The sequence below is a fragment of the Lacisediminimonas profundi genome (assembly GCF_008831265.1).
GTDB lineage: Bacteria > Pseudomonadota > Gammaproteobacteria > Burkholderiales > Burkholderiaceae_D > Lacisediminimonas > Lacisediminimonas profundi.
Window position 1 is genome coordinate 567,866 of record NZ_VTTH01000002.1, and the last position, 56,817, is coordinate 624,682.

Here is a 56,817-nt window from a genome sequence, read left to right on the forward strand (position 1 = left end):
TCGCCGACGAAGTGCTGCGACTGGGTGGCGAAGTGACCGGCGTCATACCCGATGCGCTGATGAAGAGGGAAGTCGGACATCACGGCCTGACCAAGCTGCATGTGGTGCGCGACATGCACGAGCGCAAGGCGCTGATGGCAGAACTATCCGATGCTTTCATCGCCCTGCCCGGCGGCATCGGGACGCTGGAAGAACTGTTCGAAACGACCACATGGTCGCAACTTGGCCTGCACGACAAGCCGGTCGGCTTGTTGAATGTGGATGGTTTCTACGATGGCCTGACCGGTTTCATGCAGCACATGGTGACACAGGGGTTTTTACGGCAGGAGCATGCGCAGCTGATGCTGCACGATCCGGATCCGGCGAGCTTGCTGGAAAAAATGCGGACTTTCGTACCGGGGATAGCCAGCAAGTGGCTGGATCAGGCGAGTGCGAAGAAGATTGCGCCTTAGCCCCCTGCTGGCGACGTCAGGCGCAATCCCGTAAAAGCTGCCCGGCCCGGTCCGGGCCCAGGATCAAGTACTCAGGCGCTCAAGGCCTGACGGAAATCCTCGACGATATCTTCCGGATCCTCGATCCCGACCGACACCCGGATCAACGATTCCGCAATCCCCATCTCGGCGCGCCGGGCCTGGCCCATCTCGTAGAAAATCGTGTGCGCAACCGGAATCACCAGCGTTCTGGTGTCGCCCAGGTTGCTGGCCGGGATCGCCAGCTTCAGGCGATTCAGGTAATCGAAGCAATCGATGCCATCCTTCAGCTCGAAGCTGAACAAGCCGCCAAAGGCACGGAACAGGCTGGCCGACAGCGCATGTTGCGGATGCCCGGGCAATCCCGGGTAATGTACCGCTTGCACCCGATCGTCAGCGTCGAGCATGCGCGCCAGCGCCAGCGCATTGGCGCACTCACGCTCGATGCGCAGCGCCATGGTTTCAGAACCCACCGCAATATGGTGCGCGGCTTCCGGCCCCAGCGTTGCGCCAAAGTCGCGCAGCGCCTTGGCCCTGATCTGTGCCATGCCCCACTGCGCCGGCGGATTGCGCCGGTAGCTGTCGGCAATGTTCGGATAGACCGACCAGTCGTAGACCCCGGTGTCCGTCACGCTGCCGCCGAGCGCGATGCCGTGGCCGGCGATCGACTTGGTCAGGGCGTTGATGACCAGTCCCGCGCCGACATCCTTTGGACGGAACAGGTAGGGCGACGTCATCGTGTTGTCCACCACGTAGAGAATGCCGCGCTGGCGGCACAACTCACCGATACGAGCCAGATCGGCCACCTGCGTGCGCGGATTGGCGATGGTTTCGACGAACACCAGCCGGGTCTGCGGCGTCAACGCTGCTTCGACATTCGCCACGTCGGTGGCATCCACCATCGTGACCTTGGGTCCCAGCAGGTTTACGGTCTGCCACAGGCTATTGGTATTACCAAACAGGAAAGCCGATGAAACCACATGGTCGCCCTCTCGCAACAGGGCTTGGGCGACAGCGCCGATGGCCGCCATGCCGGTTGCGAAGCAGATGGTCTGCGCACCATCTTCCATCTTCGTGATCTTGTCTTCGAGGGCACTGACAGTGGGATTGCCCTGGCGCCCGTAGCGGTAACCGGGTTCCTTGCCCTGGAAGACCGAAGCCAGCTTGCGGGCGTCGCTGTAGCCGAACGCCACCGAGGTGTGGATGGGCTTGTGCAGCGAGCCGTGCTCGATAGGATTCTGGCGGTCGCTGTGAAGTATGGTGGTGGTGAAGCCGAACTTTTTATTGGAATTCATCGAAATATCGGGCACGAAGGCGAGTCTGCGCCCTGCCCTCGGTGTGTACAGTTGAACGAGCCGACATCGTAGCGCAATTCAGTACTGCTGAACGAATCGGGATGATGCCCTGCTGCTGGTATTTAAGCGCTGCCGGGCGCCGCATGCACGCTGCAATGCATGCAGCGGAGCCCGGCGCAACATCAGCGCAGCTGCTCGAGTCGCTGCTGGACGAAGGCCTTCAGCTCGGCCGACAATCCGCCGGCAGCCTGGGCACGGGAGAAGGCCTCGCGCGCCTCCGACACCCGGTTCTCCGCCTGCAGCGAGATACCTATCCCCATCCACCAGACGCCGTTCTGGGGTGCCTTGCGCAATGCGTTCAGGTAATAGTCGATCGCTTCCCGATGACGATTCTCCTTTTGCAGCAGCCCCGCCATGAAAGCATGATATTCAGGACGCTCACGGTCATACGGCAGGCTGCGCCCCAGCGTGTCGATCGCCGCCTTGGTCTCGCCGCGATCGAGCTGGATGCGGGCCAGCATCATCGCCAGCGAGCCGTTGGCGCGGTTGGCATCAAGGCCTTCCTGCAGGCGTTGCATGGCTTCGTCCAGCCTCTTCGCCTCTACCAGCTGGCTTGCCAGGCTCTGCCGCGCCGGCACATGGCCCGGATCGAACTTGAGCGCCAGCTCGAAGGCCGCGATCGATTCGGCCGAACGTCCCTGTTGCGCCAGCCCGCCACCCCGCTTGTATTCATTTTCGGCTTGCTGGCGGGGAGTGGGTTCCTTTGGCGCGGCGCGTTCATTCGGCGCCTCGACGACTGCTGGCACCTGTGCCGGCGGTGCCGGCCTTGGGAGGCTGCTGGTGGCACCGGGAGATGGAGCCGCCGCGACAGCCGGGGCCAGCGCCGCTTGCACTACCGGCATCGTGCCCGGCCCGGTGGCCGCTAGCTGCCCTGCTGCAATGCCCGCTGCCGTGCCCGCCACCTCGGCAGCCGGCAATGGTTCGAGCGGCGCCGGTTCGACTGCCAGCAGTGCGGCGGAAATCTTCAGTGACAGTTCCGGCGGCAGGTTCATGGTGCCCGGCTGCACGGGGGGGCCTGCGAGCCGCTGCCAGGCGACATAGCCAGTCGCAGCGGCGCCGGCCAGCGCGAGCGCTGCCAGCATCCAGGGCAGGCTGCGGCGCGCAGGCGGCAGCGCGGCAGCACGGACCTCCCGATGCAGTTCACCGGTCTCTGCCGGGTTCGCCGGGCGCGCTTCCAGCTCCTGCAGCATCTTGTTGATCAGGCTCATTCGATAACCATCCAGACGACCGACACCACGCCGGTAACGAAGACCGCCACCGACAACCAGGCCCAGGGCGGCTGGAACTTCTGCAGCGCGGTAGGCGTATCGCCGGCCGCGGCTCGGACATGGGACGGGTCGACCATTTTCCTTCTTTCACCAAATGCCGCCATCAGCGATTTGTGGGCAAGTATGTTGAGCAAGCGGGGCACGCCGCGGCTGGCAGCATGCAGGGCTGCCAGCGCACCGGGGCTGAACAATGCATCCTCGACACCCGCGACCTGCAGGCGGTGTCGCACGTAAAGCGCAGCTTCGGCGCGATCCAGGAAACCGAGGCAGTACTGGAAGGTAATGCGCTGCCTGAGCTGCCGGATCGACTCATCCTCCAGCTTGCGATCGAGCTCGGGCTGGCCGAACAACACGATCTGCAGCAGCTTGCGCTTTTCAGTCTCGAGGTTGGTCAGCAGGCGCACCGCTTCCAGGGTCTCGATCGGCATTGCCTGCGCTTCATCGATGCATAACAGGACCCGCTTGCCATCCCGCGCCAGCATCAGCAGGCGGTAGTTGATTGCCTTGAGTATCTGGAATTCGTCCAGGTCGCGCGACACCGGCACCCGCAGCTCCTCGGCCAGCGCCGACATCAAGCCGCGCGGCTGCAAAAGCGGATTGGGAATATAGGCAGTCACGAACGACGGATCAAGAACCGACATGAATTTTCGGCACAACAGCGTCTTGCCGGTACCCACTTCGCCTGTGATCTTGATGAAACCCTCGCCGCTGTTGGCGGCGACCAGCAATGTATTCAGCGCGCGCTGGCTACTTGGGCATGGATGGAAATAACTGGTGTCGGGCGTGATGCCGAACGGGAGTTCGCGCAAGCCGAAGTGGGTGGTATACATGTCGAAGACATATTACTTCAAGCCATCCCCCACCGGAAGGCTGACAGTGGCTGCGACTGAAATCATGGAGACGTCGGATCAGCCAGGCGTGACCCGAGCTCTCCATGAAAGACACCGATGCGCCAGCCGATCGTGACCAATCAAGCAGCGACGCCGCTCAATCAACCCGAGCCAGGTTCAGGTTCAACTGTGAACGAACCACGTCTTCAAGGACAGGCTTGGGGTGATTACGGGCGTACTCGATGCGATCAAGGTAATCGCGCGAAATGTCGCCGGTGATATAGATGCCATCGAAGCACGAAGCTTCGAAGCTGTTGATCGCCGGATTGACATCCGAAATCGAACGCTTCAGGTCCGCCAGGTCCTGGTAGATCAGCGCGTCGGCGGTGATCTCGCGGCAGATTTCCTCGTCGGTACGTCCGTGCGCAATCAGCTCGTCGCGGGTCGGCATGTCGATGCCATAGACATTCGGATACTTTACAGGCGGCGCCGCCGACGCAAAGATCACTTTCTTGGCGCCCGCTTCGCGCGCCATCTGCACGATCTCGCGGCTGGTAGTGCCGCGCACGATGGAATCGTCGACCAGCAGCACGTTCTTGCCACGGAATTCGGATGCGATCGCATTCAGTTTCTGGCGCACCGACTTCCGGCGCACTGCCTGTCCGGGCATGATGAAGGTGCGGCCGATGTAGCGGTTCTTGATGAAGCCTTCGCGGTAGCTCAGGTTGAGCTTCAGCGCCAGTTCCATCGCTGCCGGCCGGGACGAGTCGGGGATCGGCATCACGACATCGATTTCGCCGGTGCGGAACTCGCGCCGGATTTTCTCGGCCAGGTATTCACCCATCTTCAGCCTGCTGGCGTAGACGGATGCGCCATCGATGACGGAATCCGGACGGGCCAGGTAGACGAACTCGAATGCGCAGGGGTTGAGCGTCGGATTCTCGGCGCACTGCAGGTTGTACAGCTTGCGATCGTTGTCGATGAAGATCGCTTCGCCCGGGATGATGTCGCGCAGGAAGCGGAAGCCAAGGCCTTCAAGCGCCACCGATTCGCTGGCAATCATGTATTCCGGCCCGTTCTCGGTCTCGCTGAAGCCGATGCACAGCGGACGGATGCCGAACGGATCACGGAAAGCCAGCAGGCCGTAGCCGGCGATCTGCGCCACCACCGCATAGGATCCGCGCACCCGTTTGTGAAGCTGGCTGACAGCCCGGAAAATGGTCGCCGGATCGAGCGAAAAACCAGTCGCGGCTTCCTGGATTTCATGCGCCAGCACATTCAACAACACTTCAGAATCGGAGTCGGTGTTGATGTGGCGCCGGTCGTTCTTGAACATCTCGATCTTGAGCTGTTCCCAGTTGGTCAGGTTGCCGTTGTGGGCCAGCGTGATGCCGAACGGCGCATTGACGTAGAACGGCTGCGCCTCTTCTTCGTTGGATGAGCCCGCAGTTGGATAACGCACTTGGCCGATACCGGCATTTCCAGGCAGCGAGCGCATGTTGCGCGTACGGAATACGTCGCGCACCAGGCCATTCGCCTTGTACATCGAAAACGTGTCACCGTGGTTGGTCGCAATTCCGGCAGCGTCCTGTCCCCGATGCTGCAACAGCAACAGCGCATCGTAAATCTGCTGATTGACGGCGCCATGTCCGACCAGGCCAACTACTCCACACATAGTGGACTCCTAACGAAAATTCAAAATTTCACATGACTGGCGAGGTCGCCAGGCAAGAAAGGCTTGATGGTGCGGGCCGCTGTTTCAGTCAGCGGACTGAGCACGGCCTCTTTCCAGAACGGCTGCTGTGGAATCGCAGTCATTCCGCTCAACAGCACGCCAGCCATCACGATCACAATTCCGCGCGCCAATCCGAACAAACCACCGAGCCCGCGATCGGCCACAGTCAGCCCGGCCGCCTTGATGAGCGCTTCGATTGCCATCGACAGCAACATCATCAGTATCCGCACACCTATAAATAGCGCCACAAACGCCACAATCAAGCGCGTCAGCGTTCCGGGTATCGATGCCGGCAGCATGCCCGCCAGCGTTTCCCCGTAGGCATTGGCCAGGATGAAAGCAACGATCCAGCTGATCAGCGACAGTACTTCCTTCACCAGACCGCGCAATGTGCTGATGACGACCGAACAGACAAGCACGAACAGCACCAGATAGTCGAAGACGGTCACAGTCCGCCCCCCATCGCACTGCCCTCTTCCCGCAACCGGGTCAAGCCGGCACCAGCGTTCCGTTGAGGCCAAGCTTGTTCAGCTTTGCGCGGACTTTCTCGGCTTCCGCCTTGCCCTGCACTGGCCCGACCCGCACGCGGATCCGTTCGCCCGATTGCGTTGCGACTTTCTGCGTATGGGATTTGATACCCGCCGCCTTCAACTTGTTCTGCAATTCATGCACCTTGTCGGCCGAAGCGAGCGCGGCGACCTGCACCACGTAACGTTCGGAACTCTCGGCCCCCGGCTTGACCTTCTGAAGCACCGGATCGGCTTTCCCGTCCAGCAGGGCACGGGCACGGGCGTCGTCGGCTGACTTCGCATCCGGTTTCACTGCAGGCTTGGCAGGGGCCTCGGGCTTTGAATTGACCTGCGCATCCGGCTTGGCCTGCGCGGCCTGGACTTTCGAATCCTTCGCATCTTTAGTATCCGGCTTGTTGCCAGCGCCCGCATCAGCCTTCGGCTCCGGGGGCAGATCGGTGGCGGCCGCTCCCGCGGCAGCCGCTGCCGCCGTAGCTGCCCCTGCAGCCGCTGCCGCCGTAGCTGCCCCTGCAGCGGCTGCCGCCGGTGCCACGATTTCCTCGCGCTTGTCGAGGGAGGCAGAGGCAGGCAGTGAGGAGCCCGCCGGACGGGAGGATGCGCCTTGCCGGGTCTTTTCCTTGGATGGGATGTCGATCGAGATGTCGTCGGCGAGCGGCTTGGGTTCGGGGTCCAGTATCATCGGCAGTCCAATGACGGCCGCCATCACCAGCGCCACCGCGCCGAGCAACCGGCGCCGTGCGCGCTGCTTCTCGGGCAGGACCGGATCGATCGGTTCGTTCTCCGTCTTCCGCTTCCTGGACCGCCCGCGGGCGGTGCCCGCGTCTTCAGCGGCGCGGGATTCGTACACGCTGTCGTCGGTGGATTCCTTCTGGCGGCGGAACGAAAAAATGCCCATCGAACAGTGGTCCCCAATCAATGAAATGCGGTATTGCGAGCTTCCATCACGCCAGCAACCGTGAAGAAAGATCCGAAGACCACAATTCTATCATCCTCCCCTGCCGCGCTTAATGCCATATGGAAAGCTTCTGCCGGCGACGAAAAGCTTTTGATGCTTCTATCCTGCTTCGGTTCAATGCTTTCTGTCACGCCCGCTGCCGAAAGGGCCGATTCCAGCTGCTCGGTGCTGGCGGCGCGCGGTAGCGGCAGCGCAGTCAGGTACCAATGATCGATCCGAGTGTTCAATTTGGAAACAATGCCCGCAATGTCCTTGTCCTGCATGCAACCGAATACCGCATAGGTGTACCGGTAAAAGCCCATGTTGTCGAGATTATGGGCCAGTGCCGCTGCAGCATGCGGGTTGTGCGCCACATCGAGGATGACGGTCGGACGCCCGGGCAGCACCTGGAAGCGGCCGGGCAACTCGACCATCGCGAGGCCGGTCCTGATCTCCTGTGCGCCAAGCGGCAGGCGCAGCCGTAGCGCCTCGCAGGCGGCGATGGCGGCAGAGGCATTCAACAACTGGTTTGCGCCGCGCAGCGCGGGGTAGCCGAGCGAACTGCGGCGCTGGCTGCGGCCGCCATAATTCCATTGCTGCTTGTCGCCCGAATAATTGAAATCGCGGCCAAACAACCACAGGTCCGCCCCGATTTTTTCGGCGTGATCGATCAGCGATTGCGGCGGCTGCGGATCGCTGCAGATGGCAGCCCTGCCGGCGCGGAAAATGCCTGCTTTCTCGAATCCGATCGCGTCGCGCGTCTGGCCGAGATACTCGGTATGGTCGATGTCGACACTGGTCACGATCGCCACGTCGGCGTCGATCACATTCACGGCGTCCAGCCGGCCACCCAATCCCACTTCCAGGATCACGGCGTCCAGGCCGGCTTGCGAAAACATCCGCAGTATTGCCAGCGTGGTGAATTCGAAGTAGGTCAGCGAGACTTCGCCGCGCGCCGCTTCCACCGCCTCGAAATTCTCGATGAAGGCCTGATCGTCGGCGCTTTCGCCATTGATGCGCGCGCGTTCGTTGAAATGCAGCAAATGGGGCGATGTGTACAGCCCGACCCGATAACCACCCTGCATCAGGATAGCCTCCAGCATGGCGCAGGTCGATCCCTTGCCATTGGTGCCGCCGACAGTAATCACCGGGCAATCAAAGGCCAGCCCGAGCCGGCGAGCAACCTCGGCCACGCGCTCCAGGCCCATGTCGATTGCCTTGAAATGCATGGTCTCCAGCCGCTTGAGCCAGTCTGCGAGTGAAGAAGGAGTTTGCATGGAGATCACTTGAGGATGCATCGGAAATTAAAAAGCCCGGACCGCGGGGTCCGGGCTCGGGAAGCGGGGAGGATGGTCAGGCAATCACGTCGACAGACTGGTTCTGCAGCAGCGCCAGCAGGCGCGCGATCTCGTCACGCATCTTGCGGCGATCGACAATCATGTCCACGGCCCCTTTTTGCATCAGAAACTCGGCACGCTGGAAACCCTCTGGCAGCTTCTCGCGCACGGTATTCTCGATCACGCGAGGACCGGCGAATCCGATCAGCGCCTTCGGTTCGGCAATCACGACATCGCCCATGAATGCGAACGATGCGGACACGCCGCCCATGGTCGGATCGGTCAGCACCGAGATGAACGGCAGCTTCTTCTCCGACAGCAGGGTCAGCATCGCGGTGGTCTTGGTCATCTGCATCAGGGACAGCAAACCTTCCTGCATGCGCGCACCGCCGGTCGCGGTGACGCAGATGAATGGCACCTTCTGCTCCAGCGCAGCCTGGGCGCCGCGCACGAAACGCTCGCCAACGACCGAACCCATCGAGCCGCCCATGAATTCGAATTCAAAACAAGCCAGCACCACCGGCAGCGCCCGGATCGAACCGCCGACCACGACCAGCGCGTCGGTCTCGCCGGTCGACTCGATAGCGTCCTTCAGGCGATCCGGATATTTTTTGCTGTCCTTGAACTTGAGCGTGTCGACCGGCAATACCTCCTGGCCGATCTCGTAGCGGCCTTCGGCATCCAGCAGCGCGTCCACGCGCTCGCGGGCACGGATGCGCATGTGGTGGTCGCACTTCGGGCAGACATGAAGGTTGGATTCGAGGTCGGTACGGTAGAGCACTGCCTCGCAAGACGGGCATTTCACCCACAGCCCTTCGGGGACGGAGCGCCGGGTCGACGCGTCAGTGCGCTGGATGCGCGGCGGCAGCAGTTTTTCCAGCCAGCTCATTTGGACCTCATTTTTCTGGTTTCGAGTGGTAATTCGAATGTAATTCAAATGCAAATTGCCAAGTGCCAAGTACCAGGTACCAGGTACCAAGTACAGGACCTGACGATGGAGACCGCGCATTGTAGCGTCCCGATGGTCCGCAGCCAACCCGCCGGACTTGCCCGGGTCAGGCAATGCCGACGGCGCCCATCTTACACCTCAGGCATCAAGGGCGCGGCGGATACCCGCCAGGAAGCTTTCGGCGGCATCGACCATCTGCTCGCGCGGATGATTTTCCATTTCCTGGATGATGCGGCTGCCGATCACGACTGCATCGGCGACGGTTGCGACCGCACGCGCGGTCTCGCCGTCGCGAATGCCGAAGCCGACGCCGATCGGCAGCTTGACATGACGCCGGACCGCGGCAATGCGCTGCGCAACGTCGTCGATGTCGATATTGGCCGCCCCGGTGACGCCCTTGAGCGAGACGTAATAGCAAAAGCCGCTGCCGAGCTGGCCGACCTGGGCCATCCGTTCCTCGGTCGAGGTCGGCGCCAGCAGGAAGATCGTATCCATGCCGTTTTCATGCATGGTCTGCGCATACTGCTCGCACTCCTCGGGCGGATAGTCGACCACGATGGTAGCGTCCACCCCGGCCTCCTTCGCAGCAGCGATGAAGGCCGCCTGCCCCATATGCTCGATCGGGTTGGCATAGCCCATCAACACCACCGGCGTGGTGGTGTTGGTCTGGCGGAAGGTCCGGACGTAACCGATCACGTCCGTGATCGACACGTTGAACTTGAGCGCCCGCTCGCAGGCGCGCTGGATCACCGGCCCTTCAGCCATCGGGTCGGAAAACGGCACGCCCAGTTCCAGGATGTCGGCGCCGGCGCGAACCAGCGCATGCATCAGCGGAACGGTGATCGCCGGATCGGGATCGCCGGCGGTGATGAAGGGAATCAGGGCCTTCTTTTTCTGCGCCGCGAGGGCGGCAAATGTCGGTGCTATGCGGGACATGCTGGATCGCCTTCTCAGATTTTTTTCTTGTCGAATTCGGCGACCGTGTGCATATCCTTGTCGCCCCGGCCGGACAGATTGACCAGGATGGTCTTGTCCTTCGGCAGCGTGGCCGCCAACTTGGCCGCGTAAGCCAAGGCATGGCTCGACTCCAGCGCCGGGATGATGCCTTCGATCCGGCAGCAAGTATGGAAAGCGGCAACCGCCTCGTCGTCGGTGACGGAAACATACTGCGCCCGTCCGGAGTCCTTGAGCCACGCGTGTTCCGGACCGACGCCGGGATAGTCCAGGCCAGCCGACACGGAATGGGTTTCGATGATCTGCCCGTTCTTGTCCTGCAGCAGGTAGGTCCGGTTGCCGTGCAGCACGCCGGGCGTGCCGGCCAGCAGCGCTGCCGCATGCCTGCCGGTCTCCAGGCCGTCGCCTGCCGGTTCCACGCCGATCAGCTTGACGTCCGTCTCGTCGATGTACGGATAGAAAATGCCCATTGCGTTCGAGCCGCCGCCGACGCAGGCCATCACGTAATCCGGCTGGCGGCCGGTCATCTCCGGCATCTGGACCAGGCACTCCTGCCCGATCACGGACTGGAAGTCGCGCACCATCATCGGGTACGGATGCGGTCCGGCGACGGTACCGATGATGTAGAACGTGTTCTCGACATTCGTCACCCAATCGCGCATGGCTTCGTTGAGCGCATCCTTGAGTGTCTTCGAGCCGGACTCGACCGGCACCACCTTGGCGCCCAGCAGCTCCATCCGGTACACGTTCTGCACCTGGCGCCGGGTGTCCTCGCTGCCCATGTACACCACGCATTCGAGGCCGAAGCGGGCGCAGATGGTCGCGGTGGCGACGCCGTGCTGGCCGGCCCCGGTTTCGGCAATCACGCGCGGCTTGCCCATGCGCTTGGCCAGCAAGGCCTGGCCCATCACGTTGTTGACCTTGTGGGCGCCGGTGTGGTTCAGGTCTTCGCGCTTGAAGTAGATTTGCGCGCCGCCCATCATGTCGGACCAGCGCTTTGCGTGGTAGATCGGGCTGGGACGCCCGACGAAATGCTTGAGCTCGTAGCGGAATTCCTCAAGGAATTCCGGATCGTCGCGATAGTGCGCGTAGGCGCTTTTCAGCTCGTCGAGCGCATGCGTCAGGGTCTCCGACACGAAGCTGCCGCCATAGGGGCCGAAATGGCCGCGTGCGTCCGGCAGGTTGTAGTGGGCGGCATGGTACAAGGCCTGCCCTTCCGGATGGCTATCGAGTGCAGTAAGTTCTTTCATGAAATTCCTCGGGTATCTTGTTCAGTTCAGCTGCCGGCGTCCGCATTGCGGACCGCGCGAACGAAGTCGTGCATCTTGCCGGCGTCCTTGATGCCCTTCTCGCGCTCGATGCCGCTGCTGACATCGACCGCATACGGGCGCAGGCGCGCCACTGCGTCAGTGACGTTGTGTGTGTTCAACCCACCACTCAAAACGACCCGAGGCGCGAGTTCTGCAGGAACGAGAGACCAATCGAAGACCTTTCCGCTGCCGCCGTAGGCGTCGACCCAGGTGTCGAGCAGCAGTGCTGAAAAATAGGGGCTGGCAGTGCGATATGCCCGTTCGCATTCTAGCAAATCATCGGGCTTCGTATCGGGCGCGACGCGCAGCGCGCGCAGGAAAGGCCGGCCAAGCGCGGCGGCAATGCCGGCACATTGTTGCGGCGTTTCATCGCCGTGGAATTGCAGCAGTCCGAGCGGGACCTGTTGCAGCACTTCCCGGACCTGTTCCAGGCTGGCATTGACGAACAATCCAACGACGGTGATGAAGGGTGGCAGGCTGCTGGTCAGTTGCCGCCCCTGCTCCGGCGACACGTAACGCGGACTCTTGTCATAGAACACCAGGCCGATGGCGTCGGCCCCTGCATCCACTGCAGCCTGGACATCTTCCGGCCGGGACAGGCCGCACAGCTTGATACGGGTACGAGGTTTCATGGATGAATGCCGAGCTGGGGAAAGGCGCTGCGCGCGGCTTGCGGCAACTGCCATTTCGCGTCGTAGTCTACTCGCGCCAGGTAAAGTCCGTCAGGAGAGAATGTCGGGGCAGCCTGGTGCCGGTCGCCGCCGTCGAGCAGTTCTGCGATCCATTCCGGCGGGTGCGAACCATTGCCGACGTAGATCAACGAGCCCACGATATTACGCACCATGTGGTGCAGGAAAGCGTTGGCCCGCACAGTGAAGACCAGCATGTCACCCTGGCGCGTCACTTGTGCCTCGTGCAGCTCCCGGACCGGGGTTTTGGCCTGGCACTGGGCCGCGCGGAATGCCGAAAAATCATGGGTGCCCGTCAGCAGCCTGGCGGCGTCCTGCATCCGGACTTCGTCCAGCGGACGAAATACCCAGCCGGCACGCTGCCGCAGCAGCGGCGAGCGAACCGGGTTGTTGTAGATCAGGTAATGGTAGGTGCGGCCAGTCGCACTGTAGCGGGCGTGGAACTGCTCGTCCCCGAACTGCGGCAACGGATGCGCCCAGCGCACCGCGATTGACGGCGGCAGGTTGGCATTCAGGCCCCTGACCCAGGACACCGTCTCGCGGTGCACATCCGTGTCGAGGTGAACCACCTGCTCCAGCGCATGCACGCCGGCATCGGTCCTTCCCGCGCACTGGACGTGGATAGCCTGGCCGGTAAATTTGCGCAAAGCCTGCTCCAGGATATCCTGGATTGCGTCGCGCGATGGCTGGGTCTGCCATCCTTTCCACGGCGAGCCGTCGTACTCGATTCCCAGCGCAATACGTTTCAAATCCGTTTCCATCTCCGCTCCATGTCGGCACGGAGCATGCCAGATTCCTCGGAGAAAAACAAAACGTGCGCCCCGCGAGGAGCGCACGTTGGCGAATGCAGACTGGCCTGGCGCGGCTGGTTCCGGCCCCGGACGTCAAGCTGACGCGGACTCAGCCGATGTTGAGCAGCATCGCTTGCGCCGTTGCGACCTGGTCCGGGGTCCCGCCCTTCAGGACTTCGGCCAGCAACTCGCGCGCACCTTCGGTATCACCGATTTCCTGATAGGCCAGGGCAAGGTCGAGCTTGGTCGCCATCTCGGCATTGCCGGCGACCGCTTCGGCAACTTTCGGCTCCTCCGCGGCAGCAGTTGCCTGGGGATCCAGTTCGAGGCTGATCGAGGACAGGTCGAATCCGGCTGCCAGCGACGCCCTGTCCGACGCTTCATCCAGCGGTTGCGTCAGCGCAGGAATGCCGACTTCCAGCTCCTCCGGCTCGTCGTCCATCCCGTCGATCGCAGGAAGAGCCTCGACTGGGCGCGGCTCCACCGGCTTGAGCAAGTCAAAGTTGAAGTCGAACGCCGACGGCTCGCTTCCTGCATCCACGACCGGCGCCGCGATTTCGTCGGAGAGGGCCGGTAGCGACTCGGACGCGATCTCCGGTTCGGGGGCTACAGACAAGGAAGCATCGGACGAAAGATTGGACGAGGTACCTGACGAAAGAGCGACCCGCTTGGGGGTCAGGTCGCCGAGGTCAAAGTCGAAGTCCAGCGTGTTGCCTTCGCTCGCCGGTTCGATGCGAGCATCAGGTGCCGCCAGTGCCGCTGCAGCGCGGACTGGCTCCGGCGAGTCGAATTCGAGCAGGTTGGTGTCGGCCGGGGCTTCCACGGCAGCGACCGGCGCAGTGGCTTGCGCAGCCACCATTGCCGGCGCCGGGGCCGCAGGGGCCGGCGCGTCATCGAACACCAGCCCCTCGCTGTCATCCTGCCCTTCTGCATGAGCGCCGCTGGTGGTATTCAGCAAGGCATCGAGATCGAGATCGTCGGTGCCGGCCCTGGTCACTGGAGCGGCCGCCTGGCCGTCCTTGCGTGCATTGGCGTACAACGGATTCGCAGGATCGATCGTGGCGCCCAACTCCACTGCATGCTCCCACTCCGGGCATTCGCCCTTGGTCATGCTGTACAGCTCGCTGGCAACGGTGTCGAAGGCGCGCAAGTCCCTGCGGCTGGCATAGATCTCAAGCAGCTTGAGACGCACCGCATGACGCTCGGGCTGGGTGCGCAGCGCTTCCCTGAGAATTTCCTCCGCCTGGGCATCGCGGCCATAGGCGATATAAACGTCCGCTTCGGCAACCGGATCCACTTCGTTGGTATCGAGCTGGCTGGCGGATGGCGTGAAGCTGGAGTTGAACACGCTGTTGTTGGTGTCCACGCTCTGTCCGCCGGTGGTGCCGAACAGCGAGTTCGTCTTCATCCCGGTTTCGGACAGTATCGCGCTGTCGCTGAATTGTTTTCTGAGCTCGCGGCGCTTGCGCCCGATGCGTATGCCAAACCACGCCAGCGCTGCCAGCAGCAGTCCGCCGGCACCAAGCAGCAAGGGGTTGTCCAGCACTTCCTCGACCAGAGTCGGCGGCGGCGGTGGGGGCGGTGGAGCAATCTTTGGCCTGGCCGGTGGCTTGACCGCTGCCGGGGCCGGCGTCGGACCCGCCACGGCGGCGGCGGGCGGCGTTGATCCCGGCCCCGATGCTACGGGCGCTGCGGGAGCAGGTGATGCACCGGCGGGGGCCGGCGCGCCTGCGGAGCCTGCGGCTGCGCCCGCTGCCATCGCGGCATCGGGCTTGCTGCCTGCCTGCTGCTGTTGATCCGCCATGCCCTTGTTCTTCAGCTCCAGCAGTTTCTGCAGGTCGCTGACATTCTTTTCAAGTTCCCTGACACGCCCCTGGGCATCGGCTGCTGCCTTGTCACGCGCAATCTTGTCCTCGGGGCCCGCCGCGGCGCCTTGCGCCAGGCCGGAACTGGATACGGTCAGCCGGTCTTTTGCGGTATTGGCAGGGGTTGCCTGCTCTTCGACGCGGGCGGTGATCTTGCCGCCAGCGGTCTGCCCGGCTTCGGCCGTGCCACGCGGGGCGGCGGTCGCAGCCTGACCCGCCAGCTTGGCGCGGTAGCTGTTGAAATCGGCAGCCTGGGCCACGATCACGCCACGCGCCTCGCCCTGGGTTGTCGAACCCGCAGACTCGCTGTCCGGCACTTTCAGAATCTGGCCGCTACGCAGGCGGTTCATGTTGTTGCCGGCAAATGCATCAGGGTTGGCCCGGTACAAGGCAACCAGCATCTGGTCCAGCGACACACCCTCCGGCTTCAGATCGGCGGCAATCCTGCCCAGCGTATCGCCGCGCTTGACCTGTATCTCCTGGCCGCTCGTTGTCCCGGGGCTTGCGGCCGGCGCCGGCCGCCGCGCGTTTTCGGCGGACCCTGCCGCAGTACGGCGCGACTGGGCGCGCGTGGCCGGGTCGGATTTTGCGGGCCTTGCAGTTTTTCCAGCGGCAGCGGCATCCTGGCTGGCTGGCGCTTGCCCGGCGGCAGGTGCCTGGGCAGTCTGGGCCGGCTGGACACTACGCAATTCAGGCGGATCGAGCAGGAAGGTGTATTCCCGCACCAGGCGGCTATTGGCGCTCGTGACCTCCAGCAGCAGGTCGACGAACGGCTCGTTCAGCGCCTTGGCCGAGGTAATGCGAACGACGTGACGGGCGCCGCGCTGCTCCACTGCAAAACGCAGGCCGTACAGCGCCGGATTGAGCTCGATATTGGCCTGCCGGAAGGCTTCGAGGGGAGCGAGCTTGACCGCCAGGCCACTGGCCTCGTCACGGCCAACCGAAGTCAGCTCGATCTCCGCATTGAGCGGCTGTCCGAGGCCGGACAAGACGGTAATCTTGCCCAGACCGGCGGCGGAAGCGCCCGAAAACATGGCGGCAGTCATGACCGCGACACCCAAGGCTTTGATGCGGAAGTGTGGGCGGCGTGGTGGGGTGGTGCATTTATCTTTGGCTGGCATGTCTTGGCAGTGTTTTAACGTGGCCCGGCATGATTGCAGGCATCGTTTGTCCTTGCTGGCAGGGGCAAGTTTCACCTTATCATCATGAACTTAGCCCTGCAAGCGCAAGCAGGTTCGCAGCTTGTGCAATAGACGCAAGATGCTGTCTTCATGAAAACAGAACGGGCTGAAACGTTGCCTCGAAACAACGATTCAGCCCGTCAGTTACTACCGGAGCCAGTCTGCGGCAAGTCTGCCGTGCGTCCGCCTTTCTTCCCGCTCAGGACTCCAGGACGATGCGCAGCATGCGGCGCAATGGCTCGGCTGCGCCCCAAAGCAACTGGTCGCCGACCGTGAAAGCGGACAGGTACTCGCCGCCCATCTGCATCTTGCGCAAGCGGCCAACCGGAATGCTCAGGCTACCGGTGACAGCAGCCGGCGTCAGGTCCGTCATCGACGCTTCGCGCGTGTTGGGCACCACTTTCACCCACTGGTTATTGCTGGCGATGATGTCGTTGATTTCGTCCAGCGGCACATCCTTCTTCAGCTTGATGGTCAGCGCCTGCGAATGGCAGCGCATGGCGCCGATCCGCACGCACAGGCCGTCAACCGGAATTGCCGCAGGGGCGGCGGCGCCAAACCCCTCGCCACGACCGAGTATCTTGTTGGTTTCCGCGCCGCCCTTCCACTCCTCGCGCGACATGCCGTTGCCCAGGTCCTTGTCGATCCAGGGGATCAGGTTGCCGCCCAGCGGTACGCCGAATTGCTTCACTTCGCCGGCATCCATCGAATGCTGGCGGGCCAGGATCTTGCGGTCGATTTCGAGAATTGCCGATGCCGGATCGGCCAGCAGGTCCCTGACTTCGGCGTGCAGCGTGCCGAACTGGGTAAGCAGTTCGCGCATGTGCTGGGCGCCGCCGCCGGAAGCCGCCTGATAGGTCATCGACGTCATCCAGTCGACCAGGTCGTGCTGGAACAGGCCGCCCAGGCCCATCAGCATGCAGGAGACGGTGCAGTTGCCGCCGATGTAGTTCTTCACGCCATTGCCAAGCGCGCTCCGGATCACATCCAGGTTGACCGGATCGAGCACGATGATCGCATCATCCTTCATGCGCAGCGTCGAGGCGGCATCGATCCAGTAGCCATTCCAGCCGGCTGCGCGCAGCTTCGGAAACACCTCGGTCGTGTAGTCACCGCCCTGGCAGGTAAGGATGATGTCGCAGCGCTTGAGCGCCTCGATATCGTTCGCATCCTGCAGGCGCGTCTCGTTCTTCGCCATCGACGGCGCGGCGCCTCCGGCATTGGAGGTCGAGAAAAACAGAGGTTCGATATGAGCGAAATCGCCCTCTTCCTGCATGCGCTGCATCAGTACCGAACCCACCATGCCGCGCCAACCAACCAGGCCTACCAGTTTCATCATCTTTCCCTGAAAACGCTGCGGGGGTTTCCCGCATCAAAAAACGTACTTGCCACCGCCATCATGTCAACTGGCCAGCGCCTTCACCACAGCATCGCCCATTTCGACTGTGCCGACTTTGGTCGTGCCAGCCTCGTAAATGTCGGCGGTGCGCAATCCTTGCGCCAGCACTTTCTTCACTGCGGCCTCGATCCGGTCCGCCTGCGCCGCCCGGTCCAGCGAATACCGCAGCATCATGGCCGTCGACAGGATGGTTGCCAGCGGATTGGCGATACCCTGCCCCGCTATGTCCGGCGCCGAACCGTGCGACGGCTCGTACAGGCCCTTGTTGTTGGCATCGAGCGAGGCCGACGGCAGCATCCCGATCGAGCCGGTCAGCATCGCTGCGGCGTCGGAAAGTATGTCGCCGAACATGTTGCCGGTGACGATGACATCGAATTTCTTCGGCGCCCGCACCAACTGCATCGCCGCGTTATCGACATACATGTGATCGAGCGCCACGTCCGGATATTCGCGGGCGACGTCGGTCACGACGTCTTTCCAGAACTGGAACGTCTCCAGCACGTTTGCCTTGTCAACGCTGGTCAGCCGCTTGCTCCGCTTTTGCGCCGTCTTGAATGCAACGTGGGCAATACGACGTATCTCCGGCTCGCTGTAGCGCATCGTGTCGAAGCCCTCGCGTGCGCCCTTGAAAGGGCCGTCCGGCGCTTCGCGCATGCCGCGCGGTTGGCCGAAATAGATGTCGCCGGTCAGCTCGCGAATGATCAGGATATCCAGGCCCGAAACCACTTCCGGCTTGAGCGTGGAGGCGCCGGCCAGCTCCGGGTACAGGATCGCAGGACGCAGGTTGGCAAACAGTCCGAGATTCTTGCGCAGGCCGAGAATCGCCTGTTCAGGACGCAGCGGGCGGTCCAGCTTGTCGTATTTCCAGTCGCCGACCGCGCCGAACAGCACTGCATCGGCTTGTTGGGCGAGCTTGAGCGTGCCTTCCGGCAAGGGATGGCCATGCGCCTCGTAGCCGGCGCCGCCGACCGGCGCCGTTTCCATCTCGAATTTTTCATCGAGCGCGTCCAGCACCCTGACTGCCTGGGCTACGATCTCGGGACCGATGCCGTCGCCCGGAAGGATTGCAATTTTCATCGTGGTCATCGTCTTGTATCCGGTGTTTTTCTTAAATCGTATTCGCCAGCCACGGTTGGGCGGCAAGGTGGCGCTCTTCGTAGGCGCGGATCTTGTCCGCCTGACGCAGCGTCAGGCCGATGTCGTCCAGCCCGTTGAGCAGGCAGTATTTGCGGAAGGCATCGACCTCGAACGGAAAGACCTCGCTGCCGTTGGCAGTCGACACGGTCTGCTGCTCCAGGTCGATCACCAGGCGGTAGCCGGGGAATGCCTTGACCTCATTGAACAGGTGATCGATCTGACTCTCGGTCAGCACCAGCGGCAACACGCCGTTCTTGAAGCAGTTGTTGAAGAAAATGTCGGCAAAGCTCGGCGCAATCACGGCCCGGAAGCCGTACTGTTCCAGCGCCCAGGGCGCGTGCTCGCGCGACGAGCCGCAGCCGAAGTTCTTGCGGGTCAGCAGGATCGATGCGCCTTGGTAGCGCGGCTCGTTCAGCACGAAATCCGGGTTCAGCGGACGCTTGCTGTTGTCCATTCCCGGTTCGCCGTGGTCAAGGTAGCGCCATTCGTCGAACAGGTTGGGGCCAAAGCCGCTGCGCTTGATCGACTTCAGGAATTGCTTCGGGATGATGGCGTCGGTATCGACATTGGCGCGGTCCAGCGGCGCCACGATGCCATCAACTACGGTAAATTTGTTCATCTCGGTTTCGCTTCTGTGAGTGGTGCCGCCACGGCGTGGGAGCGTCAATGCGTCAATGCGTCAATGCATCAACGCTCCAGCCGGCTTCATTTCTTGGTCATCGACTGCACTTTTTCGCCGGCGCGCTGCACATCCTTGCCCATGCCGTCGATCGTGTTGCAGCCGCCCAGCAGCGCCCATACGGCCAGCGCCAGTACTACGGTGATCGCCTTTTTCATTGTATTTTCTCCCCTTGCTGTTTCATGGGCGCGCGCCGCTCAGGCGCCGCGCACATCGACAAAGTGTCCTTCGACCCCGGCTGCCGCTGCCATCGCAGGGCTGACCAGATGGGTACGCCCGCCTGCGCCCTGGCGCCCCTCGAAATTGCGGTTCGACGTCGAGGCGCAACGTTCGCCCGGTTCAAGGCGGTCGGCATTCATCGCCAGGCACATCGAGCATCCCGGCTCGCGCCACTCGAAGCCGGCCTCGCGGAAAATGCGGTCCAGCCCTTCGCGTTCGGCCTGCTCCTTGACCAGTCCGGAACCCGGCACCACCATTGCCAGCTTGACGTTCGAGGCGCGGAACTTGCCACGCACCACCGCTGCCGCCGCGCGCAGGTCCTCGATCCGGGAATTGGTGCAGGACCCGATGAAGACCTTGTCGATACGGATGTCGGCAATCGGCGTGTTCGGCTTCAGGCCCATATAGGCCAGCGCCTTTTCCATCGCGTCGCGCTTGACCGGATCCTTTTCCTTGTCCGGGTCCGGCACGCGGCCATCCACCGGCACCACCATCTCCGGCGATGTGCCCCAGGTCACCTGCGGCTTGACTTCCGCCGCATTGAGCGTGACCACCAGGTCGAAGCGCGCGCCGGCGTCGGAGTGCAGCGTGCGCCAGTATTCCACTGCCCGGTCCCAGTGCGGGCCGACCGGAGACAAGGGACGCCCCTTCACATAGTTGATCGTGATGTCGTCGACCGCGACCATGCCGGCGCGGGCGCCGGCCTCGATCGCCATGTTGCAGATCGTCATCCGGCCTTCCATCGACAGCGAGCGGATGGTGGAGCCGGCGAACTCGATTGCATAACCGGTGCCGCCAGCGGTGCCAATCTTGCCAATCACGGCCAGCACGATGTCCTTGGCGGTCACGCCCGGCGGCAGCGCGCCGTCGACCTGAACCAGCATGGCCTTCGATTTTTTCTGCAGCAAGGTCTGCGTGGCCAGCACATGTTCGACTTCGGAAGTCCCGATGCCATGCGCCAGGCAGCCGAAAGCGCCATGGGTGGAGGTGTGCGAGTCACCGCACACGACCGTCATGCCGGGCAGCGTTGCGCCCTGCTCCGGCCCGATCACGTGCACGATGCCCTGGCGGCGGTCGTTCATGCCGAAATATGCCAGCTGGTATTCCTTGGCATTCGCGTCCAGCGTCTCGACCTGCAGCCGCGATATCGGATCGGCAATGCCGTGGATGCGATCGGTGGTCGGCACGTTATGGTCGGCGACCATCAGGTTGGCCGCGTTGCGCCAGGGCTGACGGTGCGCCAGCTTCAGCCCTTCGAACGCCTGGGGGCTGGTGACCTCGTGCAGCAGGTGCCTGTCGATATAGAGGATTGCGGTGCCGTCGTCGCTGGTATCAACTACGTGGGCATCCCAAAGCTTGTCGTAAAGAGTTCTGGCCATGGTGTGACAGGGGGCGTGAGCCGTCTTCCGGAAAGCGTTCGATTATGCCATATCGTGCAATGCGGAACCACGCCTGCGGGGCCCGGCAGCGCAACGCCCGCAAATGACGGATCTGCAATGCCGGACCTGCAACGCCGGACGCGGTGCAATTGCAGGGCGCTACCGTTTCGACTGCTGATATAAAGGCATGACCCTGGCGGAGTAATTGGTCAGGTCGCTGATGCGGTCTTCGCGTGACGGGTGGGTCGACAGGAACTTCGGCGGCTCGCCATTGCTGGACGCGCCCATTTTCTGCCACAGGGTAATCGCCGCACGCGGGTCGTAGCCGGCGCGTGCGGCCAGTTCGACGCCGATGCGGTCGGCCTCGGTTTCGTGCGCACGTGAATTTGGCAGGCCGAGCAGTCCCATGTATGCGTATTCCATGCCCTTCTGTCCGAGGTCGCCAAGCCCGGCGACTGCGGAAATTATCTGGATACCCATGCTGGCGAACGCCTGTTCGGACGCCCGCTCGCGCGAGTGTTCGCGCAGCGCATGCGCCATCTCGTGACCAATGACCGCGGCCAGTTCCTCGTCCGTGACTTTCAATTTGTCAATCAGTCCGGTATAAACCGCGATCTTCCCGCCGGGCATGCACCATGCGTTGACTTCGGCTGAAGTCAGCACGTTCATTTCCCATTTCCAGTTGCGGGCATCCGGACGGAAAGCGCCAACCTGCTGTATCAGCCGGTTGGAAATCGTCCTCACGCGATTCACCTGCGCCGGATTACGGTTGACGTTGCCCTTTTTCTGCTCCTGGGCAATCAATTCCACATATTGCTTGTTGGCCGCCTGCTCGATCTCCTGCTCGGAGAACGCCATGCGCTGCGACCGACTGACGCCCACCACGCCGCCCTGGGTGGTCTGGACAGTCTCGCAGCCCGTGCCGATGATCACAGTCGAGGCCAGCATCAGGGCCCGAATCCAGTTCCTCTGCAGGTATTTTTTCATTTTCATTCCCCAATATTGCGCTGCCAACGATACGACAGAGTAGCGGCGCCGGCTCCGGCCAGGCAGAACAGTGCCGCCATCAAATAGACCGCCCGGGCGCCAAATGTATCCCAAAAAACACTGAGAAGGAGCCCCCCGGCGCTGCCGCCCAAGCCGTACGATACGCTGATGTACAAAGCTTGGCCCCTGGCCTGAAGCGGCCCGGAAAACCAGCGCTGCAGTGTCGCCACCGAAGCCGAGTGATGGACCCCGAAGGTGGCAGCGTGCAGCACCTGCGCAAGCAGCAGCCAGGCGAGCGACTCGGCGCCGAAGCCGATCATCAGGAAACGCACCACGCCAATCAACAGCGACGCGATCATGAGCCGTTCGATGCCGAAGCGGCGAAAGATCGGCGCCTGCCAGAAAAAGAAGGCAATTTCTGCGACCACGCCCAGCGACCACATCAGACCGATCACGGTCTTGCTGTATCCGATCTGCGCAAGATACAGCGAAAAGAACACGTACAAAGCGGCATGGGCGGCAATCATCAGGAAAGTCGACAGGAAGAAGGCCTGGACATCACGCTGGCGCAGCAACTCGGACAGGACGACACTGCAATGCTGCGACACGGGCGATTCCGATTCGCGCATGCGCATGGTGGCCAACAGCACCAGTGCCAGCAGCGCGATGGCGATCCAGGGGACCAGGCCGACGCCGTACCAGTCGAGCAGCTGCCCCGCCATGGAAACGGCAACGATGAATCCGACCGAGCCCCACAGGCGCAGCCGGCCGTAATGCGTCAGGTCGCCGCGCATCTGTGACAGCATCAGCGCCTCCGACAAGGGGCCGTGCGCACTGGTGAACAGGTTGAACAGGATCATCACCAGGAAAATCTGGAGGAATCCATTGGCCACGAACAGCCCGGAAAATGCAATCACGGAGGCGGCTGCTGTCGCACGCAGCACCATTACCCGCTGTTGCCGATGGTCGGCAATCCAGCCCCACAGGTTGGGCCCGAAGATACGCATCGCCTGCGTCAGCGACATCAGCAGGCCAATCTGGGCGGCCGACATGCCGTTCTCGGCAAAGTACAGGGTTCCATAGGGCGAAAATACCCCGACGTAGCCGTAGTAGGCGAACAGGAACAGCGCGAAACTGAAGGATTGGTCTGGCCAGGCAGGTCGTGTCACGAGCGGAATTCCAAGGGGCAGCGGTGACGGGGAGGCGGTATTCTACCCGCGATGCCGGGCCGCTCCGAGCCAAACCGCCGGGTCCGTGGCAAATTCCGGACAGCCAGGCTCCGGCCAGGGATTACAAGCTCGCCGGGTGTCAGTGGACCGGCAACATCGGCACCGGCCGGCGGGCGGCAATGTCGATGAACTCCTCGGCTGGCAAGGCCGGACTGAAATAGAAGCCCTGGTATTCGTCACAGCCATACTGGCGCAGTGTTTCCAGCTGCGAGAGCGTCTCCACGCCCTCGGCCGTCACACGCAGTCCGAGCGAATGCGCCATGCCGATGATTGCATGCACGATGGCGGCGTCATTGGTGTCGCCTGGAAAATCGTCGATGAAGGATTTGTCGATCTTGACGCTGTTGACCGGAAAGCGCTTGAGCGAGGACAGCGAGGAATAGCCGGTGCCGAAATCGTCGATCGACAGCGCAATGCCGAGGTTGCGAATGGCCTGCATCAGCTCCACCGCCCGTTCGCGGTTGTGCATCACCATGCTTTCGGTGATCTCGAATTCCAGCCGTGACGGACTGATGCCGACCTCGCGGATCACATCCTGCACCTCGGTTGCCAGATGAGCATCGTTGAACTGCAGGCCGGACAGGTTGATGGCGATCCGTCCAAACTCGACGCCGGCCTTCTGGAAGCGGACAACGTCGCGGCACGCAATATGCAGCACGCGCATGCCGATGCTTGATATCAGCCCGATCTCTTCTGCAAAGGGCACAAAGGCGGCCGGCAGCATCAGGTCCGTTTCGCCTTTGCGCCAGCGCACCAACGCTTCCGCGCCGACCAGGCGTCCGGTGGCCACGCAGATCTTTGGCTGATAGTAGACCAGGATTTCCTCGCGCTCCAGAGCCCGCCGCAGGCTCGATTCCAGCACCAGCCGGTTCACCGTATGCGTATTCATTTCCGGCGAATAGAACTGGTAGTTATTGCGGCCGATGGTCTTGGCACGGTACATCGCCACGTCGGCATTCTTGACCAGGGTGCCAACGTCATCGCCGTCGTCTGGAAAGAGTGCGATGCCAATGCTGACGCCTAGGTGACATTCCTGGCCCGCGATCTCGAACGGCTTGCTCGCTTCGTGCAGCAGCCGGGTGGCAATCTCGCTCAGGTAACGAAGCTCGCTGTAGCCCTGGAGCAGGATGATGAACTCATCGCCCCCCAGCCGGGCCAGGGTGTCCGGCGCCCGCAGGCAAGAGCGGAAACCCATTGCCAGGCTGCGCAACACGCCGTCGCCGGCGTCATGACCGAAGGTGTCATTGATGGTCTTGAATCGGTCGAGATCGAGGAACAGGACCGCTACCGGGATGCCGCTGCGCCGGGCATGGTCGAGCGCGTGCCGCAGGTGCTCGGTGTACAGCGCGCGGTTGGGCAGGCCGGTCAGTTCGTCATGGTGCGCAAGATGGCGGATATGTTCCTCCGAGCGCCGGCTTTCGACGACGATGCCGGCCAGGTCGATCGCGATGCCCGCCACCGCGCTGTCCCCGGGAGACCATTCGCCGCGCCGGTTGCCCAGCAGCAGGAATACGCCCAGCATTTCCTCGGGCCGGGCCTTGACCGGCCACGCCCCCATGCTGCTGAAACCCGCTTGCGCAATCGGCGCCGCAAGCTCCCGGGTTGCCGATCCGGATTCCAGTTCTGCGCGCAAGTCGGGCAACACCAGTTCACCCGCCTCCCCGAGCAGACACGGCCGCAACTGATCCCGGTACTGCACCACCCAGTTTGCCAGCACGCTCCTCTGATTTTCTGACAGGCTGGGGCCCGCAATCAGGGCCACACCGCCATCCTGGTGCAACAACAGGATCGCACCCCGCATACCGGGGAGGCTCGACTCGGCAAAGCAGATGATTTCATCAAGGATGTCCGGCAAGCCGGCGCCGGTCGTGACGATGTGCAGGATCCGGTTCTGCGCTTCCCGGGCGGCGATGTCGGAAACCAGGCGGGCATTGGCACGGTTCAGTTCACGGGTACGTTCCCCGACCAGGGTTTCGACTTGCCGCGAGCGCGAGCGCACGGCGTACAGGTAAATGGACAGTGTCAGCGTAGTGATCCCGCCAACGACAGCGGCGATGATGGAGCCGAGATGCGCCTCGAGCAGCGACGGATGGGGGGCCCTGACTGTCACCGCCCATTCCCGGGCTGCTACCCTGAAATAGCGGGTATAGGATTGCCATGACTGCTGTTGCTCCGCCTTGGGGGTGCCCCCCCGGGTCACTTCCGCCGTCGCATTGGCCAACTTCCAGGCGCCGTTTTCCGCAGAATACAAGCCCACCTGAAAACCCGACAAGGCACGATGCGCCGCCTCGGTCCTTTCAACCAGATCGCTGGCACGCAGCATGCTGGACACCCAGCCATACAGCATTTGCTGCCTCTGTTCGGGACTGGAGGGCTTTCCACGGTATAGGGGCAACAGCATCAGCACATGCGGCGAAGCTTGCCGGCCGTCGACCACCATATCGAACAAGGGGGTTGTCTGGACCGCTCCGGTCAGCGCCGATTGACGCACCGCCGGCATCAGCAATGGCGACGCGGTGTCGGCGTCCAGACCGAACACACGTTTCATCGGCGCGTAAGGCTCGAGATAGTCAATCACCCGGTAAGTCGGCCGCCGTCCTGCCGGGACCAACTTGCCGTCACGCGCCTCGAGCACCGAATAACCAGGAAACTGCCGCTCGCGTTCGCGCTCGAACTCGTCGCGATCCTGATCCAGCAGGTGGCGATATACGCTGAAGCCGCGTACATACGGCGTACGCGCGAGCAAGGCCGAGGAGAAGGCACTGAAGCGCTCCCGCGGGACGTCCAGTTCCAGCGCATTGAAGAAGTCTACTACCGAATGGAGGTCCGCCAACGCGGTATGCAGCGCGTTCTCGATGGCGTCGACACGCGCGGCAGCCTGTCCCTGGAAGCTGGCGAGTTCCAGCCCGCTCTCCCAGTCACTGACCCAATCCACCAGGACTGACGTACTCGCAATACCCCCAATAGCCAGCACCATTGCGGGCCATACCGGTGAAGCGCGAACCCTGGCAAGCATGCTCGATCTCCCGACGTCCACGGAGTGGCGCGGATAGGCTAATGCTAGATCAGCAATGCAAATGTTGCAACAGGAAAATTACTCCTGGCTGGAAGGTCAGCGCAGCCTGGGCGTATCGACCGCGACATCGCCGCACTGCGCCCGCAGGCGCAGCGCGTGGTCCATCAGCACGAGGGCCAGCATGGCTTCCGCGATTGGCGTGGCACGAATGCCGACGCAGGGATCGTGCCGGCCAAATGTTTCCACGATCCGGGGATTGCCTTCCTTGTCGATGGAATGGCGCGGTATGCGAATGCTGGAAGTCGGCTTGATGCCAAGCGATACCCTGATGGCCTGGCCGGTGGAGATTCCACCCAGCACACCGCCCGCATGGTTGCTGGCAAAGCCCTCTGGAGTCAGCTCATCGCCGTGCTCGCTGCCCTTCTGGGCCACGCAAGCGAAACCGGCGCCGATTTCCACGCCCTTGACGGCGTTGATGCCCATCATGGCGTAGGCAATTTCTGCGTCGAGCTTGTCATAGATCGGTTCGCCCAGGCCAACCGGCACGTTTTCCGCCACCACATCAATCCGTGCGCCGCAGGAGTCTCCGGCTTTGCGCAGTTCGTCCATGTAGTTTTCCAGTTGCGGAATGATATCGGCGTTGGCGGCGAAGAACGGATTGCCGGACACATGTTCCCAGGACTGGAACGGGATCACGTGCTCGCCGATCTGGCTCATGCAACCGTAAAACCGGGTGCCGTACTGCTGGTGCAGCCATTTGCGGGCAATTGCCGCAGCGCCGACCGCCGGCGCGGTCAGGCGTGCGGAAGAACGGCCGCCGCCGCGCGGGTCGCGAATTCCGTACTTGTGCCAGTAGGTGTAGTCGGCATGGCCGGGGCGGAAGGTTTCCGAAATATTGCTGTAGTCCTTGCTGCGCTGGTCTTCGTTCTGGATCAGCAGCGCAATCGGCGTGCCGGTGGTCCTGCCTTCGTAGACACCGGACAGGATCTGCACCCGGTCCGGCTCCTGCCGCTGGGTGACATGGCGCGAGGTGCCGGGGCGGCGACGGTCCAGCTCCGGCTGGATGTCGGCTTCCGACAACTCCATGCCGGGCGGGCAGCCATCGACCACGCAGCCTATCGCCGGGCCATGCGACTCGCCGAATGTGGTGACGCAGAAGTTCTTGCCTATGGTATTGCCGGACATGGTGGGCCTGGAAAATGCGTATGGATAGAGGCCTGATTCTACCAGTGTCATGCTGGAGCCGTCACCGCTCCGTCACCTCAGGGTTGCGCCTGGTCGGATGGGGATGCCCGGGATGGGTCGCGGTTGGGTCTGGGTCGGGTCCGGGGCGCCGCAAGATCCACGCCGCGAACCGCTCCGGGAACTCCGGCATCAGGATGAAAACGCTGATGGTCACCACAGCATTCAGCGCCGCCGTCACCAGGAATATCTGCGGTATCGTCAGCCCCAACCCCAGCAGCAGCATCGCCAGCAGCGCCGCTGCGACCATGAACAGCGCATTCAATATATTCATGCCGGCAATGGTGCGCGAGACGTGATCCGGGTCGCAGCGGGTCTGGATCAGCGCAAACAAGGGCACGATATAGAAGCCGCCGAAAACGCCGATCATCAGGCAGTCCAGCAACACCCTGATCCCGCCGGGCGCGAATGCCATGCCGGCCGCATCCAGCGAGCCGGTGCCGGTGAACCCGAGGCTGGCGAGGAACAGGTCGACTCCGAATAGGCTCAGTCCGATCGCACCGAGCGGCACCAGACCGGTTTCGATACGGCGTCCGGACAAGCGCTCGCACAACAGGGATCCAGCGCCAATCCCGAGCGAAAAAACCGTGAGCAACAAGACGAATACCGTGTGGTCACCGTGCAGATATTGCCGCGCATAGAGCGGAAACTGCGCCAGCACGATGGCGCCGTAGAACCAGAACCACGAATTCAGCAACATCGCCAGGAACACCTCGCGGTTGCTGCTGGAAAATCGCAGGTTGCGCACCGTTTCCTTGAGCGGATTCCAGCTGATCCGGAGCTTCGGCACCGCCGCGGGCGTAACAGGAATGCCGCGGCTCGCCAGCCAACCCAGTACGGCGATGGCAAGCGTGACGCCGGCCACCAGTGCGAGTCCCGCCGGTTTTTGCACCACCAGCACCGCCCCCAGCACTTCGCCCAGCAAGATGCCGGCGAAGGTTCCCATCTCGACCACGCCGTTGCCGCCGGTCAGCTCATCACGCCGCAAGTGATGGGGCAAATAGGCATACTTGACCGGCCCGAACAGCGTCGAGTGCAGCCCCATGCCCGCCACGGCAGCCACCAGCAGCCACAACTGATGCGCCAGCCAGCCATAGGCGGCGATGGCCATGATGACGATCTCCAGCAGCTTCACCCATTGGGCCAGGCGCGACTTTTCCAGCTTGTCGGCCAGTTGCCCCGCGGTAGCGGAAAACAGCACGAAAGGCAGGATGAACAGACCCGGGATCAGGTTGTTGAGCAGGCCGGGATCCATCGCCGTCCACGACAGCGCGTCGTAGGTAAGGATGGTCAGCAACGCAGTCTTGAATACGTTGTCGTTGAAGGCGCCCAGGAACTGGGTCCAGAAAAACGGCGCAAAACGCCGCTGGCGCAGCAGCGCGAACTGGCTTGGTCCGGGTCGATTTTCGGTCATTGCATCTGCGCGTCCGGGCCGGCCGCTGCTGCCATTCGATTATTGATGATAGTGATGAATATCCCGCCGTGTATGGCGGGACTGCCGTGCCTGATCAGCATGACTGACGTAACCGGGGCGCCGGGGTGACTCGGGGTACCGGGTGCCTCGGGGTGACTCCGGGTGACTCCGGCTGGCTATTCGTCGCCTTCAGCGGGCCAGTCGCGGATATAGGCTTTCAGCATCTTGTTCTCGAAACCCTGCGCCTCCAGCACGGCCTTGGCAATGTCGTAGAACGACAGTACTCCAAGCAAGGTCCCGTCGTCCATCACAGGCACATAGCGTGCGTGACGCTCCAGCATCATCCGGCGCACTTCGTTGATATCGGTATCCGGCGTGATGGTGACCGGATCCTTGTCCATGTGCGCGCGTACGGTTTCATTGCCCACCGACCCCTGGTTGGCGTGCAGGGTGGTGATCACTTCCCGAAAGGTCAGGATGCCGACCAGCTTGCCGCCTTCCATCGCCACCAGCGAGCCTATGTCGTGCTCGGCCATGGTATCGACGGCCTGCAGGATGGTGGCGTCCGGCGTAACGGTAAACAGGATGTTGCCCTTGACCTTCAGTATTTCGGAAACCTTCATCGCGCCGTCCCTGTCCTTGTTGTTCTTCCGTTTGCAATGTAGCGTAAGCGCTGGTAAAAATCCAGCAGGCACGACTGGCCTTTGCGTTGACCTGAAGCAGCGTCAAACCCGCGTTCCTGAGGATCGTAGCAGCAAAGTCCCGGGCCGCCATCGCCGGCCCGGCTTTTTCCGGCCAACATCGCACGCAGGACACACTGAAGGATAACAATGAGCGATCCCCGCTATCCCGGCTTTGACACCCTGGCCCTGCATGCAGGCGCGGCCCCGGATCCGGCAACCGGCGCGCGCGCGACGCCGATCTACCTCACCTCCTCCTTCGTGTTCCGGGATTCGGATCATGCTGCCGCGCTGTTCAACATGGAGCGAGCCGGCCATGTCTACTCGCGCATCTCGAATCCCACCAATGCCGTGCTGGAGGAGCGTATCGCCGCGCTGGAAGGCGGCGTGGCCGGCATCGCCGTCGCCAGCGGACAGGCCGCGATGCACCTGGGCCTGGCCACCATCGCCGGCGCCGGCTCGCACATTGTCGCGTCGCGGGCACTGTATGGCGGCTCGCAAAACCTGCTGGGCTATACGATGCGGCGCTTCGGTGTCGAGACCACCTTCGTCGACCCGCGCGACATCGATGCGTGGCGCTCGGCAATTCGTCCCGAGACCAAAGTCCTGTTTGCCGAGACGCTCGGCAATCCCGGACTGGATGTGCTGGACATACCGACGGTGTCGGCACTGGCGCACGAGCACCACTTGCCGCTGATGGTGGACTCCACATTCACCACGCCATACCTGCTCAAGCCGTTCGACCTCGGCGCCGACCTGGTATTCCATTCCGCGACCAAATTCCTGTGCGGCCACGGGACCGCGATCGGCGGATTGCTGGTCGATGGCGGCCGCTTTGACTGGCAGCGCGCCTACGAGCGCACCGGCCGTTTCGCCGAGTTGTGCGAGCCGTATGACGGCTTCCACGGCATGGTGTTCGCCGAGGAGTCGACGGTAGCGCCCTTCGCACTGCGTGCGCGCCGCGAAGGGCTGCGCGACTTCGGCGCGGTAATGAGCCCGCACAACGCCTTTGCCATCCTGCAAGGCATCGAGACACTGTCGCTGCGGATGCAACGGCACGTGGAAAACACGCGCAAGGTGGTGGCCTTCCTGGCAGCGCACAAGGCGGTTGATTCGGTGTCCTACCCGGAACTCGAGACCCATCCCGACCATGCGCTGGCGCAGCGGTTGCTGCCACGCGGTTGCGGCGCAGTGTTCTCCTTCGCCATACGCGGCGATCGCGCCGCCGGGCAACGCTTCGTCGAGGCCTTGCGGGTATTCTCGCACCTGGCCAATGTCGGCGATGCCAAGTCGCTGGTCATCCATCCGGCATCGACCACGCATTTCCGGGTCCCGGCGGCACAACTCGCCGCCTCCGGAATCACGGAGGGAACCATGCGCCTGTCGATCGGGCTGGAGGATCCTGAGGACCTGATCGAAGACCTGCAGCGCGCCCTGCGCGCAGCGCTGAAGGGGGCCTGACATGTTGCTCGACATACAGGGACAGCAAAGCTTCTGCTACACCGGCGGCAAGCAATTCGACCCGGCGCTGCCGGCCATCGTCTTCATTCACGGCGCACAGAACGATCATTCGGTATGGGGACTGCAGAGCCGCTACCTGGCGCACCATGGCTTCGGCGTGCTTGCGCCCGACCTGCCGGCCCACGGCCGCAGCAAGGGCCATCCGCTGGCCTCGATCGAAGCCATGCGCGACTGGGTGCTGGCGCTGATGGATGCCGCCGGCGTACAAAAGGCGGCGCTGGTCGGTCACAGCATGGGTGCGCTGGTTGCGCTGGACGCCGCAGGCAACGCCCCGGACAGGGTCAGCAAGCTGGCCATGCTGGGCATCGCTTACCCGATGAAGGTATCAGATGCGCTGCTCGACGCTTCGCTGAACGAGCCGGGACGGGCCGCCGACATGGTCAACATCTGGTCGCATTCGTCGCTGGCGCCCAAGCCCTCGGCCCCGGGTCCGGGCTTCTGGGTGATGGGCATGTCGCAGCGGCTGATGCAGCGGGTGAGCGAATCCAGCAGCGAACCGGTATTCAACACCGACTTCAATGCATGCAACAACTATGCAGGCGGTGAAGCCGCTGCGGCCGCCGCGGCCGCTGCGCGCTGCCCTGCCCTGTTCATGCTTGGCAGCGCGGACATGATGACGCCGCCAAGAACCGCATTGTCCTTGCGGGCTGCGATTGCGGATGCGGAAGTCGCGCTGCTGCCGTGCGGGCACGACATGATGGCGGAACAGCCGGATGCGGTGCTGGACGGCTTGAAGAAGTTCTTGCAAACCCGTCCGGGGTAGTCCGGGCGAAAATTCCGGGCGTGGACCAGCGGCACGGATCTGTCAGCCGAGCTGTCAGCCGATCTATCAGCCAAGTGCGGCCACGCCTGCTTGCAACTGCCGCCCGTCGCTGCTGAACCACGCCGACAAGGTCTGCGGCAGTCCTTTTTCAACAGCTGCCTCCACCTCCCGCGAAAGCCGCTCATTCGCGGGGGCGATGAACACGAACAGCCGATACACGTCAGCAAGGCGCAATTGGTCCGGGTTGGCCAGCAGGGTCCAGCGATCGGCCCCGCTTGGGCGCGTGACGAAGCGGAAGCGGGTGCGGCCCGACAGTTCGGACCTGACTCGTCCGACCCAGCCAGCGTCCAGCATCCGTTGCAGCAATGCCTCCGACTCCTCGAAGCCAAGCCGGGTCTGCGCGCGTATCGCCTGCATGTCGACCGCGGCCGAGGCGCCCGCCTTGCGCGCGTCGTACAACACCGATAGCAAGAGAATCGCGTCCACGAAGGCGCTGCCCGGCACCGCCACGTGCCGCCAGCGCTCGTATCGCACCACAGGCAGGGACGCCGCCAGCACCGCCCCGATCAGGACGATCATCCAGCCAACGTAAATCCATACCAGGAAAATCGGCACCGCGGCCAATGCGCCATACACGACCGTGTAGCTGGAAAAATTCGCCACGAACACCGCAAACAGCCGCTTGGAAACCTCGAATGCGATGGCCGCGAATACGCCGCCGGCGAGCGCATCGCGTCCGTCGACTGCCCGATTTGGCACCACCAGGTACAACAGCGTGAACATGAGGACCGTGAGCAAGATCGTCAGCAGGGTGAAAAACAGGTCGCCGACCAGCGGCAGGCCGCCAACGGCCCGGTGCGTCGCATTGACCAGATAGGCCGTGACAGAGATCGAGACACCGATCATCAACGGCCCCAGCGTCAGCACCGCCCAATAGATCAGGATGCGCTGGCTCAGCGGCCTCGGGTTGCGCACCCGCCAGATCTGGTTGAACGCACGTTCCACCATCGCGATCATGGCCACCGCAGTGAATCCGAGAGCGACCGCGCCGATGGCCGACAGGCGCTTGGCCTGCTGCGCAAACTGGTTCAGGTAATCCAGTATGTTGTTGGCCAGCCCCTGCGGCATCAGGCTTTTCAGGAAATATCCTTCCAGCGCCTTGCGGAAGGTATCGAACAGCGGAAACGCGGTGAAGATCGCAAAGGCAATCGTCAGCACCGGAACGATCGCCAGCACCGTGGTGAAGGTCAGGCTGCCGGCCGCCTGCGGCAGCCGCTCTTCAGTCAGCCGGCCGCTGGCAAAGCGCAGCAGATCCCGCAACTGGGGCAAGGTCAGGCCACGAACGGCGGACAGCGCGTTTGAATGCATGCGGTAAAGGGCAAATCCCTGGTTGTGTGGCCCGGCCACGGAAACAAAGCGCCCTATAATACCAACATGTCACGACCTAACCTCACCCTGCTGGTGCTGTATTACTCCCGCCACGGCTCTACCCGCGCACTGGCCGAACTGATCGCGCAGGGAATCGAAAGCGTGCCCGGCTGCGACGCCCGGCTGCGAACCGTCCCTCCCGTATCCACCGTCGCCGAAGCGACCGCGCCCGACATTCCCGACAGCGGCCCACCCTATGCCGAGCTTGCCGACCTGCAGGAATGCGACGGCCTTGCCCTTGGCTCGCCGACCCGCTTCGGCAACATGGCGGCGCCGATGAAATATTTCTGGGATGGCACGTCATCCCTCTGGCTCGCGGGCGCGCTTGCCGGCAAGCCTGCCTGCGTGTTCACCTCCACCGGAAGCCTGCACGGCGGACAGGAAACCACGCTGCTGTCGATGATGCTGCCGCTGCTGCACCACGGCATGCTGGTGTTCGGCCTGCCCTATACCGAGCCGGAACTGATGACTACCGCCAGCGGCGGCGCACCGTATGGCGCCACCCACTGGTCTGGCGTCAATGGCAATAATGCAGTCAGCCCGGACAGCCGCATGCTGGCCATCGCGCTTGGCCGGCGCCTGGCCGAAACCGCATCCCGGCTGAAGGGGCAATGATGAACAAGCCGGCGCACCAATCGCTGTACATCAGCGCCCTCGCCAGCATGATTGCGCTGATCCTGCTGTGTATCGCCTGGGAAACCGTGGTGGCGCCTTTGCGCCCCGGCGGCTCCTGGCTTGTGATCAAGGTCATACCCTTGCTGATTCCCCTGCGCGGAATCTGGAAACGCGATGTCTACACCTTGCAATGGTCGTCGATGCTGATCCTGCTGTTCCTGGCCGAAGGGGCGGTGCGTGCCACCACCGAAACCGGATGGTCGCAGGCAATGGCGATCGGCGAAGTGATACTGGTCGTCGTATTTTTCGTATCCACCCTGCTCTACTTGCGGCCGTACAAGCAGACCGCCAAACGGCTGGCAAAGGAAGCAATCCGCAAAGCCTCCGAATCCGTCAATGAATGAATTTCTCGACGCCTGCCGCCAGGTCATCGGCGATGCGCAGGTGCTGGTATCGCCAGCCGACATGGCGGGCTACCTGACTGACTGGCGCAAGCGTTTCACCGGCCGCGCCCGCGCCGTGCTGCGCCCGGGATCGACCGAAGAGGCAAGGCAGCTGGTGGCGCTGTGCCGCCACTATCAGGTTCCAGTCGTGCCGCAGGGCGGCAACACCGGCCTGGTGCTGGGCAGCGTGCCGGATGATAGCGGGAATGCGGTGGTGATCTCGCTTGCCCGCATGAACCGGATACGGGCGATCGACACCATCAACAACACGATCACCGTGGACGCCGGCTGCGTACTGGAGCAGGTACAAAATGCCGCCGCCGACAGCGAGCGCCTGTTCCCGCTGTCGCTGGCATCGGAAGGCAGCTGCACCATCGGTGGCAACCTGTCGACCAATGCCGGCGGCACCGGCGTGCTGCGCTATGGCAATGCACGTGAGCTCTGCCTGGGCCTGGAAGTGGTGACCGCCGACGGCGAAATCTGGAACGGCTTGCGCGGCCTGCGCAAGGACAACACCGGATACGACTTGCGCGACCTGTTCATCGGCGCCGAAGGAACGCTCGGCCTGATCACCGCCGCCGTGCTCAAGCTGTACCCGCAGCCGAAGGGCCAACTGACTGCGCTGGCGGGCCTGCAATCGCCCGGCGATGCGCTCAAATTGCTGGCGCTGGCACAGCAACGCTGCGGCGCTGCGCTGACCGGATTCGAACTGATGTCGGGCTTTTGCCTGGAGTTGGTCACACGCCATTTTCAGCAGTTGCAAGCGCCGCTGCCGCAGCCCTATCCCCAATACGTATTGCTCGAACTGTCCGACAGCGAATCCGAGGAACATGCGATGTCACTGCTGGAAGCCGTGATCACCGCTGCGCTGGAAGAAGGCCTGGTACAGGACGCCGCGGTTGCCGCGTCGATCGCGCAGTCACAGTCGCTGTGGAACCTGCGCGAGCACATCTCGGAAGCGCAGGCTGCCGAGGGAAAAAACATCAAGCATGACGTGTCGGTGCCGATTTCGAATATCGGCCAGTTCGTTCAAGAAACCGACCAACTTCTGCAAGCAGCCGTTCCAGGTGTTCGAATGGTGACCTTCGGGCACTTGGGCGATGGCAACCTTCATTACAATGTGTCCCCGCCCGTGGGGACCGATGCTAACAACTTCATCGAACGCCAGGCCGAGGTCAACCGCATCGTGCATGACAGCGTTCACCGCTTCGGTGGCTCGATATCCGCAGAACACGGCCTGGGCGCGCTCAAGCGCGAGGAAGTCCTGCGCTACAAGTCGCCGCTTGAAATGCAGTTGATGCGCACAATCAAACAGGCACTCGATCCGCTCAATCTGATGAATCCGGGGAAGGTGCTCTGAAATTTTCAGAGGATCTTCATGCGGCATGCACTGGCGTTGTTTGCGCTTTCCCTGGTTTCCCTTCCGTCCCACGCGCTGTACAAATGCGCTGCCGGCGCCACCACGGTTTATTCCGATACCCCCTGCCCTGCAGGCCAGCCTGCGCAACTGCTGACGCCCGCACCCGCGCCGGACGCCGCGCAAGTGCGCGACGCTACTCGCAATGCCGCGCGTGACAAGGCGGAAGTGAACCGGCTCCGCAGCGAACGCGAGCGGCGCATCGCCCAGGAAGAGTCGGCCCGCGCGCGTGCCGAGGCTGGCCGCCTGGCGCATCAGAAAAAATGCAAGCTGCTGGGCATGAAGAAGCGTTGGGGCGATGAAGATGCCGCGCGGGCAAGCGTCAAACAGGAAGCGAAGGCGAAGCGGGCTGCGCGACGAAAGGCCGAGCAGTATGAGCTGGAGTGCGGGGCCTGACGGATTGGCTTGCGCTTCATCCGAGCTGATCAACGCCCCCGGAACGCGCGGGTCACGGCCAACGCCAGGTACCGGATTCTGGTCATCCGGCTTCAGAGCCGCTTCGACAAATCCGATCGATGCCCTGATTGCCCTGCCTCTGCCTGTCGTACCGATTTCTGCTGCGTATTCGGCGTATTGCTGACCACTTCATACCAGCCGCCGGACCCGGTGGCATCCTTGCCGATGAGCAATCGAACATCCACACCGGTGCGCAGTGCCCTACTGTCCACCACCGTCAGCGCCGAAGAAAACCGGCGGCCAAGGGTTCGTGCCTGTTGTTCAAATCCGGCCCGGTACTGGATCACGGTCTCCTGCTGCCGGTAAGGGGCTGCGTTGGAGAGCCTGGCCTTGGGCAGGCCATCAGCGATCAGCAACCGGTTGACCTTCGCCGCCAGGCCGGTACTGCCATTGCCATTGCTGATCTCGAGTCGAACATGCTTGGCCAAGGCCAATGGCTGCTCGTTGGCAGCAACGGCCTGGCTGGAGGCTGCCGCCGCGGTTGCCGGCTCCGGTGCCGGTGCTGCGGTGACCCGTTCCGTGCCAGCACCGACCTTGGCGCCGCTCCCGGACTCTGGCAATACTTGCACAAGCGGAGCCGGTATGCTGCTGCTGGAAGGCGCCATGCCGAGCGACCCGCCAAGGGCCACTGGCGCATAGGGAGTACTGATATCGATCGTTGCTGCACCAGCGGCAACATGGGGCGCTGCCGGCCTGCTAGCGGCCACTGGGCGTGCGGCCGGCACCTCGGCAACCACGGCCGCTCGCGTGCCCGAGCGCGCCTGTTCAAAGGCCAGCTTCGCCTGGTCGCCCAATCCCTGTTCGGCGTAGGCTGCGCCAAGATTGTTGAGGGTTCTCGGATTGCCAGGCTCCAGCTCCAGCGCCTTTTGATAGGATGCTGCAGCATCGGCATAGCGTTGCTGCAGGAATCGGGTGTAGCCGAGGTTGTTATACAGCCAGGCTAGTCGCGGCGCGATCGCAAGCGCTGCTTCGAATTCCCGGGCTGCCGCATCATATTGGCCGCGTTGGGAATAAAGCGTGCCCAGTGCACTGCGCGCCTCGACGAATTCGCGATCGGCCTCCAGCGCCCGCTGGTAAGCGGTCGCCGCCAGGTCGAGCCGGTTCTGCCCCTGGTAATACCTGCCCAGTTCGAGAAAGCCGGCTGCCGCCCCGTTGGTGTTGCTGGTGCGCCAGAGAGGTTCTATACGGGGGCCTTCAGCCGACCGGTTCGGTGGCGTGGCGCATCCGAACAGCAAGGGCAAGGCGCAGGCGAGCGGCAGTGCAAGCGAGGGTTTTATCGATTTCATGATCTTGTCCTGGTTGCGAATTCAATTCGATTCGATTCAATTCAATCAGACTCGAATGGTGTCGATCCGATGGCTGAAGCCCGGCTACATGATTGCCTGTCCCGGAGCGCTCAGGACCCTGAACAATTGCATCATTGCCGGCCCCAGCAGCACCAGCATGATTGCCGGGAAAATGCAGAAAATCAGCGGAAACAGGAGCTTCAGCGCAACCTTGGCCGCAGCCTCCTCGGCCTTTTGACGGCGGCGCGTGCGCAATGAGTCCGAGTGCACCCGCAGCGAATCGCCGATACTGGTTCCGAAACGCTCCGCCTGGATAAGCATCGCGACCAGGCTGTCGATGTCTTCCACGCCGGTCCGGATCGCCAGGTTGCGCAGTGCGCGTTCCTTGCTGCTGCCGGCACGCAAATCCAGTGTCACCAGGTGCATTTCCTCGGCCAGCGCCGGCGCCGCAGTGACCATTTCAGTTGCGATGCGCGCGATCGCGGCGTCGACAGCCAGGCCGGCTTCGACGCAGACCGTCATCAGGTCCAGTGCGTCCGGAAAATGGTCAACGATTTCCTGTTGCCGCCGCCTGATCATTGCGCCCAACAACAGGTTCGGTGCGTAGAAACCCGTGGTCGCCGCCAGCAGCAGGATCAGCATCAGCGTAGTGGTACTTTCAAAGCTGATGCTGGCAAGCAGGACGGTCAGCCAGGCCAGCAAGGGAAGCGCCACCGCAAGAATGGTTTTTGCTGCGAAGTAGATCGCGGCGGCATTCGAACTGCGCAAGCCGGCATTCATGAAGCGGGCTCGCATCGGCGAATTTTCCCACCCGCTCTCGGGCACCGAGAGCTTGGCGAACGGGCCGGTCAGGCGCGCAATGCTTGCCATCCAGTCGCCACCGGGGCCGGACGGGTTGGACAGCCCCGCGCCGTCCACCGCCATTTCCTGCATGCGTTGCTTCAGCGGGTCCGGCGATGCCCAGCGGAATACGGCGACCGAAATGCCGAACACCATCAGAAACACCGCCGCCAGATAGAGAAAATAAAGTGCGTTCATGCCGACTCCTTGGACTACTGAAATGTCGTGCTGGAATACCGTGCTGGAATACCGCGCTGGATTGCGAATTCAGACCCGGATCCTGATGATCTTGCGCATCCACAGGATGCCGAAGACCATCATCACCATCATGCCGGCCACAATCCTCTGGCCGCCCGGATCGGTCCACAGTACGTTCATGAATTTCGGATTCAGCAAATTCATGATGCCGGTAAGCACAAACGGCATCAGGCTCAATATCCAGGCCGACAGGCGCCCCTCCGCTGACAGCGCGCGGACCTGTCCCAACAATTTCAGGCGCTCCCTCACGATCGCGGCGATGTTTCCCAACAGCTCGGTCAGGTCGCCGCCGGTTTCACGCTGGATCAGGACGGCGACCACGAAATATCCGACGTCAGTCCCCGGAATCCGGCGCGCCAGGTTGTTCAGCGCGTCGTGCATCGGTATTCCGAAATTGATCTCGTCGAACACGATGCGAAACTCGCCAGCGATCGGATCGTTCATCTCGGTCGTCACCATCTGGATTGCCGCGGGCAATGCATGGCCGGCGCGCAGCGCCCGGGTCATGAGGTCCAGTGCCTCCGGCAGTTGCGCCTCGATCAGGGCCAGGCGCTTGGTTCGCTTGCGCCGGAAATACAGCCACGGAAGCGCAGCCAGCAGCGCGCAGGCGGCGAGCACCGCCCACCCCGGGAGGCCGAAAAATGAAGCGAGCAAGCCTGCCGCGCCGAAGGCCAGCGTCAGCAGGAAGAACTGGCCGACATTTTTCTGGCTGCCTGCTTGCGCCAGCAGCTCGTCGATGTCCCGCGAGACCGGCAGGCGCGCCAGCAATTGCTGCAATGCTGGCAAGCCGCTCAGCTCCCGCTTCTTCCGGATCGAGATGCCGTTCCCCTCACCGTCCCCGCCAGTCATGACGCGCAGCCGGCGGGCAACGCGCTTTGCTTCCGGTCCGCGGCTGGCGCTCCAACTCACGTACAGGCCTTCCACCAGCAGGACGACGGCAATGAACACCGCAAGCACGAAAAAAATGAAGTTCATATCCATGACGGCTCCTGTCCCTTGGCGATCTGCATGATCAGGCTCCCACTTCGTAACGACGAGCAGGATCGAAGAGCGACTCCGGCAACTCGACGCCATGGGTATGCAAACGCTCGGCGAATTTGGGCCGCACGCCGGTGGCGCAGAAATAGCCTGCCACCCGGCCGTCGGTTCCTACCCCGGTCTGGCGAAAGGTGAAGATCTCCTGCATGGTCACGACTTCCCCTTCCATGCCGGTAATCTCCTGGATGCTGACCATCTTGCGCTTGCCGTCGGACAGGCGGGCAATCTGGATGATGACCGAGATCGCGGAGCTGATCTGATGCCGTGCCACCTTGGGCGGCAGGTTCATTCCCGCCATGCCTATCATGTTTTCCAGCCGGGTCAGCGCATCGCGCGGCGTGTTGGCGTGGATGGTCGCCAGCGATCCTTCGTGGCCGCTGTTCATGGCCTGCAGCATGTCGACCGCCTCGGCGCCACGAACCTCGCCAAGAATGATCCTGTCGGGCCGCATCCGCAGCGCATTCCTGACCAGCGCACGCTGCGTGATTTCCCCCTTCCCTTCTATGTTGGCGGGACGTGATTCCAGTCGTACCACGTGCGGCTGCTGGAGTTGCAGCTCGGCTGCGTCCTCGATCGTCACGATCCGCTCGCTCGGGCTGATGAAACCGGAAAGAATATTCAGCACGGTAGTCTTGCCGCTGCCGGTCCCGCCGGATATCAGCATGTTGATCTTGGAATGCGCCAGCCCCTTCAGCACTTCTGCCATGGCCCCGGTCAGGCTCTGGAATTCGATGAAGTTGTCGATCGTCAGCGGCTGCACCGAGAACCGCCGGATCGACATGATCGCGCCATCAATGGCGAGCGGAGGAAGGATCACATTGACCCGCGACCCATCCTTGAGCCGGGCATCCACCATCGGACTGGATTCGTCGACCCGCCGGCCTACCCGCGACACTATCTTCTCGATGATTTTCATCAGGTGTGCATCATCATTGAACCGAATGTCGGTCAGTTCCAGACGGCCGCGCTTCTCGACGTAGACCTGCTTCCAGGTATTGACCAGGATGTCGGATACGTCCGGGTCGGCCATCAACAGCTCCAGCGGACCCAGGCCCAACATCTCGAACTGGATGTCGCGCACCATGTTCCTGCGCTCGCCGTCGTTGAGGACCACGTTCTCCTCTTGCAGCAGCTCCTCAACCATGCCGCGCAACTGCTCCCGCAACTGGTCCTCGCTCAGGGTTTCCATCGCCTGCAGGTCTATGCGATCGAGCAGCAGGTGATGGATGCGCGCATTGATTTCGCGGTAAGCCCGATTGTCTGTTGAACGGGCAGGGAATCCCGCCGATCCGAACAATGGCGTCGGGCTCTCGTTGAACTGAAGACGGCTTCTCAGCGACATGTTTTCATCCTCTCAGCGGTTGCCGGTCATGCCCGGCCGAAAATGCGGGACATCCACTTCATCGATACTTCTTCTTCCTTCGGAGCCAGCATTTCGCTCCACTCCGCCAGCGCCTTGCTGACCGGGCTGCTGCGGGCCAGGCGGGCGATCGGAACCCCCTGGTTCACCGCTGCGGCGGCTGCTTCATAGTGGTTGGGAATGGTGCGGGCGATCCTGTGTCCGAGCGACTGTTCCATGTCGCCGACCGCGATCTCGCCACCCTTCTGGTAGCGGTTGACCACCAGGTTGATCTTGTCCCTGGTATAGCCCAGCGTGCGGAATACCTCGAGCAGGCGGCGTCCGTCACGAATGTAGGGCATGGTCGTTTGCAGCACCGGGTAGATCTTGTCGGCCTGGTCGAGTGCACGGATGGTATGAGCGTCAAGCGTGCGGCCGACATCCAGCAGCACGAAGTCATAATGGCTGCGCGCCATGGCAAGGATGGCGTCGATGTGGTCAGGCTTGACTTCCATGCCATGAGCCGGATCCTCGGGAGCGGCCAGCACGGACAAATTGTCGGTGATGGCGACCATGCTCGAAGCAAGCAGGGCCGGGTCCAGGCGGTCGATATTGCGTGCAAGGTCGGCCAGCGTCGTGGCCGGCTTGATGTCGGACAGGAATAGCAGCGCATCGCCAAACTGCAGATTCAGGTCCATGAGCGCCACCTTGCGGCCGCGCTCGGCAAGGGCGAAGGCGAGGTTGGAGGCCAGCAGCGTCGCTCCGCTCCCGCCCTTGCAGGAAATGAAGGCGAGGATCTTGCCTTTCCTGCCTTGCGCCATTCCCATCTTGTAGCGAATGCGCTCGATCGCGGCCTGCAAGCCGTCCCTGGACACGGGAGAAGGAAGCACCTCCCGCACGCCGACTCGCATCGCATGGATCAGGAATTCGGGCGACTGCTGGCTGCAAAGCATGATGAAGTTCATGTTCGGAAAGCCATGGCCCAGGCGCTCCAGCACTTCAAGGTCGCTGCGCCCCTCGCAAGCGCTGCCGACGATCAGTATGTCCGGCACCATCGCCCCGGTGAAGTTGCCCAGGTCCGCAACCGTTCCTTCGACGACCGTTGCACGGATGCCAGCCGGCAGCGCCGAATTGACAGCGTCCAGTTGCTTCCTGTCGGGAGATACGATCGTAATGTTCAGCTCGCTCATGATTTTGGCCTTAGTTTTATGCTGTCAGCTGCACAGTCCGCCGCTTCTGCTGCTATCCAGGCTTTCGCGGCGAAGACTTGTTGTGAATGGCGGCACCTTGAGCGTGTACGGGATGAACGGAATCAGCAAATTGAGATTGACGCCATTCGTGCCCTGGTCGATCGATGCCGAAACCGACTTGCAGGTGTTGATGCTGCAGCCTGCTGGCTCATACGTCACGACCAGGCTGGCAGCAGTGATCAATGGGTAGGCGGCCGCGGTCTTTTCCCTGACCGTCGTATCGCTGATATCGCAGATCACTGCGAGCCGGGCGGCAAGGCGGGTCGCTTCCGACGCCATGTTCATGGTGAGCATCAGCCGGCTGATGCCGATAATGCCCAGCACGACCATGATCAGCACCACGGACACCAGAGCGAACTCGACCGCAGCCGCACCCTTCTGGCTGGTGATGAATGGGCCTTTACGCGGAGCTTTCATCACAATACTTGCCTCATCGTTGAACTGACGTCGGCGAAGGGAATGTTCGTCACCGTCGGTAGAATCGGCACCAGGAAGCTGAATGTGTATCCGACCAGCCTGACCTGGACCAGGTTGATGGTGCCGCTTCCGGTCCCGACATCCGCATAGGTGCCGCCGGCGCAAGCCGCGCTGGGCGAAGCGGACGGCGACGAAATTCGATCGCATATGACGACCATGCCGGTGTCCAGGCCCTCCACCAGTTTGGGTCCGGTGCAGTCCTCATTGCCGAATACGGCCAGGCACCTGGCTGCCGCGGCCGGGTAGCCCGGATCGGTCGGATTGTGCTGCGACAGCAAGCGGGTGGCGTCGCGCACCGACTTGACCAGCGCGCTGTAGTAATACATCGAGCGCGCAATGTCGACTGATCCGCCCAGCATGATCAGCATGGGGATCAGCAGGACCGCCAGCTCCACCGCTACCGCGCCAGACAGGTAACGCATCCTGCGCGGCATCCGGCTGGAAGCAAGGTGGTTCGTCCCGTTTTTCATCCCGTTTTTCATCCTGCTCGTCATCCTGTTTTTCATCCTGTGTTTCATCGGCTCCGTCATTGCACCAGCGCCGGCACCAGAGGACCAGCGCTGCTCGCTGCACCGGGGGCGCCCAGTGTCGCGCAGGGACTGGTCGGATCGCTGGACATTCCGAGATACTCGATATACATCCTGGCCGCGCCAGTGCCTGATCCGCCGGAGTTGGTATTGAGGGGATGCAGCATCATGATGCAAGCCCAGGACTGGACCGGCGCCGTCGACGAAGACACAAATGAACCGCAGTCGACAACCGGCATGATCGCCATCCGGCGGTCGGCGCCATTTGTCTGCAGCCAGGACGGCCCCTGTATCGTCGAGTTGCTCTTGATGTTCAATCCGGTACTGGTGTTGCCCTGATAGCCGGCGAAGCTCGAGCGCCGCGTGACGAAATCTGCATAGGCGTTCTTCATGCTCGGCCAATTGATCTCGGTATAGGCGTAACCCGTATAGTCGGACGCAGCTGACAAGGGATTGATGGACGGCGAGTAGATGCCGAATCGGGTGTTCCAGTCATCTGCGATAGAGGAGACATTGCCCGGCTGGCCGACCTGCGCGCCCGTGGCCGGCAGATTGCAGGCGCCACTTCCCCTCAGGATGGCAGCCAGTTCACTGGCGCCACCCGACGGCGGCGTGAAGTCGATCCATTTAAAATTCCCGGTCAGGCCACCGCCGGGAGGTCCGATCACGCCAAGCAGCCAATCGCCTTTGGCCTTTCCCGCCAGATCGGCGCCGCAGATTCCTACCGGGAGTGCACAGACGGTCTGTGCAGGCACGACCGTGGCGGCCGCTTGTGCCTCCACCGTCTGGCTGCCGATATCCACGCCCGGGATCACGTTCAATACACTGACCAGCCAGTTGCTGATATCCGGCCGCGTCACCGTGCAGCGGACGTATTTGACAGCCAGTGCGGACGCGCCGGAAAAGCTGCCCTTGGTGCCGAACCCGCCATCCGGCGAGTCGCTGAAGGTCACGCTGGAATCGGCCTCGAGCACCGCCGCCTCGGTCTGGAAGAGCACTGAATTTGCCTGGCCGGTGGTGATGCCGGCAGCCTCGGCGATCGCCAGCTGCGTGCTGCTGACGCCGGTCAGCTCGCGCGAAGCGGCCAGCGCGCAGGCGTCGGCACTGGTCTGCAATTCATTCTTTGCCACGAACAGCTTGCCGAGATCGATGGCAAGACCCGCAAAGCCGATGAGCGTGACCAGCGAGAGCGCCACCAGTACCCCGATGGCTCCCCCCTGCTTGCGGCTGGAACGTGGCTTGCTCAACATGACATGATCTCCTGTGCGCCGCGGCTCTAGCGGGCCGCCCCGGAAATGCCGATCGTGAATGAAGGCTGCGCCGGTGGTGTCCGGTACGACGCCTCGTAGCGCCCCATCGCTTCATGCGAAGCGACGCCATCCAGCTTCGGCTGTTCCGACGATGGCGGGCCGGCATTCAAGGTCTGCTGCGCACGCAGCACAGATACGGATTCACCGAAGTGCGCATCAAGATTGGGCGTTACGGGAGCGCAGGCCGTCATCAGCAGTGCTGCCGTCACGGTGAGGCTGCCGGCGATCGCGTGAGTGAATTTCATGGTCCCCTCCTTATTTGGTTTCATAGCCACTGGGTGCTCCGCGCGCAGGCATGGCTGCTGGCGTGGCCGGCGCGGCAGGCCCGGTCGGCGTGCCCGGCCCGGATGGAGCCTGTGCACCTTGCCCCTCCATCTTCCCGCCCAGGAAAAATTCGGATCGGGTCGGCTCGACGTAGTTGTCGGTCGGAACTACGTAATCAGGCGGCAGTGGCTTGACCAAGCGCGGCGTCACGATGAACACCAGTTCGCTGCGGTCGGTCTGGAAATTGCTGCTGCGGAAAAGCGCGCCGAGCACAGGCAGTTCGCCCAGTACCGGGAAAGCGCTGATGTTCTGGGTCACGTTGTTCTTGATCAGGCCGCCAATGGCAAAGCTCTGGCCGTCGATCAGCTGAACGGTTGTCGCGGCCCGCCTGGTCGTGATCAGCGGAAGTATCGACGTCACTCCAGTGCCGGACGCCGTCAGGCGCGCGCCCTGGGGCGACAACTCGGACACTTCCGGGGCCACCTTCAGGTTGATGCGTCCGCCGTTGAGCACGGTGGGCGTGAAGCGGACGCCAACCCCGAACTCCTTCTCTTCCAGGGTAATCACAGTGCCGCCGCCGGATGACTGGGGCACCGGAATGAATATCTTGCCGCCGGCAAGGAAGCTGCCCTCCTGGCCGCTGATGGCCATGACGGTCGGTTCCGCCAGGATTTTTACCAGTCCATCCTGCTTCTGGGCGTCAATGCCGATTGACGTGAACGAGCCTCCCGCTTGCGGAGGAGAATTCTGTGAAAGTACGCCGGTGCCACCGCCAAAAAAGCCGGAAATGAATTTCGACCAGGCGCCGCCGTCGGTGATGGCCTGCCGTGCGAAATTGATGCCGAAGCGGTCCAGCAGGGTCTTCGAAATCTCGGCCACCTTCACTTCCAGCATCACCTGCTGCGGGGCCGCCACCGACAGCATGTTCACGATGCGCGGGTTATACACCATCGCACCGCGCGCTGCCCCACCGCCCGCAGCACCCGGCGGGCGCACGAAGGCATTGGCAATCTGGATCGCGCGTTCCACTGCAACGCTATCCGACGCGACGCCGGACAGGACCAGCGAATCGGACGCGGCGCTGACCCGGATGTCTTTCTCGGCCGGCATCAGGTCGCGCATCTGCGTTTGCACCCCGAGCGTGTCCAGTCCCACGCTCACCTCGACCATCGCGCAACGGCCATCGCGATCCTGGAACATCAGGTTGGTCGAGCCAACCTCTTTCCCGAACAGGAAGTACATGGCCCTGGCGGACTGCGACGTAGTGGGTTCGACCTGCACGATCTCGGTGTCGCCAATCGAGCGCAGGAATGCCGGTGAAGGCAGGCGCAGCTTCTGCAGGTCGAGCGTGCCTGATTTTCCCTGCGGGAGCGTAACCTGCGACCCCGGGCCGAATTCGCCGACGCACACTGGCGTTGCCACGCGCGGGGCCGCAGGCGGTTCAGCGGCCTTGGCGGTCTTGGCAGCCTTCGCCGGCTTCCCCGTCCTGGTCCCGGTACTGGCGGGACGCTCCGCAGCCGGCCCCGCGGCCAGGCCCGCAGCTTCCGCTGCCGGCTGCGCCAGGACCTGTCCGAGCGGCAAAAGCATCGCTGTCCCGACTGCAAGCGAAAGGCCGGTACGCAAACTGTTCGGCATTCTTTTTTTGTTCACGTTGCTTCCCCTGATGATTGGTTTCTGATGCGGACGAAGACCGGTTGTCGGTAACACTGAAGGTGCTTAGTAACACTGTGTTATGCGCCCACTGCCGGTCAGGACCTGCTGGCAATCCGGTACGCGCGGGGTGGCCGGGCTGACCGGCTTCTGCACTCTCACGGCAGGCTTCTTGGGCGCTGGCGCCGCAGGCGTGCTCACGTTGAGCAAGGTTTGCTTGGTCGCGCCGGCGGTCACGGTGGGCTTGATGTCGACCTGGTTGCGCAGCATGAGCGAGAGCAAGCCGACGCTGCGCGCCAGGTCCAGCGTCTCTGCCTGCTCCGGCGTGACTTCGAGGGTGACGGCATTGACCACCTTCGGCTTGGTCTCGTTCTGGCTTGCTTCCTGGGCTACAGCCAGCACCAGGATGCGTTCCAGGACCAGTTTCGAAATGTTCAGGTCGCGGTCACTGATGGCGTTCTTCTTCTCGCCCTGGGTACTGACCAGGATGTCGACGTAGTTGCCCGGAAGCGCAAAGCCGGCGACGCCAACCACATCATTGACCCGCACCGTCATTGCCCGCTTGCCCTCGGCGACCACCGCCGACAGGCCGCCCGCCGAACCGACCGGCGCCAGCTTGGATTCTGTCAAAGGCTCGCCGGTCAACAGGCTGCTGCGCACCACGCGTCCCTCCAGCAGCTTGCCATCCGTGAAGGCGCCCTTCGGCACGCTGCCGGCCGGCCAGTCGACGAAGCGGATCATCGACTGGGTAATCCGGCTGCCCATGTTGATGTCGACCATTGCGACCGCCAGCTTGTTGGTGCTCAGGCTGGCGCGCTCGTTGATCCACTTGCCTGCGAATACCACCGCCGCCAGAGCAAGGATGACGGATACCACGATCATGGCTACGGCTCTGCTGCTTTTCATGACTGCCTCCGGTGTTGGTTCTGGACTGCGTGCTCGATGAAATTATTTGGCCGGCATGGCGAAGTAGTTGCGCCATGCCCATTGGATTGATTCCGGCGTCATTTCCGGCGCCCGTGCCTCGTAGTCGGCAAGATCGCGCAACTGGCTGAGGACATCTCGCGGATAACAGGCGTACAGCGGCCGGTCTTCGCGGTAATGCAACTGCTCCAGCATATGGAGATAGGCCGAATCGGAGAACGGAATGGCGAGTTCCTCGCTCACTTGGGTGAACACCTGCCGGTATTGCGGCTCCGTGAGCGGGCCGAGGGCGATCTTGTAGCCGAGCCTGCGCAAGAAGGCTTCATCGCCCAGCTCGTCGGGATGCTGGTTTGAGGAGAACACCACGATCACGTCGAACGGAATGCGAAACTTGTAACCGGTGTGCAGCGTGAGAAAGTCGGTGCGCCGGTCAAGCGGAACGATCCAGCGGTTCATCAGGTCCCGCGGCGAGATCAGCTGACGGCCCAGGTCGTCGACCACGAACACGCCATTGTTGGCCTTCACATGCGGCGGCGCCTGGTAATAGCCCCTGGAGTGATCGAACTCCAGGTCCAGCGTCTTCAGCGTCAACTCGCCGCCGCTGATGCAGACAGGCCGCTTGCAGATTACCCAGCGCCCGTCGCTGTTGTAATGTCGTGCCAGGGCTGTCGCGGCAGCAGGCTGCGCCACGGGCGTATGCAAATGGGGATCGAACACCTGCACCACTTCGCCGTCCACTTCCACCGAACAGGGAACAGCTATGTCGCCGGAGACCAGTTCGGCCAGGCGTTCCGCAAGATAGGTCTTGCCGCATCCCGGTGGCCCGTACAGGATCAATGCACGCCCGGAGTTGAGCGCAGCGCCAACGCGGTCCAGCACGCCGGGCTGCACGACGACTCCCTTGAATCCTTCGGCAAGCATCTCGCGGGTGTACCGGACCTCGCGGATCGACTGCCGCTCCACCTGCCGCGTATAGTCCGCCAGGCTGACCGGCGCCACGCCCGCGTACTGGCTGCGCCGCAGATGAGCAAGCGCACGCTCGCGCCCGGCATCGGTAAGCTGATAAAACGTGCTCGCGTTGTTTTCGCCGCGGCGGGACAATTCGCACAAACGCTCCGCGCGCATCTCGATCAGTACGTTCTCAAGGACATTCGCGGGAAGCTTCACATGTGCGGCCAGGTCGGACAGGCTGCTACGTCCCGACAAGACCATCACCTTGGACAACAGCTCGCTCAGGAAGCGCAGGCTGAGGCCGGTGTCCTCGACGGTGCGTGGAGCTGGCGGGACAAGCCAGGCACCGTCGTGACCGGCTGCCGGAAAGGTGGCGGCGAGATTCGTCATGGATATAAGGAGATCGGGAAAATACTGAGGTAGAGCAGATGACCGGCGCGGGCCAGCAGGCAATAGGCGATGGTTCCGCCGGCAATCGCGACACCGAAGGGGATGCGGCCGACCGAGCTCACTGCATCGGCTGGGGGCGGCAGGTCACGGACGATCACCCGGAACAGGCGGGCCATCAGCATTTCGTGCAAGTTGGCGCCCAGCCGCCTGAACGACTCGGTCCGCCACAACATGTACATCGTCATCAGGCCGGCTGCGATGAAGCTGATGATCATCGCCCCCATCACCCCATTCAATCCAAGGAATGCGCCAACCATGGCCATCAGCTTGACATCGCCGGCACCCATTGCACGCAACCAGTACAAGGGGATCAGCGCGACCAGTCCCAGGGTGGCGGCGGCCATTGCATTGAGCAGTCCGGCCGCTCCGGGCAATGCGCCGGCAAAGCCGGTTCCCGTCGGCAGAAGTGTGTTCAATGCCAGCCCGGCGACCAGCCCGACGGCGACCAGACGGTTCGGAATCCGGTGGCTGCGCGCATCGGACTGCGCAGCGAGCACCAGCAGGATCGCGAGCGATCCAAGCGCAAGCACTGACATATCAAAGGAGGAAAGGCCGCTCATGTTTTCTTGCCTGCTCAGAAGTTCTGGAATTCGCTAGTCACGGTTCATTGACAAGCAACTGGCGCATAGCTTCCGGAGCCGCCGAAGCCCGCGGCGATGCCATTGAACACCGCGCACAAACTGCCGCCCAGGGCGTATGCGGCGACACTGATCACCACTGCGATCAACATCGCAATCAAGGCGTACTCGACTGCGGCCGCGCCCTCTTCATCACGAATCAGCTCGCCAAGTAATTTCATTTTCCGTTCCTCGCCATTTTTCGTGAGAAGTCGAAGGGCCAACTTGTAAGCCCAGCTATCCTGCAAAAGCGCCGCCCCTGGATGCGGGGCGGACGCTTTTTCCTGCATGCTCTACGTCAGCCTCATGCGCACGCGGCAAACGTGGTCGGAGGCGTGCCGGTCGGCGCGCCGAGGAAGGTTGCGATGCCGGTGAAGAATCCGCAGAGTTGCTTGCCCAGCAGGCTTGCGCCGACTGCAATCACGATTGCGATCAAGGCCGCCAACAGCGCGTATTCGATAGCGACTGCACCTTCTTCGTCTTTCAGAAAACGTTTGATTGCGTTCATTTGGATGCTCCTTCAGTGGTTGATGGACAGTGGACTGGGATAAACCGGAGTGCGATGTCGGTAACTTGTTTCATCGCCCCAGTGACTCCAGAGTAGATCCCCGCTGCCCAGCCGTGAATGAAGCAATTGCACTAGAGGAAACGGACTTTGCCCCGCTTCGTTTGAGATTTCGCACCGAGGATGCATCGCGTCCCGGATCTCCGATGCGGCGGCCGCCGATCTCCGGCTGGCCCTTGCCATGTTCCTTGCGGCGGCGCTCTTCTTCGGCCAGCATGCTGGCCAATTCCGCCTTGCTGTGGATGTCGAGCTTCTGGTAGACGGCCACCAGCTGGTTACGAACCGTATGGGGGGAAACGCCCAGCCGGATCGCGATCTCCTTGTGCGACATGCCGCTGGCGAAGTTGTACGCAACTGCAAGCTCCGAACGCGCCAGCAAGTGCACCACCGAAAGCCGACGGCCAGTGCAGACCATGTATCCACAGTTGCGCGACATGCTGATAGCAATGCGCTTGCCACAGTAGCGGCCAGTCTCGACCAGAGCCATCAATGCTTCACGCGACAGGCGCTGGCCGCTGTGTCCCGGCCATTCATGCGCCAGCAGGTCAAGCATGCCGGGGTCTGCCGTCTCGATTACGCCGAACGCATTGATCAGGGCCAGCGCACGGCCCGCCCGCCGCTGGTCGTTCAGGTCCAGCACATGGCGCAAATTGAAATTGAAAGCCTGCAGCACATGCGGCCAGAACGCGCTGAAAAATGCCTGGTCGCCGACGCTGAAAGTTGCCGGCGGCTGGCGCAGCAGCACCAGCCACGGAGCAGGCTGGATCTCTTCATCACATGCAAACAACAGGTGCGCAGGAGCCGCTTCGGCGACGTGCATGAACAACTCGCGATGTCGGTCTTCGCGCTCCAGGCGGTCGCACAGCCCCACGCAAGAGGGTGCCAGCTTGTGCAGTTGTTCGCGATCCAGCACGGCCGCCCGGCCGTGCTTGGGCTGCAATCCGCCGGAGGGAAACACGGTGTCGGCGTCATGCACCACCAGCAGCCCCCTGTCGAATCGGACCTGCTCGTGGAGGATCGCCAGCACGGCTTCCGCAAATTGGTTCGCCGGCACCATGCGGGCCGCGCGATACAGCAACAAAATGGTTTCGGACAAGGCTTGCACGACGTTCTCCTTGCGACAACGGCTACGGCGACTGATGGCGACCCTGGGCTATGAAGGCTGAGCTTTGGTGCCTGAACTACGTGTGACAAGTAAGCGCTTTCCGACGCGCGTCAGCATTGACAATCAGCAATAAAAATTGCCGTCTGGATTGCTACAGGTTGCCGCATGGAATGAAGATCCAGGGGACCGGGGATGGGGCCGGGAATGGAAACAGGAAGGAAAAAATCGTGCTTTACCGTTGACTAAGGAGCACAAGCAGGGGAGAAATAAGTTAGGCTAGAGTCTGACAAGCACTAATCCACAGGAGGAGAAATGAAAAAAATCGTGATGTCATTGATGTTGTTGTCGCTGGCGGGGATTGCATCTGCGCAAACCGCGAAAACCCCGGCCCCGGATGGCAAGCCGCGCACCGAAGCCAGCAGCGCCACCGACAGCGCCGCCAAAAGCGCCAACCGGGAACAGACCCGCACCTGCAATAACCAGGCAAAAGAACAGAAGCTGAAGGGCAAGGAGCGTCGGCAATTCCTGCGCACCTGCATGAAGGGCACCAGCAACACCACATCGTACGAGAGCAAGGGCAGTACCGGCCCCGTGCTGCAAACGCCCAAGCCCTGAGCGCACAATCGCAGAATCGCAGCAACACGGATCACACTGATCCGTAATCGAATACTGCAAGCCGCTTGACTCGGCTCTTGTGATCAGGAGCCGAGTCCCTGATGCCCTGATTCCTGATCCCCACCGCGTTGGCAATCAATCTCGATCGTGACGATCGCTGCCATGCTTCACGCCTGTAGCGTGAGCAGGGCAAGACAGCTTGCGAGGGATTGGCCGGGCGAACGAACGTGTGCCGGAGCCGATTCGATTGAACCGGACCAGTCGTGCCGGGAACATGCTGGAAACTTGATGGGAATTTGTGGCCTGTCCGGAGGGGATCGAACCCCCGACCCACAGCTTAGAAGGCTGTTGCTCTATCCAACTGAGCTACGGACAGTGAAGGTGGAATTTACGACGAGCATGGTGCGGATGGCAAGCATTGATGGCGCTGCAACTGCTACTTGCAACTGCAACCCAATGCGCAAGCATCCGTTTTCGCTTGCCGAAAATGAAACGGGCCTGTTGATGACTGGTGTCATGAACAGGCCCGTAGTATTACTGGTCGGAGTACAAGGATTCGAACCTTGGACCCCCTGGTCCCAAACCAGGTGCGCTACCGGGCTGCGCCACACTCCGAAGAAAAAGATAATACCCTATGGAGACGCTCAGGTCAATCTTCATCGACACTGAGTAAGCTTCCGGATGTTCGTGCGCCGTGTTTATCCCGAAATCTTGTCCGCGATGCGGCGCGCCATCGTATTCGCGGTACCGGCGCTCGCCGCTTCCACCATCACCCGCACCAACGGCTCGGTACCAGACGGACGGATCAGCACCCTTCCGCTGTCACCAAGTTCCGCATCCACCAGTTCTTTCTCTGCAAGCACAGCGGCCTGCTTCTGCCAATCGTAGCCGGGCTTGACCTTCACATTGATCAGCACCTGCGGATACAAGGGCAGGTCCGCACAGCATTCCGCCAGCGTCTTGCCGCTGCTCTTGAGTGCCGCCAGCACCTGCAAGGCGGACACCATGCCGTCACCGGTAGTGTGCTTGTCGAGGAACAGCAGATGCCCCGAGCCTTCGCCGCCGAGTTGCCAGCCACGTTCGAGCAGCATCTCCAGCACGTAACGATCACCGACTTTGGCGCGCCCGAAGCCCACGCCCATGCGCTTGAGGGCGACTTCCAGCGCCATGTTGGTCATCAGCGTGCCAACTACCCCGGCCAGCGGCCCCTGCGACATCCTGTGCTTTACCATCACATACAGCAACTGGTCGCCGTTGTAGGTCTGCCCAGTTCCATCCACCATGATCAGGCGGTCGGCATCGCCATCCAGCGCAATGCCAAGGTCGGCGCGATGTTCGAGTACTGCTGCAGAGAGTGCGGCAGGTGCGGTGGCGCCGACGCCATCGTTGATGTTCAAGCCGTTGGGCTTGTCGCCGATCGCGATCACCTCGCCGCCGAGCTCGTGCAGCACATGCGGCGCAATGTGGTAGGCCGCGCCATGCGCGCAATCGACGACGATGCGCAAGCCGCGCAGGTCGGAATCGTTGGGGAAGGTGCTCTTGCAGAATTCGATGTAGCGCCCACGGGCGTCGTCCAGCCGACGCGCCTTGCCCAGCCGTTCCGGCGCCACGCATTCGATCGGCTTGTCCAGTTCGCGCTCGATCGACGCCTCTACCGCATCCGGCAATTTGTTGCCGCCGGCGGAGAAGAATTTGATGCCGTTGTCCTGGAAGGCGTTGTGCGAGGCAGAAATGACGACACCAGCGGTCAGGCGCAGCGCGCGGGTCAGGTAGGCCACCGCCGGCGTCGGGATCGGACCTGCCAGCAGCACGTCAACGCCTGCCGCCGCGAATCCTGCTTCCAGTGCCGCTTCCAGCATGTAGCCGGAGATGCGGGTGTCCTTGCCGATCAGGACTTCAGGGCGGGCCGTGCCGGGCTGTGACTGCGCTAACACGCGTCCCGCAGCGTAGCCCAGCTTCATGATGAAATCGGGCGTGATTGGCATGGTGCCCACCGTGCCGCGCACGCCATCGGTGCCGAAATATTTCCTGCTCATTGCTTCCCTTCCTGTTATTTTTCAAAGCGCCGCTGATCATTGATTCCGGCGCCTCCATTACTGTTCTTAAGCCTCTGCCCCGACTTGCCCGGGCTGGCCGACTGCGTGCCAGATATTCAGCGCATCGACCGTCTGCGCGACGTCGTGCACCCGCACGATGCGTGCACCGCGCGCCACCGCCGCCAGCGCAGCGGCGACACTGGCCGCCATGCGCTGGTCCACCGGTCGGCCGGTGATGGCGCCGAGGGTGGTCTTGCGCGACAGGCCGGCCAGCAGCGGCAAGTCCAGCGTGCGCTGGATATCGCCCACATGCCGCAGCAGCTCGAGGTTATGTTCCATGGTCTTGCCAAAACCGAAGCCAGGGTCGATGCACATGCGCTCGCGCGCAATGCCCGCCCCCTCCAGTTCAGCCACGCGCCGCTGCAGGAAGGCTGTCACCTCGCCGACAACGTCTTCGTAGTGCGGGCTGTGCTGCATCGTTCCGGGCTGGTTCTGCATATGCATGATACACAGCGCCGCGTCGCTGTCCTTAATCACGCTCACCGCCCCTGGCGCGAGGAAGCCGTTGATGTCATTGATCATGTCGGCCCCGGCTGCCAGGACTTCGCGCATGACGTCAGTCTTCCAGGTGTCGATGGACAAGGGCTTGCCGCAGTCACGCAGCGCAAACACCACCGGCATCAGGCGCCGCAATTCTTCCTCCACCGTCAGCAGCTCGGCGCCCGGACGGGTCGACTCGCCGCCGATGTCGATGATATCGACGCCATCGGCGATCATCTGCTCTGCCCGGCCCAGCGCCGACTCCAGCGCATTGAACTTGCCGCCATCCGAGAAAGAATCGGGCGTGACGTTGAGGATGCCCATCACCAGGGGGCGGGACTGGCGGGGATCGAGCGGCAAGCGGAAACGGCCGCACTGGAAGCTGGAGTACATGGAGTGGCTTGGGTTGCGGTAGGCTGGATTGTAGCGGGTGCCGGGACTGGATGCCGGGACTGGAGGATGGCAGCTCGCCAATGAAAAAGGGTGGGGATCGCTCCCCACCCCGTCTGCTGCTGTTGCTGATGACCTGGCAATCAGGCCGGCGCGGTCGCCGTCGGCGCTACGTCGCCGCTGCTGTCGGTCGGGCGCTTCACAGGGGTGCCGGCTTTCGGAGGCCGCGGCTCGCGCCCTTCCATGATGTCGTCGACCTGGTCGGCGTCCAGCGTTTCCCATTCGAGCAGGCGGTTTGCCATCATCTCGACCTTGACGCGGTTTTCTTCCAGCAAGCGGCGCGCCAGCGCATATTGGTCATCGAGGATGCGGCGAATTTCAAGATCCACCTTCTGCTGCGTCGCTTCCGACACGGTCTTGGACGCCATCCGTCCGAAATAGGCATCCTGCTCGCTGTCCTCGTACACCATCGTGCCCAGCGTCTCGGACATGCCGTAGCGGGTAACCATGGCGCGGGCCAGCTTGGTGGCACGCTCGAAATCGTTGGACGCGCCGGTCGACATCTGGTGCATGAAGATTTCCTCGGCTATGCGGCCGCCGAACAGGATCGCAACATCCTCCAGCATCTTGTCCTTGTACATGTTGACCCGGTCATGCTCGGGCAACTGCCAGGTCAGGCCAAGCGCATAACCACGCGGCATGATCGTGACCTTGTGCACCGGATCCGCCTTGGGCAGCAACTTGGCAACCACCGCATGGCCGGACTCGTGGAACGCGGTATTGCGGCGCTCTTCCTCGCGCATGACGGCGGATTTGCGCTCCGGCCCCATGACGATCTTGTCCTTGGCGTCTTCGAAGTCCTGCATCTCGACCAGGCGCTTGTTGCGGCGGGCTGCGAACAGCGCTGCCTCGTTGACCAGGTTGGCCAGGTCGGCACCGGAGAAGCCCGGTGTGCCGCGTGCCAGGATGTCAGCCTTGACGTCCGGTGCGATCGGCACCTTGCGCATGTGCACATACAGGATCTGCTCGCGGCCGCGGATATCGGGCAGCCCAACGATGACTTGCCGGTCGAAACGGCCGGGACGCAGCAAGGCCTTGTCCAGCACGTCGGCACGGTTGGTCGCGGCGATCACGATCACGCCGGCATTGGCTTCAAAGCCGTCCATCTCGACCAGCAACTGGTTGAGAGTCTGCTCGCGCTCGTCGTTGCCGCCGCCCATGCCGGCGCCGCGGTGACGGCCGACAGCGTCGATCTCGTCGATGAAGATGATGCAGGGCGAATGCTTCTTGGCATTCTCGAACATGTCACGCACGCGGGAGGCACCCACGCCGACGAACATCTCGACGAAATCGGAACCGGAAATGGTGAAGAACGGAACCTTGGCTTCGCCGGCGATGGCGCGCGCCAGCAGCGTCTTGCCAGTACCCGGAGGGCCGACCATCAGCACGCCGCGCGGAATCCGTCCGCCCAGTTTCTGGAATTTTGTCGGGTCGCGCAGGAAATCGACCAGTTCCTGTACCTCTTCCTTGGCTTCGTCGCAACCGGCGACGTCGGCAAAGGTCACGGCGTTGGTGGTTTCGTCGAGCATGCGCGCCTTCGATTTACCGAAGGAAAAGGCGCCGCCCTTGCCGCCGCCCTGCATCTGGCGCATGAAGAACACCCAGACGCCAATCAGCAGCAGCATGGGGAACCAGGAGATGAACACCTGCGACAGGAATGACGGCGGTTCGGGCTGCCTGACGTCGAACTTGACGTCATTGTTGACCAGGTCGCCAATCAGGCCGCGGTCCAGGTTGGTGGTGGTCGCGCGGATCTTCTTGCCTTCACTGGTGGTGGCGACAATGGTGCGGTCTTCAATGACTGCTTCCTTGATCCGCTTGGCTTTCACCTCGTCCAGGAAATCGGAATACGGAATTGCGGTCGCGCCGCTGCCGATGCTGCGGTCGTCGAACTGCTTGAATACCGTGAAAAGCACCAGGGCAATGACCACCCAGATTGCGGCTTTGGAAAACATGTTATTCACTGGAACTCCTTCGGCGGTGAAAGCCGTTTGCTCTGCGACAGATTCTACCCGTTAAAAACCGCAGGTACTAGGCGGGATATCGGTATGGATGCCCGGTAAATCAAGGGGCAATCAACTATTCATGCCGGGTTTTTCAAAA

At 62.5% G+C, this 56,817-nt stretch carries 52 protein-coding genes, 2 tRNA genes and 1 pseudogene (2 of these 55 only partly in view); 8 read left to right on the plus strand and 47 right to left on the minus strand.

What is annotated here, in order from left to right:
* On the plus strand, positions 1 to 452 hold the 3' portion of the coding sequence (locus FVE66_RS08290) for an LOG family protein (protein ID WP_151446921.1). Its footprint begins 145 nt before the window's first position; the window shows 452 of its 597 coding nt (coding positions 146–597); its start codon lies beyond the left edge, outside the window; the stop codon is at positions 450 to 452.
* A gap of 71 nt (positions 453 to 523) precedes the next feature.
* Here the strand turns inward: FVE66_RS08290 and FVE66_RS08295 are convergent, their stop codons facing one another.
* The 24 genes and pseudogenes from FVE66_RS08295 to FVE66_RS08410 all read right to left on the minus strand — a co-directional run bounded on the left by FVE66_RS08295 (position 524) and on the right by FVE66_RS08410 (position 29,522).
* Entirely contained in the window at positions 524 to 1,765 is a 1,242-nt protein-coding gene (locus FVE66_RS08295; RefSeq protein ID WP_151446922.1) for a cystathionine gamma-synthase family protein, read from the minus strand.
* Positions 1,766 to 1,947: 182 nt separating this feature from the next.
* Positions 1,948 to 3,033 carry a tetratricopeptide repeat protein gene (locus tag FVE66_RS08300; protein ID WP_151446923.1) on the minus strand — a complete coding sequence of 362 codons (1,086 nt, stop codon included), beginning with the start codon at positions 3,031 to 3,033 and terminating at the stop codon, positions 1,948 to 1,950.
* Positions 3,030 to 3,923, minus strand: a complete 894-nt coding sequence (locus FVE66_RS08305) for an ExeA family protein (protein ID WP_151446924.1) — start codon at positions 3,921 to 3,923, stop codon at positions 3,030 to 3,032. The genes FVE66_RS08300 and FVE66_RS08305 overlap by 4 nt, the downstream gene beginning before the upstream one ends.
* A gap of 157 nt (positions 3,924 to 4,080) precedes the next feature.
* Positions 4,081 to 5,598 carry an amidophosphoribosyltransferase gene (gene purF / locus FVE66_RS08310; RefSeq protein WP_151446925.1) on the minus strand — a complete coding sequence of 506 codons (1,518 nt, stop codon included), beginning with the start codon at positions 5,596 to 5,598 and terminating at the stop codon, positions 4,081 to 4,083.
* A gap of 20 nt (positions 5,599 to 5,618) precedes the next feature.
* Entirely contained in the window at positions 5,619 to 6,107 is a 489-nt protein-coding gene (locus FVE66_RS08315) for a CvpA family protein (RefSeq protein ID WP_151446926.1), read from the minus strand.
* A gap of 40 nt (positions 6,108 to 6,147) precedes the next feature.
* Positions 6,148 to 7,083: an SPOR domain-containing protein gene (locus FVE66_RS08320; RefSeq protein ID WP_151446927.1), complete on the minus strand. Its 936-nt coding sequence runs from the start codon at positions 7,081 to 7,083 to the stop codon at positions 6,148 to 6,150.
* 17 nt (positions 7,084 to 7,100) lie between these two features.
* The gene (gene folC / locus FVE66_RS08325) at positions 7,101 to 8,399 is read right to left on the minus strand and encodes a bifunctional tetrahydrofolate synthase/dihydrofolate synthase (RefSeq protein WP_151446928.1); all 1,299 of its coding nucleotides are present in this window, start codon (positions 8,397 to 8,399) and stop codon (positions 7,101 to 7,103) included.
* Between the two features lie 76 nt (positions 8,400 to 8,475).
* Positions 8,476 to 9,348 (minus strand): acetyl-CoA carboxylase, carboxyltransferase subunit beta, encoded by an 873-nt coding sequence (accD, locus tag FVE66_RS08330; protein ID WP_151446929.1) that lies wholly within the window; start codon positions 9,346 to 9,348, stop codon positions 8,476 to 8,478.
* A gap of 198 nt (positions 9,349 to 9,546) precedes the next feature.
* A complete protein-coding gene (gene trpA, locus FVE66_RS08335) occupies positions 9,547 to 10,344 on the minus strand; it encodes a tryptophan synthase subunit alpha (protein WP_151446930.1) in 798 nt (265 codons plus the stop codon).
* Between the two features lie 14 nt (positions 10,345 to 10,358).
* Positions 10,359 to 11,612, minus strand: coding sequence for a tryptophan synthase subunit beta (gene trpB / locus FVE66_RS08340; protein ID WP_151446931.1), 1,254 nt, complete (start codon positions 11,610 to 11,612; stop codon positions 10,359 to 10,361).
* Between the two features lie 26 nt (positions 11,613 to 11,638).
* On the minus strand, positions 11,639 to 12,304 hold the full coding sequence (locus FVE66_RS08345; protein WP_151446932.1) for a phosphoribosylanthranilate isomerase: 666 nt from the start codon (positions 12,302 to 12,304) through the stop codon (positions 11,639 to 11,641).
* The gene (gene truA / locus FVE66_RS08350; RefSeq protein ID WP_194164363.1) at positions 12,301 to 13,122 is read right to left on the minus strand and encodes a tRNA pseudouridine(38-40) synthase TruA; all 822 of its coding nucleotides are present in this window, start codon (positions 13,120 to 13,122) and stop codon (positions 12,301 to 12,303) included. Before truA ends, FVE66_RS08345 begins: the two co-directional genes overlap by 4 nt.
* Positions 13,123 to 13,261: 139 nt before the next feature.
* On the minus strand, positions 13,262 to 16,063 hold the full coding sequence (locus FVE66_RS08355) for a motility hub landmark protein FimV (protein ID WP_206668729.1): 2,802 nt from the start codon (positions 16,061 to 16,063) through the stop codon (positions 13,262 to 13,264).
* A gap of 334 nt (positions 16,064 to 16,397) precedes the next feature.
* On the minus strand, positions 16,398 to 17,534 hold the full coding sequence (gene asd / locus FVE66_RS08360) for an aspartate-semialdehyde dehydrogenase (RefSeq protein ID WP_151446933.1): 1,137 nt from the start codon (positions 17,532 to 17,534) through the stop codon (positions 16,398 to 16,400).
* Between the two features lie 66 nt (positions 17,535 to 17,600).
* The gene (gene leuB, locus FVE66_RS08365; RefSeq protein ID WP_151447255.1) at positions 17,601 to 18,674 is read right to left on the minus strand and encodes a 3-isopropylmalate dehydrogenase; all 1,074 of its coding nucleotides are present in this window, start codon (positions 18,672 to 18,674) and stop codon (positions 17,601 to 17,603) included.
* A 31-nt stretch (positions 18,675 to 18,705) separates the two neighbouring features.
* Positions 18,706 to 19,353, minus strand: coding sequence for a 3-isopropylmalate dehydratase small subunit (gene leuD / locus FVE66_RS08370; protein ID WP_151446934.1), 648 nt, complete (start codon positions 19,351 to 19,353; stop codon positions 18,706 to 18,708).
* Positions 19,354 to 19,439: 86 nt separating this feature from the next.
* Positions 19,440 to 19,571 (minus strand): entericidin A/B family lipoprotein, encoded by a 132-nt coding sequence (locus FVE66_RS08375; protein WP_151446935.1) that lies wholly within the window; start codon positions 19,569 to 19,571, stop codon positions 19,440 to 19,442.
* Positions 19,572 to 19,610: 39 nt separating this feature from the next.
* Positions 19,611 to 21,011, minus strand: coding sequence for a 3-isopropylmalate dehydratase large subunit (leuC, locus tag FVE66_RS08380; RefSeq protein WP_151446936.1), 1,401 nt, complete (start codon positions 21,009 to 21,011; stop codon positions 19,611 to 19,613).
* Positions 21,012 to 21,170: 159 nt separating this feature from the next.
* Positions 21,171 to 22,004 (minus strand): M48 family metallopeptidase, encoded by an 834-nt coding sequence (locus tag FVE66_RS08385; protein WP_166454477.1) that lies wholly within the window; start codon positions 22,002 to 22,004, stop codon positions 21,171 to 21,173.
* A complete protein-coding gene (locus FVE66_RS08390) occupies positions 22,001 to 23,167 on the minus strand; it encodes an MFS transporter (protein ID WP_151446938.1) in 1,167 nt (388 codons plus the stop codon). The genes FVE66_RS08385 and FVE66_RS08390 overlap by 4 nt, the downstream gene beginning before the upstream one ends.
* 139 nt (positions 23,168 to 23,306) lie before the next feature.
* Positions 23,307 to 26,243, minus strand: a complete 2,937-nt coding sequence (locus tag FVE66_RS08395) for a bifunctional diguanylate cyclase/phosphodiesterase (protein ID WP_151446939.1) — start codon at positions 26,241 to 26,243, stop codon at positions 23,307 to 23,309.
* Positions 26,244 to 26,339: 96 nt separating this feature from the next.
* The gene (gene aroC, locus FVE66_RS08400; RefSeq protein ID WP_151447256.1) at positions 26,340 to 27,428 is read right to left on the minus strand and encodes a chorismate synthase; all 1,089 of its coding nucleotides are present in this window, start codon (positions 27,426 to 27,428) and stop codon (positions 26,340 to 26,342) included.
* A 151-nt stretch (positions 27,429 to 27,579) separates the two neighbouring features.
* Positions 27,580 to 28,899, minus strand: a pseudogene (locus tag FVE66_RS08405) (MFS transporter); the annotation flags it as partial.
* A gap of 176 nt (positions 28,900 to 29,075) precedes the next feature.
* Entirely contained in the window at positions 29,076 to 29,522 is a 447-nt protein-coding gene (locus tag FVE66_RS08410; RefSeq protein ID WP_151446941.1) for a CBS domain-containing protein, read from the minus strand.
* A gap of 207 nt (positions 29,523 to 29,729) precedes the next feature.
* On the opposite strand from FVE66_RS08410, the gene FVE66_RS08415 reads away from it, so the two are divergent.
* The gene (locus tag FVE66_RS08415; RefSeq protein WP_151446942.1) at positions 29,730 to 31,040 is read left to right on the plus strand and encodes an O-acetylhomoserine aminocarboxypropyltransferase; all 1,311 of its coding nucleotides are present in this window, start codon (positions 29,730 to 29,732) and stop codon (positions 31,038 to 31,040) included.
* A 1-nt stretch (position 31,041) separates the two neighbouring features.
* A complete protein-coding gene (locus FVE66_RS08420; RefSeq protein WP_151446943.1) occupies positions 31,042 to 31,863 on the plus strand; it encodes an alpha/beta fold hydrolase in 822 nt (273 codons plus the stop codon).
* A gap of 66 nt (positions 31,864 to 31,929) precedes the next feature.
* Here FVE66_RS08420 and FVE66_RS08425 read toward each other — a convergent pair whose 3' ends face one another.
* The gene (locus FVE66_RS08425) at positions 31,930 to 33,231 is read right to left on the minus strand and encodes a YihY family inner membrane protein (protein ID WP_151446944.1); all 1,302 of its coding nucleotides are present in this window, start codon (positions 33,229 to 33,231) and stop codon (positions 31,930 to 31,932) included.
* Between the two features lie 66 nt (positions 33,232 to 33,297).
* Here FVE66_RS08425 and wrbA point away from each other — a divergent pair, with 66 nt between their 5' ends.
* From wrbA to FVE66_RS08445, 4 genes are read left to right on the plus strand one after another with little or no spacing between them, the layout of a single operon-like run.
* The gene (wrbA, locus tag FVE66_RS08430) at positions 33,298 to 33,906 is read left to right on the plus strand and encodes an NAD(P)H:quinone oxidoreductase (protein ID WP_151446945.1); all 609 of its coding nucleotides are present in this window, start codon (positions 33,298 to 33,300) and stop codon (positions 33,904 to 33,906) included.
* Positions 33,906 to 34,310 (plus strand): DUF2069 domain-containing protein, encoded by a 405-nt coding sequence (locus FVE66_RS08435; protein WP_151447257.1) that lies wholly within the window; start codon positions 33,906 to 33,908, stop codon positions 34,308 to 34,310. The genes wrbA and FVE66_RS08435 overlap by 1 nt, the downstream gene beginning before the upstream one ends.
* The gene (locus FVE66_RS08440; RefSeq protein WP_151446946.1) at positions 34,303 to 35,709 is read left to right on the plus strand and encodes an FAD-binding oxidoreductase; all 1,407 of its coding nucleotides are present in this window, start codon (positions 34,303 to 34,305) and stop codon (positions 35,707 to 35,709) included. The genes FVE66_RS08435 and FVE66_RS08440 overlap by 8 nt, the downstream gene beginning before the upstream one ends.
* Before the next feature lie 18 nt (positions 35,710 to 35,727).
* A complete protein-coding gene (locus FVE66_RS08445) occupies positions 35,728 to 36,162 on the plus strand; it encodes a DUF4124 domain-containing protein (protein WP_151446947.1) in 435 nt (144 codons plus the stop codon).
* Positions 36,163 to 36,254: 92 nt separating this feature from the next.
* Here FVE66_RS08445 and FVE66_RS08450 read toward each other — a convergent pair whose 3' ends face one another.
* From FVE66_RS08450 to FVE66_RS08525, 16 genes are all read right to left on the minus strand, one after another.
* Complete coding sequence (locus FVE66_RS08450) at positions 36,255 to 37,508, minus strand: LytR C-terminal domain-containing protein (RefSeq protein ID WP_151446948.1); 1,254 nt, start codon at positions 37,506 to 37,508, stop codon at positions 36,255 to 36,257.
* Positions 37,509 to 37,592: 84 nt separating this feature from the next.
* Positions 37,593 to 38,546: a type II secretion system F family protein gene (locus FVE66_RS08455; protein ID WP_151446949.1), complete on the minus strand. Its 954-nt coding sequence runs from the start codon at positions 38,544 to 38,546 to the stop codon at positions 37,593 to 37,595.
* A 69-nt stretch (positions 38,547 to 38,615) separates the two neighbouring features.
* Complete coding sequence (locus FVE66_RS08460) at positions 38,616 to 39,587, minus strand: type II secretion system F family protein (RefSeq protein WP_151446950.1); 972 nt, start codon at positions 39,585 to 39,587, stop codon at positions 38,616 to 38,618.
* Between the two features lie 31 nt (positions 39,588 to 39,618).
* Complete coding sequence (locus FVE66_RS08465; protein WP_151446951.1) at positions 39,619 to 40,986, minus strand: TadA family conjugal transfer-associated ATPase; 1,368 nt, start codon at positions 40,984 to 40,986, stop codon at positions 39,619 to 39,621.
* A 26-nt stretch (positions 40,987 to 41,012) separates the two neighbouring features.
* Entirely contained in the window at positions 41,013 to 42,173 is a 1,161-nt protein-coding gene (locus FVE66_RS08470) for a CpaE/TadZ family protein (RefSeq protein WP_151446952.1), read from the minus strand.
* A 24-nt stretch (positions 42,174 to 42,197) separates the two neighbouring features.
* The gene (locus tag FVE66_RS08475; protein ID WP_151446953.1) at positions 42,198 to 42,650 is read right to left on the minus strand and encodes a TadE/TadG family type IV pilus assembly protein; all 453 of its coding nucleotides are present in this window, start codon (positions 42,648 to 42,650) and stop codon (positions 42,198 to 42,200) included.
* Complete coding sequence (locus tag FVE66_RS08480) at positions 42,650 to 43,180, minus strand: TadE/TadG family type IV pilus assembly protein (protein WP_241673092.1); 531 nt, start codon at positions 43,178 to 43,180, stop codon at positions 42,650 to 42,652. The genes FVE66_RS08475 and FVE66_RS08480 overlap by 1 nt, the downstream gene beginning before the upstream one ends.
* Before the next feature lie 56 nt (positions 43,181 to 43,236).
* Entirely contained in the window at positions 43,237 to 44,487 is a 1,251-nt protein-coding gene (locus FVE66_RS08485; RefSeq protein ID WP_151446954.1) for a pilus assembly protein TadG-related protein, read from the minus strand.
* A 26-nt stretch (positions 44,488 to 44,513) separates the two neighbouring features.
* Positions 44,514 to 44,792 carry a hypothetical protein gene (locus tag FVE66_RS08490; RefSeq protein WP_151446955.1) on the minus strand — a complete coding sequence of 93 codons (279 nt, stop codon included), beginning with the start codon at positions 44,790 to 44,792 and terminating at the stop codon, positions 44,514 to 44,516.
* A 10-nt stretch (positions 44,793 to 44,802) separates the two neighbouring features.
* On the minus strand, positions 44,803 to 46,461 hold the full coding sequence (locus tag FVE66_RS08495; protein ID WP_241673094.1) for a type II and III secretion system protein family protein: 1,659 nt from the start codon (positions 46,459 to 46,461) through the stop codon (positions 44,803 to 44,805).
* 66 nt (positions 46,462 to 46,527) lie between these two features.
* The gene (gene cpaB / locus FVE66_RS08500; protein ID WP_151446956.1) at positions 46,528 to 47,367 is read right to left on the minus strand and encodes a Flp pilus assembly protein CpaB; all 840 of its coding nucleotides are present in this window, start codon (positions 47,365 to 47,367) and stop codon (positions 46,528 to 46,530) included.
* A gap of 42 nt (positions 47,368 to 47,409) precedes the next feature.
* On the minus strand, positions 47,410 to 48,726 hold the full coding sequence (locus FVE66_RS08505) for an AAA family ATPase (RefSeq protein WP_151446957.1): 1,317 nt from the start codon (positions 48,724 to 48,726) through the stop codon (positions 47,410 to 47,412).
* Positions 48,723 to 49,346: an A24 family peptidase gene (locus tag FVE66_RS08510; protein WP_206668730.1), complete on the minus strand. Its 624-nt coding sequence runs from the start codon at positions 49,344 to 49,346 to the stop codon at positions 48,723 to 48,725. Before FVE66_RS08510 ends, FVE66_RS08505 begins: the two co-directional genes overlap by 4 nt.
* A 44-nt stretch (positions 49,347 to 49,390) precedes the next feature.
* Positions 49,391 to 49,693: a Flp family type IVb pilin gene (locus FVE66_RS20625; RefSeq protein ID WP_338325378.1), complete on the minus strand. Its 303-nt coding sequence runs from the start codon at positions 49,691 to 49,693 to the stop codon at positions 49,391 to 49,393.
* Positions 49,694 to 49,707: 14 nt separating this feature from the next.
* Positions 49,708 to 49,911 carry a Flp family type IVb pilin gene (locus FVE66_RS08520; protein ID WP_151446958.1) on the minus strand — a complete coding sequence of 68 codons (204 nt, stop codon included), beginning with the start codon at positions 49,909 to 49,911 and terminating at the stop codon, positions 49,708 to 49,710.
* Positions 49,912 to 49,981: 70 nt separating this feature from the next.
* The gene (locus tag FVE66_RS08525; RefSeq protein ID WP_151446959.1) at positions 49,982 to 51,073 is read right to left on the minus strand and encodes a response regulator transcription factor; all 1,092 of its coding nucleotides are present in this window, start codon (positions 51,071 to 51,073) and stop codon (positions 49,982 to 49,984) included.
* A gap of 312 nt (positions 51,074 to 51,385) precedes the next feature.
* Here FVE66_RS08525 and FVE66_RS08530 point away from each other — a divergent pair, with 312 nt between their 5' ends.
* Complete coding sequence (locus FVE66_RS08530; RefSeq protein WP_151446960.1) at positions 51,386 to 51,688, plus strand: PsiF family protein; 303 nt, start codon at positions 51,386 to 51,388, stop codon at positions 51,686 to 51,688.
* A 299-nt stretch (positions 51,689 to 51,987) separates the two neighbouring features.
* Here the strand turns inward: FVE66_RS08530 and FVE66_RS08535 are convergent.
* The 6 genes from FVE66_RS08535 to FVE66_RS08560 form a co-directional block, all read right to left on the minus strand.
* Positions 51,988 to 52,064: transfer RNA gene (locus FVE66_RS08535), tRNA-Arg, on the minus strand.
* Between the two features lie 162 nt (positions 52,065 to 52,226).
* Positions 52,227 to 52,303 (minus strand) — tRNA-Pro (locus FVE66_RS08540).
* Between the two features lie 83 nt (positions 52,304 to 52,386).
* Positions 52,387 to 53,724, minus strand: coding sequence for a phosphoglucosamine mutase (gene glmM / locus FVE66_RS08545; protein ID WP_151446961.1), 1,338 nt, complete (start codon positions 53,722 to 53,724; stop codon positions 52,387 to 52,389).
* Positions 53,725 to 53,790: 66 nt separating this feature from the next.
* A complete protein-coding gene (gene folP / locus FVE66_RS08550) occupies positions 53,791 to 54,657 on the minus strand; it encodes a dihydropteroate synthase (RefSeq protein ID WP_151446962.1) in 867 nt (288 codons plus the stop codon).
* 140 nt (positions 54,658 to 54,797) lie between these two features.
* Positions 54,798 to 56,678: an ATP-dependent zinc metalloprotease FtsH gene (ftsH, locus tag FVE66_RS08555; protein ID WP_151446963.1), complete on the minus strand. Its 1,881-nt coding sequence runs from the start codon at positions 56,676 to 56,678 to the stop codon at positions 54,798 to 54,800.
* A 119-nt stretch (positions 56,679 to 56,797) separates the two neighbouring features.
* On the minus strand, positions 56,798 to 56,817 hold the final stretch of the coding sequence (locus FVE66_RS08560; protein ID WP_151446964.1) for an RlmE family RNA methyltransferase. It continues 625 nt past the right edge of the window; the window shows 20 of its 645 coding nt (coding positions 626–645); its start codon lies beyond the right edge, outside the window; it ends in the stop codon at positions 56,798 to 56,800.

What these genes read in the sequence shown, in the direction of transcription:
- FVE66_RS08410 (WP_151446941.1), bottom strand. Translation starts at nt 29,522, where the DNA reads ATGAAGGTTTCCGAAATACTGAAGGTCAAGGGCAACATCCTGTTTACC.
- FVE66_RS08445 (WP_151446947.1), top strand. Translation starts at nt 35,728, where the DNA reads ATGCGGCATGCACTGGCGTTGTTTGCGCTTTCCCTGGTTTCCCTTCCG.
- FVE66_RS08460 (WP_151446950.1), bottom strand. Translation starts at nt 39,587, where the DNA reads ATGGATATGAACTTCATTTTTTTCGTGCTTGCGGTGTTCATTGCCGTC.
- FVE66_RS08305 (WP_151446924.1), bottom strand. Translation starts at nt 3,923, where the DNA reads ATGTATACCACCCACTTCGGCTTGCGCGAACTCCCGTTCGGCATCACG.
- FVE66_RS08375 (WP_151446935.1), bottom strand. Translation starts at nt 19,571, where the DNA reads ATGAAAAAGGCGATCACCGTAGTACTGGCGCTGGCCGTATGGGCGCTG.
- FVE66_RS08505 (WP_151446957.1), bottom strand. Translation starts at nt 48,726, where the DNA reads ATGACGAATCTCGCCGCCACCTTTCCGGCAGCCGGTCACGACGGTGCC.
- accD (WP_151446929.1), bottom strand. Translation starts at nt 9,348, where the DNA reads ATGAGCTGGCTGGAAAAACTGCTGCCGCCGCGCATCCAGCGCACTGAC.
- FVE66_RS08450 (WP_151446948.1), bottom strand. Translation starts at nt 37,508, where the DNA reads ATGAAATCGATAAAACCCTCGCTTGCACTGCCGCTCGCCTGCGCCTTG.
- FVE66_RS08520 (WP_151446958.1), bottom strand. Translation starts at nt 49,911, where the DNA reads ATGAACGCAATCAAACGTTTTCTGAAAGACGAAGAAGGTGCAGTCGCT.
- FVE66_RS08295 (WP_151446922.1), bottom strand. Translation starts at nt 1,765, where the DNA reads ATGAATTCCAATAAAAAGTTCGGCTTCACCACCACCATACTTCACAGC.
- leuC (WP_151446936.1), bottom strand. Translation starts at nt 21,011, where the DNA reads ATGGCCAGAACTCTTTACGACAAGCTTTGGGATGCCCACGTAGTTGAT.
- FVE66_RS08320 (WP_151446927.1), bottom strand. Translation starts at nt 7,083, where the DNA reads ATGGGCATTTTTTCGTTCCGCCGCCAGAAGGAATCCACCGACGACAGC.
- FVE66_RS08355 (WP_206668729.1), bottom strand. Translation starts at nt 16,063, where the DNA reads ATGACTGCCGCCATGTTTTCGGGCGCTTCCGCCGCCGGTCTGGGCAAG.
- FVE66_RS08510 (WP_206668730.1), bottom strand. Translation starts at nt 49,346, where the DNA reads ATGAGCGGCCTTTCCTCCTTTGATATGTCAGTGCTTGCGCTTGGATCG.
- FVE66_RS08455 (WP_151446949.1), bottom strand. Translation starts at nt 38,546, where the DNA reads ATGAACGCACTTTATTTTCTCTATCTGGCGGCGGTGTTTCTGATGGTG.
- FVE66_RS08415 (WP_151446942.1), top strand. Translation starts at nt 29,730, where the DNA reads ATGAGCGATCCCCGCTATCCCGGCTTTGACACCCTGGCCCTGCATGCA.
- FVE66_RS08490 (WP_151446955.1), bottom strand. Translation starts at nt 44,792, where the DNA reads ATGAAATTCACTCACGCGATCGCCGGCAGCCTCACCGTGACGGCAGCA.
- truA (WP_194164363.1), bottom strand. Translation starts at nt 13,122, where the DNA reads ATGGAAACGGATTTGAAACGTATTGCGCTGGGAATCGAGTACGACGGC.
- FVE66_RS08425 (WP_151446944.1), bottom strand. Translation starts at nt 33,231, where the DNA reads ATGCATTCAAACGCGCTGTCCGCCGTTCGTGGCCTGACCTTGCCCCAG.
- asd (WP_151446933.1), bottom strand. Translation starts at nt 17,534, where the DNA reads ATGAAACTGGTAGGCCTGGTTGGTTGGCGCGGCATGGTGGGTTCGGTA.
- trpB (WP_151446931.1), bottom strand. Translation starts at nt 11,612, where the DNA reads ATGAAAGAACTTACTGCACTCGATAGCCATCCGGAAGGGCAGGCCTTG.
- wrbA (WP_151446945.1), top strand. Translation starts at nt 33,298, where the DNA reads ATGTCACGACCTAACCTCACCCTGCTGGTGCTGTATTACTCCCGCCAC.
- FVE66_RS20625 (WP_338325378.1), bottom strand. Translation starts at nt 49,693, where the DNA reads ATGCAGGAAAAAGCGTCCGCCCCGCATCCAGGGGCGGCGCTTTTGCAG.
- FVE66_RS08465 (WP_151446951.1), bottom strand. Translation starts at nt 40,986, where the DNA reads ATGTCGCTGAGAAGCCGTCTTCAGTTCAACGAGAGCCCGACGCCATTG.
- FVE66_RS08440 (WP_151446946.1), top strand. Translation starts at nt 34,303, where the DNA reads ATGAATGAATTTCTCGACGCCTGCCGCCAGGTCATCGGCGATGCGCAG.
- FVE66_RS08435 (WP_151447257.1), top strand. Translation starts at nt 33,906, where the DNA reads ATGAACAAGCCGGCGCACCAATCGCTGTACATCAGCGCCCTCGCCAGC.
- cpaB (WP_151446956.1), bottom strand. Translation starts at nt 47,367, where the DNA reads ATGAAAAGCAGCAGAGCCGTAGCCATGATCGTGGTATCCGTCATCCTT.
- FVE66_RS08300 (WP_151446923.1), bottom strand. Translation starts at nt 3,033, where the DNA reads ATGAGCCTGATCAACAAGATGCTGCAGGAGCTGGAAGCGCGCCCGGCG.
- FVE66_RS08385 (WP_166454477.1), bottom strand. Translation starts at nt 22,004, where the DNA reads ATGAAAATGAAAAAATACCTGCAGAGGAACTGGATTCGGGCCCTGATG.
- trpA (WP_151446930.1), bottom strand. Translation starts at nt 10,344, where the DNA reads ATGTCCCGCATAGCACCGACATTTGCCGCCCTCGCGGCGCAGAAAAAG.
- FVE66_RS08480 (WP_241673092.1), bottom strand. Translation starts at nt 43,180, where the DNA reads ATGAAAAACGGGACGAACCACCTTGCTTCCAGCCGGATGCCGCGCAGG.
- folC (WP_151446928.1), bottom strand. Translation starts at nt 8,399, where the DNA reads ATGCAAACTCCTTCTTCACTCGCAGACTGGCTCAAGCGGCTGGAGACC.
- leuD (WP_151446934.1), bottom strand. Translation starts at nt 19,353, where the DNA reads ATGAACAAATTTACCGTAGTTGATGGCATCGTGGCGCCGCTGGACCGC.
- FVE66_RS08530 (WP_151446960.1), top strand. Translation starts at nt 51,386, where the DNA reads ATGAAAAAAATCGTGATGTCATTGATGTTGTTGTCGCTGGCGGGGATT.
- glmM (WP_151446961.1), bottom strand. Translation starts at nt 53,724, where the DNA reads ATGAGCAGGAAATATTTCGGCACCGATGGCGTGCGCGGCACGGTGGGC.
- folP (WP_151446962.1), bottom strand. Translation starts at nt 54,657, where the DNA reads ATGTACTCCAGCTTCCAGTGCGGCCGTTTCCGCTTGCCGCTCGATCCC.
- FVE66_RS08470 (WP_151446952.1), bottom strand. Translation starts at nt 42,173, where the DNA reads ATGAGCGAGCTGAACATTACGATCGTATCTCCCGACAGGAAGCAACTG.
- aroC (WP_151447256.1), bottom strand. Translation starts at nt 27,428, where the DNA reads ATGTCCGGCAATACCATAGGCAAGAACTTCTGCGTCACCACATTCGGC.
- FVE66_RS08395 (WP_151446939.1), bottom strand. Translation starts at nt 26,243, where the DNA reads ATGCTTGCCAGGGTTCGCGCTTCACCGGTATGGCCCGCAATGGTGCTG.
- FVE66_RS08420 (WP_151446943.1), top strand. Translation starts at nt 31,042, where the DNA reads ATGTTGCTCGACATACAGGGACAGCAAAGCTTCTGCTACACCGGCGGC.
- FVE66_RS08475 (WP_151446953.1), bottom strand. Translation starts at nt 42,650, where the DNA reads ATGAAAGCTCCGCGTAAAGGCCCATTCATCACCAGCCAGAAGGGTGCG.
- FVE66_RS08345 (WP_151446932.1), bottom strand. Translation starts at nt 12,304, where the DNA reads ATGAAACCTCGTACCCGTATCAAGCTGTGCGGCCTGTCCCGGCCGGAA.
- leuB (WP_151447255.1), bottom strand. Translation starts at nt 18,674, where the DNA reads ATGAAAATTGCAATCCTTCCGGGCGACGGCATCGGTCCCGAGATCGTA.
- purF (WP_151446925.1), bottom strand. Translation starts at nt 5,598, where the DNA reads ATGTGTGGAGTAGTTGGCCTGGTCGGACATGGCGCCGTCAATCAGCAG.
- FVE66_RS08485 (WP_151446954.1), bottom strand. Translation starts at nt 44,487, where the DNA reads ATGTTGAGCAAGCCACGTTCCAGCCGCAAGCAGGGGGGAGCCATCGGG.